The organism is Devosia sp. (assembly GCF_036406155.1).
Lineage (GTDB): Bacteria > Pseudomonadota > Alphaproteobacteria > Rhizobiales > Devosiaceae > Devosia_A.
This window is the reverse complement of sequence record NZ_DASWVV010000190.1, coordinates 1-50,017: the sequence shown is the minus strand read 5'-3', so window position 1 is coordinate 50,017 and position 50,017 is coordinate 1. Positions and strand designations below refer to the sequence as shown.

The following is a 50,017-nucleotide window of genomic DNA, read 5'->3' as shown; positions in this document are numbered from 1 at the left end:
GCGGTGGAATAGCTCATCTCGGCCATGCGTCCGCCGCGGGGCGAAGCGAGGCCCGAGTTCACGACGCAGCCGTAGTCGGGCTTGATGACGAGGTGGACGTCGCGCCCGTCCTGCTTGACGAGGTTGTACATCGAGGGCGTGTACCACGCCTCGCTCTCGGCGTATTGTTGTTGAGAAAGGTCGACGCCAAAAACGTTTTCCTCCGGCGCGGTGCCGCCCTGCCGGTTCGCAGGCCAACTATAGGCATGATAGCCGCAGCCGACGATGCAGTAATGGCAGACGACGTTGTGGCGCACCGCGTCCGCGGGCGGGATCGGCAGGCGGTCGATCTGTCGCTTGTAGGCCATGGTCCCCTCCCTCAGAGCACGTTCGAGACGCGGCCGTAGAGCAACTCGTCCACGCCCTCGCCAAAGATGTCGCCGTTCTCGTCCACGCGCAGCGTGAATTGCGGCAGGTTCTGCGTCGCCTGGCCCCAGACCTGCTGGCCGCCCTTCTCGACGTCGAAGCGGGAGTAGTGGCCGGGGCAGTTCAGCGTCCGGTCGTCGGCATTGTAGTTCATGTAGAAGCCCTTGTGCGGGCAGATCACCGAGAACCCGACAACGTCGCCGTCCGGGCCCGCACCGCCCTCGACCCGCTGTCCGAGCTTCAGCAGCACGCCGGGGCTGTCATCGTCGGGATAGGCGATGTCGAGCGGCTCGTTCTCGTTGAGGTCGGCAATGTTGGCGAGCCGGTTCGACGGGTAATCGACGCGGGCAAGCGCCGTCTGCGCATGCACAGGCTGCGGCATAAACGACGTGGCCGCTGCGCCGGCGCCGGCGACAAGGCCACCGCGCAGGAATTGGCGTCGACCGACGTCGACCAGACGGCTGCATTTCATGATTAGTTCCTCCCTGTTGCTTAGGTTATCAGTTTTCGGGCAAGGCGTCGACAATGCTGGCTGTGCTTCGACATCAAAAAAAATAGCGCGCCCCACACCCGATCCTCTGGAAAATTCCACTTGTATCGCCGACCGCCGATCCATATGTATCGATCATCAACGATACATAGGCTTGTGAGATGCTGGATCGAAACACCGTGGCGCCGACTCCTTCAATCGAGGCGGACCAGATCGCCTCGATTGCCAAGGCGCTGGCGCATCCGGCCCGCGTCAGGATCATCACCTTCCTGCTCTCGAAGCCCGGCTGCATTGGCGGGGACATTGTGGATCAGGTTGGGCTCGCGCAATCGACGGTTTCCGAACATCTGCGGATCCTGAAGGACGCCGGGATCGTGACGGGCGCCATCGACTATCCCCGTATCTGCTACTCGCTCGACCCTTCGGCGCTCGTGCCGATCCGGGATCTGATCGAGGCCATCGCCGCGCGCACGCCGGAAGGCGAAGCGCCGTGTTGCTACACCCCACAAGGCTGCGTTCCGAAGGAGATCGCGAAATGACCACCCTGACCGTCTATGACCCCGCCATGTGCTGCTCGACCGGCATCTGTGGCACCGATGTGGACCAGAAGCTTGTCGATCTGGCCGCAGACCTGGACTGGCTGAAGGCGCAGGGCGTGATTGTCCGCCGCTTCGGGCTCAGCCGTGAACCTGCCGAATTTGCCGCGAACGAAACCATTCGCCAGATCATGCAGGACAGCGAAGGCGACGATCTTCCGGCCTTCCTGGTCGATGGCGCGCTCAAGGCCAAGGCGCACTATCCCTCCCGCGCCGAACTCGCCGAATGGGCCGGACTTGCCGCGCTCGAACTCGAGATCACCGAACAGGTGCGCGAGTTGATCGCGCTCGGCGCGGCCATTGCCGCCAGCTGCGAGCCCTGTCTGAAATACCACACCAAGAAGGCGCAGGAGGTCGGGCTGACGGACGCGCAGATGCGCGAGGCCATCGCGGTGGGCCGCATGGTCAAGGAAGCCTCGGCCAAGAACATCCAAGCCCTGGCGGAGAAGCTGATCCCGGAACCGGCCAAGGCCTCGTCCTGCTGCGGTTCGCCGAAGGCCGAGCCGGCCGCGGCTACGGGGTGCTGCGGCGGCAGCACGAAATCGGCGCCCGTCAAGGAAAAGGCCGGAAGCTGCTGCTGAAGCAGTTGGTAGGCTGATCCATCGCAAGGCACGTCGCCGTCATTGCGGCGACACTGCAAGAAATACCGACCGTCCATCATGGGCGGCGAAAGGAGAATTCATGTTCAACGACCTGCCCAAATTCGTATTCCTCACCGGCAAGGGCGGCGTGGGCAAGACCTCGCTCGCCTGCGCCACAGCGGTCGGTCTTGCCGATGAAGGCAGGCGGGTGCTCCTCGTTTCGACTGACCCGGCATCGAACGTCGGCCAGGTGTTTGGAGTCGAGATCGGCAATCACATCACGCCAATCGCGGCCGTGCCGGGGCTCGACGCGCTGGAGATCGACCCGGAGGCGGCGGCGGCCGAGTATCGCGACCGCATCGTCGGGCCGATGCGCGGCGTACTGCCGGAGAAAGCCCTGAAGGGCGTCGAGGAACAACTCTCGGGCGCCTGCACCACCGAGATCGCCGCCTTCGATGAGTTCACGGCCCTTCTGACCGATGATGCGGTGACGGGGGCCTACGATCACATCATCTTCGACACTGCCCCGACCGGCCATACCATCCGCCTGTTGAAGCTCCCCGGCGCCTGGAGCGGGTTTCTGGAAACAGGTGGCGATGCCTCCTGCCTTGGCCCGCTGGCGGGGTTGGAGAAACAGCGCGCCCGTTATGCGGCGGCGGTGGCCAGCCTGTCGGATGCGACCCGCACCCGGCTGATCCTGGTGGCCCGTCCCCGCACCAGTTCATTGGCCGAGGCCGCTCGGACGTCGCGCGAACTGGCCGAGATCGGCATCGGCAACCAGCATCTGGCGATCAACGGGCTTATGCCCGAGGCGGACATGAACGATGCGCTGGCCGCCAGCCTGATCGCGCGCGACCAGGCGGCGCTGGCTGGGATGGATGCGGCCCTTGCGGCTTTGCCGCAAGCGCGTTTCGCGCTGCGCCCCGAGAACCTCGTCGGCATTGATGCTCTGCGCCGCATGGGCGCGCCGGTCGATCTGGCAGCTGCCAAGGCTCGCAAGACCGACACCGATCTGCCGCCACTTGCCGCGTTGGTCGACGGCATCGAGGCCGCCGGCAAAGGGCTGGTGATGACCATGGGCAAGGGCGGGGTCGGCAAGACGACCATCGCCGCGGCTGTTGCGGTCGAGCTGGCGGCGCGCGGGCACGAGGTGCTTCTGACCACTACCGATCCCGCCGCGCACCTGACCGAGACGCTGGCGGGCGACGTGCCGCACCTGACCGTCAGCCGCATCGACCCGCAGACCGAGACGCAAGCCTACCGTGACCATATCCTGGCGACCAAGGGCGGCAGCCTCGACGCGCAAGGCCGCGCGATGCTCGAGGAGGACCTGCGCTCGCCCTGTACCGAGGAGATCGCGGTGTTCCAGGCGTTCTCGCGCGTGATCCGCGAGGCCGGGCGCAAGTTTGTCGTCATGGACACCGCGCCCACCGGCCATACGCTGTTGCTACTGGATGCAACGGGTTCCTATCACCGGGACGTGTTGCGGCACGCGGGCGAGAACGCGGCGCGGATGACCACGCCGATGATGCGGCTGCAGGACCCCGCGCAGACGAAGATCCTGATCGTCACGCTGCCCGAGACCACGCCGGTTCTGGAAGCCGCCCGATTGCAGGACGACCTGCGCCGTGCGGGGATCGAGCCCTGGGGCTGGGTCGTCAACGCGAGCCTCGCCGCGACCGGAACCACTCACCCGATCCTCGCCGCCCGCGCCGCAACCGAGGCGCCAGAGATCGCATCGGTCCGCGACAGCCTGGCGACCCGCCACGCCGTGGTGCCGATGCAGGCCGAAGACCCGGTGGGCGCCGAACGCCTGCGCGCACTTACCAGCCGCGAGCCGGCGCTGGCGTAACTTCAAGGGAAGACTTCATTCATGTCCGCATTCGAACGTTATCTCTCGATCTGGGTCGCGCTGGCGATCATCGCCGGCTTGGCGCTAGGTCAGATCGCGCCGGGGCTGGTGAGCTTTCTCGCCAGCCTCGAATACGGCTCGGTCAACTTCGTCGTGGCGATCCTGATCTGGGCCATGGTCTACCCGATGATGGTGGCTGTCGACTTCCGGGCGCTGTCGAAGGTGCACGAACGCCCCAAGGGGCTCATCATCACGCTGGCGGTGAACTGGCTGGTAAAGCCCTTCACCATGGCCGCCCTGGGCGTGCTGTTCTTCGACTGGATCTTCGCCCCCTTCATCGAGCCCGGTACATCGGGCCAGTACATCGCGGGGCTGATCCTGCTGGGGGCCGCGCCCTGCACGGCGATGGTCTTCGTCTGGTCGCAACTGACCAAGGGCGACCCGAACTACACGCTGGCGCAGGTCTCGCTCAACGACGCGATCATGGTGTTTGCCTATGCACCCATCGTGGCGCTGCTTCTGGGCGTGACCGACATCACCGTGCCGTGGGAGACGCTGGTGCTGTCGGTGGGGCTCTATGTCGTGATCCCGCTGGCGGCGGGCATCGTGACGCGGACACTCATGACCCGCAGCGCGCCCAACCCGGCAGCGGCCGAGGCGGCGGTGGGCGCGTTCACGGCCAAGATCAAGCCCTTCTCCATCGTCGGCCTGCTGGCGACGGTGGTGCTCTTGTTCGGGTTCCAGGGCGAGGTCATCCTCTCGCAGCCGCTGGTCATCGGGCTGATCGCGATCCCGCTGCTGATCCAGTCCTACGGCATCTTTGCAATCTCCTACTGGGCGGCGAAGGCCTGGCGCGTCCCGCATAATGTCGCCGCCCCCTGCGCGATGATCGGCACGTCGAACTTCTTCGAGCTGGCTGTCGCGGTCGCCATCGGGCTCTTCGGTCTCAATTCCATCGCCGCACTGGTCACCGTGGTGGGCGTGCTGGTCGAGGTCCCGGTGATGCTGTCGCTGGTCTGGTTCGCCAACCGCACCACGCACTGGTTCCCGGCAGAGGAGACCGCGATCCGCGCACACAAGACAAGGGAGCAAAACTGATGTTTCGTACCGCATTGATTTCACTCGATCACTCGGCCGCCCAGGGGCCGCTTCTCGACTGTCTGACCGATTTGCGCGACCTGGGGGTCACGCGCGTTTTCCTGATCCATGTGGTCAAGGTGGGTTACGGCCAGGGAGCCGAATACGGCAACAAGGCTGCGCTCGAGGAATGGCTATCGGACCGCGCCGCACCGCTACGCGCAGCGGGGCTGGAGGTCGAGATCGACATCCGCGCCGCTGGCGAGGTGGCGAAGGACATCCTGCAGGCTGCCTCCGAGTACGGCGCCGACCTGATCGTTATCGGGTCGCGCGGTCAGAACATGGTCCGCGGCCTGTTCCTCGGCTCGGTTGCGCGTGAGGTCCTTCGGCAGAGCCACCTCCCGGTCCGGCTGGAATGGATCGAGGCCACCGGCAAGGATGGCGAAGCGGCTTGCGAGCGGGCCTGTCACGCCGGGCTGAAGCGGGTGCTGCTGGCCACCGATTTTTCGCCTCAGGCCCGTGCCGCAGAAGATGCGGTAGCGCTGTTGGCCCCCCGCGCTGGCGTCGTCGACCTGCTCCATGTCGTCAGTCCGGATGAGGCTGCCCGCTACGCGCGCTGGCCGGTGATGGCGCGCGCCGCACTCGACAACATCGCCCACGAGATTGCGGCGGCGGGTGGAACGTCCGAGGTTCAACTGGCCGAGGGCAAACCTTCGGAAGAGATCGCCCGGGCCGCCGCCGAGCGTGACGCCGATCTGATCGTCGTCGGCAAGCACGGACAGGGCTGGGTCGAAAGCATGGTGATCGGCTCCACTGCCGCCAGTCTTTGCGAAATCGCGCGTCGGCCCGTGCTGATGGTGCCACTCAAGAACAACGAGGTCTGATCCCATGCGTATCCTGTTTCTCTGCGTCGCCAATTCCGCCCGCAGCCAGATGGCCGAAGGGCTGGCGCGCGCGATGCTGCCCGGCACGATCGAAGTCGCCAGCGCAGGCTCGGCACCGGGCCAGTTGAATCCGCTAGCCGTCAAGGCCCTGTCCGAGGCGGGCATCGACATCTCCGGGCACAGGTCAAAACCGCTCGAAGACGTCTCCCCCGGGTCCGCCGACATGATCGTGACGCTCTGCGCCGAAGAGGTCTGCCCCTACGTCCCCGGTCCCGTTCGGCGGCTGCACTGGCCCATCGCCGATCCCGCTGCGACGAACGACATCGCCGCCTTCCGGACCGCGCGCGACCAGATCAAGGCCCGCATCGAGGTTCTCGCCAGCCTGCTGGACCTGCTCGAAGGACCGAAGGGGACCGAGTTCCACGCCAGCCTGCGCGTACGCGACCTGGCCGAGAGCACCCGGTTCTACGGCTGGCTTCTGAACACCTGGCCCAAGGAATGGACGCATCGCTACGCGACCTTCATCCGACCCGACCTGGGCCTGAACTTCGTTCTGGTTGTGTCCGACGGCAAGGATCTGCACCACGACACGCTCTACCACCTCGGGATCGCCCTGCCGGACAAGGCGGCCGTGGTGGACGCCTATCACCGCGCGGTTGCGTTCGGAGCGCATGTCGAAAAGCCGCCGCGCACGACCTGGAAGGGCACGCCGCTGCACGAGCTTTGGCTGACCGATCCCGACGGCACGCTGATCGAGATCTATGCCCGCCTGACAACCGAGGAACTGGCGCAGATGCCCGCCGATCAGGCCCCGGAATACCTTGTTTCCGGCACCGCACCTGCCGCCTGAAAGGATATGTCATGCTCGAATACCGCGTCTTTGCCCGCCGCATCGACAGTCACGGTTCTGAAGCAACAACCAAGCAAGCCCGGATCGTGCTGGACACCGACATGGCCGGGCGGGCGGATGCGTTCAACCCGGCCGAGATGCTGCTGGCGAGCCTTGCCGCCTGCATCCTGAAGGGGACCGAGCGGGTGATCCCGATGCTCAAGTTCGAGCTGCGCGGGGTCGAGGTCAGCTTGCACGGGGTCAGGCAGGACAGCCCGCCGAAGATGATCCGCATCGACTACGAGATCGTGGTGGACACCGACGAGACCGACGCGCGTCTCGCCCTGCTGCACAAGAACCTTCAGAAATACGGCACCATCTACAACACCCTGGCCGGCGCGACGGACCTGTCCGGCACGATCCGCCGGAAGGATTGATCCCATGCCTCACGATCACGCCCATGCCGCGCCCAAGGACCTTGGCCCCGCCTTCCGCCTCGCCGTCGGGCTGAACGTCGGCTATGTGATCGTCGAGGCCACGGCCGGTTTCCTGACCGGCTCGCTGGCGCTTCTGGCCGACGCCGCGCACAATCTGACCGATGTCGCGGGATTGCTGGTTGCCTGGGGAGCTGCGGTGCTGGCCAAGCGCGCGGGCACGCAGGTCCATACCTGGGGGCTGGGGCGCGCGACGATCATGGCGGCGATGTTCAACGCCATCGCGATCATCGTCGGCGTCGGCGCGGTGATCTGGGAGGCCTCGCGCCGCTTTGGCACGCCGGTCGAGGTGCCGGGCGGCACGATCCTGTGGGTGGCGCTGATCGGGATCGTCGTCAACACTGGATCGGCGCTATTGTTCATGCGGTCGCAAAAGGACGACCTGAACGCCAAGGGGGCGTTCCTGCACATGGCGGCCGATGCGGCGGTGTCGGGTGCGGTGGTGCTGGCCGCCATCGCGATCATCCTGACCGGCAAGACATGGATCGACCCGGCCGTGGCCATCGCGGTCAGCCTGCTGATCGCCGTCACGGCGGCGGGGCTGTTCCGCGCATCGCTGCATCTCAGCCTCGACGGCGTGCCGGACGGCATCGATCGGCAGGCGGTGGCCACCTGGATCGGCGACCGCCCGGGGGTGAGCAACGTGCACGACCTGCACATCTGGGCAATTTCGACGACGCGGACAGCGCTGGCGGCGCATGTGGTCTGGCAAGGACCTGACGCGGACGCATTCATTGATCAGGTGACCGACGACCTCGAGCATGCGTTCGGGATCGGCCATGTCACCCTGCAACTCGAAACCACGCCCTGCGAGCGGGCGGGTGTCTGTCTGGCGACATGAGGTCGCCATGCCGGGATTGAACCCATGAAACGCTCGAGTCCCCATCTCCTCAAACGAAAGTCGATCTGATGCGCGCGGTCACCCTTCACCCCGAGACACACCTTGTTTCCCGCATCGGCTGGCTGCGGGCGGCCGTCCTGGGGGCCAATGACGGCATCGTGTCCACCGCCAGCCTGATCGTCGGTGTCGCTGCGGCGTCGGCCGCGACCTCCGAAGTGCTGGTGGCGGGCATCGCCGGGCTGGTCGCGGGCGCCATGTCGATGGCGGCGGGCGAGTATGTCTCGGTCAGTTCGCAATCGGACACCGAGGGCGCCGATCTTGCCCGTGAACGCACTGAATTGGCCACTCAGCCCGAGTTCGAACTGGACGAGCTGGCACAGATCTATGTCGCCCGCGGGGTCGAACCGGACCTTGCCCGGCAGGTCGCGGCGCAGATGACGGCGAAGGACGCGCTCGGCACGCATCTGCGCGACGAGTTGGGAATATCCGAGGTGACGACAGCACGCCCGATCCAGGCGGCGCTGACCTCGGCGCTCACCTTCGCCGTCGGCGCCGCCATGCCGCTGACGATGGTTGTGGTCTCGCCTGCCGATCTGCTGGTCTGGACAGTCACCATCGCCTCGCTCCTGTTTCTGGCGCTTCTGGGGGCGATCGGCGCCCGGGCTGGTGGCGCGCCCGTCTGGCGCGCGACGCTGCGGGTGACCTTCTGGGGGGCGCTCGCCATGGCGCTGACCGCCGGGATCGGCGCGCTTGTGGGAACCGCAGTCTAGGGCGCCACAGAGAGAAATTTCAACCGGTTGTCCTGCGGGGCCGCCAACCTCAGGAGGCTTTCATGCCCAAGACCGTGCTTCATCTCTTTCATGCCGACCCGGCCTCGATCCAAACCGTGCCCGCGCTCGCCGAGCGGATCCGCAGCACACCGGACGCTTCGCTGGAGGTCTATGTCTTCGGTCCGGCGGAACGGATGCTGGCCGACGCCGCGCAGGCCGATTTCAATGCACAGATCGACGCTCTGGTGAAGGCGGGTGTGACGGTGACGACCTGCATCGGCATTGCCCAGCAGATCGGCGCCGAGGCCGCTTTTCGCGCCCGCAATCTGGCATTGGAATCGGCGGCACTTGCCTTTCCGCGCTTCGCCGCCGAAGGCGCGAGCGTGATCAGCTTCTGATGCCGTCCCTCGATCTCTGTCCATGTGCGGACAAGGTCGGGCCTTCGTCTCGGTCTCTGCGGGAGGGGGCAGGCAATGTGTGAGCTTCTCGGGCTATCCAGCAATCTGCCCGCCACGCTGAGCCTCTCGCTCGAGCGTTTGGCAGAACATGGTGGACCTCCAAGCTCGATCCGCGACGGTTGGGGTATAGCCTACTATGACGGCGCCGATGTCCGGCTGATCAAGGACGCGGGGCCCGCCAATGACAGCGACTGGCTACAGTTTGTCGCCCGTCACGATCTGCGCAGCCACATCGTCATGGCGCATATTCGCAAGGCCACGATGGGCGGGCCCTCCTATCGCAATGCGCAGCCCTTTCTCCGCGAGATGGCCGGTCGAATGCATAGCTTTGCGCATAATGGCTGGCTGCCCGGCATTTTCGGGACCACCGATTTCCGGTCACGCCGCTTTTCACCCGTGGGCGAAACGGATTCGGAGCAGGCCTTTTGTGCCCTGCTCGAACGGCTGGGGGAAATCTGGGTCGAGCCGGGTGCAATCCCGCCGCTTGAGGATCGGCTGGATATCGTCACCGCCTTCGCAGCGGAACTGCGCCGCCTGGGCCCGGCGAACTTTCTCTATTCGGACGGCGACGCGCTGTTCACCCATGGCGACCGGCGCAAGTCGCAAGTTTCTGGGCTGGTTGCGGCCCCCGGTCTTGTGTTCTTCGAGCGCGATTGCCCACCGACAGGTGCCACCGTTGTCGCCAATGGACTGTCCGTGATCGCAACAGGTCAGGCGATAGCTCTGGTGGCCAGCGTTCCCCTGAGCGCTGAGCCTTGGCAGCCCATGGCAGAAGGCGAGGTCATCGTTTTTCAGGCGGGGCGGATCGCGGGGAGGCGCGGCGGCCGCAATGCATAAAGGCTGCGAGTGGGGCGGCCCGGATGTTTCCGATCCTTCCCAGACCCTATGTGCAAGAACGGGCTACCTGCACGCGCGCGCCTGCTCCCGCATGACGCTGTAGTCTGCGAGCATTTCAGCGATGGCGGACCCCTCTCTCTGCATCCCAAGTTCCTCGGCCGCGCGGGCCTCGACCTCACGACCGTACTCCACGACCGGAGGACAGGTCACAGGCCTGCCCGTCTCAGAACCGACCGTCGCGCAGCCGCTCAGCAAGATCGTCGCGATCGCGAGGACGGCGAGCGGCCGCCTCCAGCATCCGGCGTTGGACATCATTGGCTTTCTCCGTCGTCTGAAGGCGTTCAGCGAGGCGTCCAGCTCGCTCGCCGGAACGCCGAAGCGCGAGCAGGAACAGGAGCACGGCGAGGATGATGGCGCCGTAGCGCAGCGCCGACCGCACCCACGGGCTGGCGGCGAACCCGGTGAGCAAACCAGCAATCACCGCCGCCCCCGCTTCCAGTCGTCGATCCGCGCGTAGATCGTGACCGCGATCCCGCCGAGAGCCACGGCGATGAACACCCACCGCAGCGTGTCGAGATACGGCACGAGCGGCAGGATGGCGGATTGGGTCTCGGCCAGGACGCTCTGCGCCACCTCGACGCCTGCCGCGCCCAGTGTCGCAACTCCGGCCGCGCCGCCGCCTTTCATGGTGCGGCTGTCCGCCAACACTTCGCGAGCGGGCGAGGTCTCGGTTGCAAATGCAGTCGCCCGGACCGGGAACCGCTCACCCCACTGCCGTGCCGGGCCCAGATCGACATGCATGAATCCCGAGCGCGGATAGAAGCCGAAGCCGAGGAACCCGACCTCGCGCGCCGCCGCCTCGAAGGCTAACGGGTCGTGGTTCGCCATTGCGATGTCGAATGCGGCGCCGTCGAGGTGTTTCGACCGGGTCGCGCCGCCGACGGCGCGGTTGTGCTCGGGGCTGCGATAGGCCGAGCGAACGATCAGCGGCTTGCCAAGCCGGTCGCGCAGAGCCTGCAGCTTGTCGAGCGCGGGTTCGTTGATCAGCAGCTTTCCAGTGCCCCGGCAGGCGATCTCGGCTGGGGAGAAGTTAGGCCAGCGCCAGATCTCCTCAGGCACGTAGCGCCAGTGGCGGTGGAAAGTCGTGGTCATGGGGATCCTCCGGAAACGAAAAAACCCGCATCGAGGGCGGGTCATTGCGGGTTGATGAAAGGGTATGGGGCGCGGCTATGGGCTGCCGCCGAAGATCTTGAGCTTGATCGCGATGCCAGCGAGCAGCGCCAGCATGACGCCGGTGGTGATCATGCGGACGGCGGTCTGCATCGCGGTGCGGCGCACCAGCCGGATGCAATCCACCAGCGAGCGCAGATCGCGGATGTCGAGGGCGGCCTCGTCGCCATCGAGGCCGACATCGGCGAGCGCGCGCTTCGCGCCTTCCTCGGCGGCGCGCGTCAGGATCGCCTCGAACTCGGCGTCGGGCATGCGCACGAAGCCCTCGGATCGGGGTGGGTTCATCGGTTCCTCCCTCCGCCGCTCAGCCGATCTTGCAGCCCCAGAAGGACGTGTGATCGGCGGCGAAATAGCCGTCCGCGACCCGGAAATACCCCTGCAGCTCGACGGTATCGCCCGCAGTCAGCGGGACCAGGGTCTGCAGCCAGATGGCAGTGGCAAGCGAGACATGGGTGGCGGAGATTTCGCCGAGGGAGCCGCGGATTTCGGTCGTGCCGTTCAGGACGAGCCGCCCGCGCATGCGGGCGGTGGCGCTGGCGTTGATCTTGTACAGCAGAGTCGCGCCGAAGAGGTAGGTGCCGTCCACGGGGGCGACGAAGTGGTTGTTCACGGCGTCGAAGGCGCCCTGATCGTTGTAGTCGGTGTTGTTAAGGCCGATCTTGGTCCAGGTGCCGACGCCGACGTAGTTGTCGTAGTTCGTGTAAGCCTTGAACCGCGGCAGCCGGGGCTGATCGACAATGCCGGTGGCGTTGTCGACGCTCAGCCCGTCGAAGAAGGTGCTGCCGTCGGCGGAGACCGCGAGCCGGAAGCGGTCCGACCCGAACAGCCCCACCAGCGCCTTGGTCACGAAGCCGGTCTGGAGGGTCAAACCGAGATCGTCGCCGGCCGCCTCCTTGTTCATGGTGTAGAACAGGTCGCCGGTGCCGCCCTCGGCCACGGTCCTCGCCGTCCAGAGCGCGGCGTTGAGCTTGGCCGAGAACGGGTTCGATGCATCCGCCGTGGTGCCAACCCCGAGGAGCGCCATGTTCTGCAGCGCCGCCGGTGTGGTCCCGAGCCAGCCCGCGCCATCGTAGACCAGCAGCAGGCCCTCGTCCTCGACCCATGCGCGCCAGCCGATCCGCGGGGGAAGTCGCAGCCAGGCGCCATCGGTCCAGAGCGCGACGTTCAGGTCCCATCCGGACCATTCGCCCGTCGCGCCCGAGGCGACGATGTAGCGATCGCCATCGGCGGGACTGCCGGGCGGCGCTGTCAGATCGCGGTCGAGCACGGAGAGCTGCACGAGCCCGTCGAGCAGCCGCAGCGCCTCGTTGTGGGTGACGTGCTTCTGGGCCTGCGCCGCCAGGATGTAGGGCAGCAGGAGATGGGTCGTGGCGTCGGACATGGGATGGCCTTCAGAGTATCAGCGTGAGGGTCTTGGGCGCGCCCCGCCCGACGAGGGCGGAGAGCTGGTAGATGCGGCTGTCGAGCGTGTCACCGGGGCCGAGCGGCGCGCCCCAATCGGCGGTCTGGTCTACGGCGGTGTAGACCGCGCTGGTGGTGGCGGTGCTCAGCACCCGCTTAACGGTCGCGCCATCAAGGATCTCGACCTCGTAGGCTTCGAGCTCTTCTCCGAGCGGCACTTCTAGCCCGCCCCAGCTGTCGGCCGCGAGAGCTCGGGACCGGCGCGTCCAGCGGATCGTCAGATCGCCGGGCGTGCGCGGCCTGCGCCACGGCTGCTCGACATGGGCGCCGGAGAACGGCCGCAGCCCGACGCCCGCGGGCGTGAAGGATTGCGCCACATAGGTCTCGTCGCTGACGGGGCGGCTCGCCGGACCGATGCGCCAGTTCCACGGCAATCCGAGATCGGCCTCGGCAATCGGCAGGGACGCCAGCGACGCGTCCAGCACCACGACAAGAGCGCCAGCGGGCGCCGGATTGCCCATCGCGCCCTCGGTGCCGCGCTGGCCGCGCAGGAGCCGGGTCAGCCGGTATCGACCCGGCGCCAGCAGCTCGGCCGCGCCCGCCTGCACGATCTCCCAGGTGCCGGGCGCGCTCTCGATAGCCAGCGCATTGGCGCCGCCCAACAGCGTCAGGTCGGTGACGCTCTCCAGCGTGCCGGTGAGCAGATCGACCACAAGCGCATTGCCGTGGTCGAAGCGTGAGGTGGGGCCCGGATAGAAGTCCGAGACCAGCGCTCCGATCCGGGCGCGGCTGCCGAACGTGGTCAGCAACTCGAACCCGTCCGTCGAGGGGCTGCGGAACACCGCCATCTCGCCCGGCCAGGGAAGAGCGTGCGCCGCGACAAACGGTCGATGCGCGGGCTGGTCCTCGGTCAGCTGCGGCAGGTCCATCAGCACCGCGTCCGGCGCGCCGAACACCACGGCCCGCGTCAGCGACGCCGCGCGGGGATCGCCGGGCGGCAGATCGTAAGTCGCACGGTCCTGCCGCACCGCCTCGATGCCGCGCGCTGCCGCGTCGGCGATGGAGACGAGCCGCAGATCGACCAGACGCCCGTCATGCGCGAGCCGGATCGCATCGGCCGGATCGAACGCGAGGCGCGAGGGTGGCAAACGGAACGCCGCCGTCTCGCGGCCCACCCACGCCTCCATCAGCGCGCGGCGGCAGCGCCTCTCGGCCTCCTCGGGCGGCACCGCCATTGGAAAGGACTCGGACGCGATCCGGGTCGTGTCCACGGTGATGCGCCGGGCCTCGACGAGGGCCGCGTCGTAATCCTCGTCGGCGCGGGCGACCTGCCATTTCAGGGCCTGCGGCAGTTCGGTCTCCTGGCCGCGCGTCAGTTCCAGCACATCGCCCTCGCGGGTGGCCACCAGATCGTCGGGCGCGAGGGTGGCGACGGAGGCCCGGCCGCGCATGACAAAGCGGATCCCCCCCTCTGTCTCGACGGCGTCGAAGCCGAAATGCCGCGACAGCGTTGTGATCGAGGCGCGTGGGCTTTCCAGCGCCGTGATGGCGTAGCCTTCGACCGCGCCCCAGAGGCCGGTGACGTCGATCCGGGACTCGGGCAGCCCGGCGCGCAGGCAGAGGTGCCGCACGAGCGCCGCCAGCGACACCGCGCCAAGCCGTCCGGTCAGCCAGTGCCCCAGCCGCCAGTTCGCCCCGTCCGTCCAGACATCGGTCAGCGCCGGAAAGAACGGGTACGGCCGCGCGTCCCAGGTCCAGGCGGCGCATTCCGGCACATGCACCATCCGGCCGCCGTAGACCGATGACACCGGGTTGTTCGCCGGGACGCCCCACCAGAGGTACGTCGCCTCGAGATAGGCGCGCTGGATCGCGTCGTCGCGCCAGCCCCGCGAGAAATGCGGCGTGAAGCTCTCGGACGACTTCGGGTCGAAGAAGACGTTCGGCTGGTTCGTGCCCCGGTCGATGGCGGGACAGCCGAGCTCGGTGAACCAGATCGGCTTCGACTCCGGCGCCCACGCCGTCAGCGTGCCGCTCTCCACCCCGCCCGGGCGGTCGTAATGCGCGTTCGACCACCAGGCGCGAAGATCCTTGTAGCGGAAAACCCATGGCTTGCCCGCCGCGCCATCGCTGATCGGGGTGCGCACCTGTGCCACCCGATCAGCCGCACTGGCATAGAACCAGTCGAAGCCTTCCCCGCCCGCAATGTTCCCCTGCAGATAGGCCCGGTCGTAGATCGCAGGCCAGCCCGCCTGCGCATCCGCGTGCTCGAACCCGTCGCGCCAGTCCGACAGCGGCATGTAATTGTCGATGCCGACGAAATCGATCTCCGGGTCCGCCCAGAGCGGATCGAGGTGGAAGAACACGTCGCCCGAGCCGTCGCCCGGCTGGTGCCCGAAGTATTCCGACCAGTCGGCGGCGTAGCCGATCTTCGTCCCGGCCCCGAGAATGGACCGCACATCGGCAAGGAGGTCCCGATAGCCCTGCACCGCCGGATAGGTGGCCGCGCCCGAGCGGACCGTCGTCAGCCCCGGCATCTCGGTGCCGATCAGGAAGGCATCGACCCCGCCCGCCGCCGCGCAGAGATGGGCATAGTGCAGCACCATGCGGCGCAGGCCCCAGTCGCCGGGCGTGCCTGTCCACGAAACCGATTGACCCGCCACGCTGAAGCTCGCAGGTGTCGCCGCGCCAAACAGCGCCGCGACCTGGCTTGCGGCCGTGGCAGTCTTGTCGACCGATCCCGCGTAGCCTGCCGCTGGAGAACAGGTGATCCGGCCCCGCCAGGGGAAAGCGGGCTGGCCGGTCTCGGCGGCGTTGTCGGAATAGGGGTTCGGCAGGGTGTTGCCGGGCGGCACGTCCATCAGGATGAATGGGTAGAATGTCACGCGCAGCCCGCGCGCCTTCATCTCCTGGATCGCCTGCACCACGGCGAAGTCGGACGGCGTGCCGCCATAGACCGGGCGGTCCTGGTCGTCGCGGCTGACCAGGAAGGCGTTGGCACGGCTCACGCCGTTCACCGACCAACTGGCGGGCGTGGTCGACTTGGCCGAGACCTCGACGCCCGGCCGCACCTTGCAGGAGCCCGCGCGCAGGTCGTCGCCGAACCAGGCCACGACGAGGCTGACGCTCTCGACCGCAGGCGCCATCGCTTGCAGCCGGTCGAGCGCCTCCACCATGTCGGTGGAGTCGGCCAGCGCGTTCAGGTTCTCGGGCATCGTCGCGCCGCCATCGGTCTTGCGGATGGCCTGCGTGGCATATGTGAACTCGCCCGAGGCCGGGATCATGGTGACGGCGCGGGTCAGCCCCTCGGCGGTGTCGGGATCGGCGAGCGGCCGGAAGACTTCGAAGGACAGCTGCGGCAGGCGGTTGCCGTAGGTCGAAAGCGCCAGTTCCTCGAAGACGACATAGGCGGTGCCGCGATAGGCGGGCGTGTTGGCCGCCTCCATCTTCGCCGCAATGAACGGATCGGCCGACTGCGCCTCGTCGCCGGGATACCAGCGCCAGGTGACGCCGGAGAGGTCCATCGGCTTGCCGTCGGCCCAGATCCGGCCAATGCCGGTGATCGGGCCTTCACACAAGGCCACCGCGAAGCTGGCGTAGTACAGATACTCGGTGGTCTTGACCTTGCCGCCCCCGCCGCCCTTGCCGCCGCCCTGCGTCGTGGTCTTCGTCTCCTCGCGGAAATCGGTCGCCCAGATGATGTTGCCGCCCATCCGCATCCGGCCATAGAGCCGCGGGATCACCGCGCCCTCGGTGGCCGAGGTGATGCGCAGCGTGTCGAGCCGCGCGCCCTCGATGCGCTGGGTCGGCGCCAGCGACGAGATGATCCAGCTGTCGACGACCGAGCCGATGCTCGAGCCGATGAAGCCGCCGATGGTCGCGGCGCTCACGCCGAGGATCGCCCCGCCGATCGAACCGCCGATGGCGGCGCCGGCTGCACCGAGAACAAGCGTTGCCATGTCGGGGTCTCAGCGTTGCGGGAAGAGGAAGGCGAAGGCGATGCGCCGCCGCCAGGCATTGGTGAGCGGTTCCTCGATCACGCCGAGCCGCTCATAGGCGTGGAGGAAGGTGGCAGGACCGGTGAGGATCCCGACATGCTTGGCGATGGCGCGGGGCCTCATGCAGAAGAGGACCAGCGCGCCGGGACCGGCCTCGGCAGGCGACACCTCGATCATCATGCGCCGCGCGCCTTCGGCCAGAACCTCGCGCGGGCCGGTCTCGCCCCAGTCGCGGCTGTAAGGCAGAATCGGGAACGGCTCCGGCCCCACCACGTCGCGCCAGACCCCCCGCGCGAGCCCGAGGCAATCGCAACCGACGCCGCGCAGGCTGGCCTGGTCGTGGTACGGCGTGCCGAGCCAGGAGCGTGCGACGGCGACGACACGCGCGGGGTCGGCCGATGCGAGAGGTTGCGTCACAGCACGCCTCCCTCGTGGCCGCCATCCTTGGTGGCGTAGCGCAGCACGGCATCCTGGCCGGGGATGTGCGGGAACCCCCGGAAGTTGGCCGTGTTGGCGAACCTGGCGCCGCAGGTCTCGATCCGCTTATCGCAGCCCGCACGGATGGTGAAGGCATTGCCCTCGGAGATCTCGCGCACCGGCGCCTCGAGAAGGGTCAGCACGGCGATGCCGTCCGTCACATCATGGCCGAGAACCTCGGCCCGACGCCCCGCGTTGGAGCCACTGGTCCATTCGATGGTCCCGAAGGTGAACCAGCCGGAGGCGAAGCCGCCGAGGCCCGAAGCGGTGAAGGCGCGGTCGCGCAGAAGATCAAGGACAGCGCCCGTGCCCTTGTATGCCAGGTCCTCCAGATCGACGCCGCAGCGCGCGTCGCCGAGCGCAGCGTCGCAGGTCGCCTGGAAGGTCCGCCCGACCGTCTGGCCGAGCACATGGGCGAGCGAGCGGACCTCGGCGACGAAGGCAAGCCGCCCGCGCCGGATCTGACCGATGGCGCCGCGCCGCATCAGCACCCGCTGGCCGGTTTCGGCCCAGTTCACGCGCCAGACCTCGACCTCCGCGTTGTCCCAGCGGCCGTCGAGGATGTCGGTCTCGGTAATCCGGTCCGAGGTCAGCACGCCCTCGGCGTCCTGCGCATCGACCGAGAGGTCCGAGCCGGAACGGACCTCGGAGGCCGTCAGCCCGCTCTCGGGCTCGAAATCCGTCCCCTCGAAGCTGAGCGTCCGATCGTGGTCGGTGAAGCCGAAACTCGTGCCGTCGGCGCGCACGATCCGCCAGCACCAGGCGAGCGTCGTCGTTCCCTCGTCGAGATGGGCCTGCAGGTCGGGGTCGAGGGACTTCATCGGCGCAGTTCCAGAAGCGGGATGGAGGTGATCGAGCCGAGCCGCTCGAGGTCGAGCGTCACGTCGAGCGCGTCGGTGTCGAAACGGACCGGCACGTCGAACTCGAAGCCCGCGGTGATGGCGGCGCCAGCGCCCGGCGCGGTGCTGAAGGTGACGACGCCGGTGGCGGTGTCGACCGACCAGCCGGAAGGCTGCTCGACCCCGCCGAGCGCGATGCGCGCGGTTCCGGTCACCGGCTTCGCGACGGCGCGCGTCCAGGATTGCGCACCCGAGGCGTAGCGCTTGACCAGCTGGAAGGCGGTCGTCGCGCCGTCGCCCGTGCCGATAGACTGATCGGTGGGCGACGGCGTGCCCGAAGGCAGGCAGGACTTGTGGTCACCCCAGTCCTTGAACCGGAAGCCATGCAGGCGGCCATTGCGCGCCTCGAAGAAGGCGACGACGGCGGCCAGATCGTCGGCGCGGCGGATGCCATAGGCGACATCGTAGCGGCGGCGCGAATTGGCCCAGCTGGCGTTGCGCTCCTCGTCGCCCGAGGCGAGCTCGACGATCTGCGTGCGCCGCTCCGGTCCGCCCCGCGCACCTCGGCTGATGTTGTCGGGAAACCGGACCTCGTGAAACGCCATCACATGCCCCTCCGACCGAGCGACACGGCGCGGGCGATATCCGCGGCGACCTGCGTTCGCGATTGCCGGAAGCTCTCGGCGTCGCGGGCCATGATGGTCACGTTGACCCCGCCGCCCGCGCCGTAGCTCTGTGCCTCCCGCCGCGACAGCACGCGTTCCCCGCGCTGCAGGATCGCGGGCACCTCGTCGTGACGAAGCCCGGCCATGCCGCCACCATGCATCCGCGGCGCGGCGGCGAAGGCCATGGCCGGGACCATCCGCGAGGGTCCAGCCGATCCGACCATCCCGCCCGCATGCAGGACGTTGGCGAAGATGCCGCCCGCCCCGGAGAAGACGCCGGAGAGCGCATTGGCGATCGGCCCGAGGATGAACCGCCGCGCCGCCAGTTGGGCGAGATCGGCCAGCAGCGACGTCACCAGATCGCGGAAGTCGAGCTTGCCGGTCTTCACGAACTGGCCCACCGCGTTCTCGGCCGACTGGAAGGCGCCGACGAGGCTCTGGCCGATGTCGCCACCGATCTCGCGGGCCTTGCTGGCGTAGTCGGAGAGCGCGGCGGTGACCGCCCGCCAGCCGGTGACGGCCGCGTCGGTCGCGGGCTCCGCTACCGCAGCAGCAGCTCCGGCCGCCACACCTGCATCTGTTGCGGCGCGCCCGGCGTCGCCGAGGGACGTCTCCAGGCGCTCCGCCGCAGCGGTGGTCTCGGCCAGTGCGTCGGCGCCGTCCTCGTCGGTGCCGCGTACGGCATCGCGCAGCGCCTGCCAGCTTTCGAGGGGCGCACGGGCCCCCTCCGCCAGGTCGCGCGCCGCGCCGCGGTAAAGGTTGGCGGACTCGAGCGCCCTGTTCGCCGCCTCGGTCAGACCGAGATCGGGCGCGGAGAGCGGATTGTCCTCGAAGGCCCGATCGAAGGCCGCCTGAGCTGCCGTGGTTGCGGCAGTCGCCGCTCCCTCGAAGCGGTTCTCGATCTCGCCGAGGTCGAGGTCCGGAACCAGCGATATGCGCCGCTCCGACCCGAGCGCTTCGAGCCCCTGGTTGATGCCGCCGATAAAGCCGTTGATCCGCGAGACCACCCCGTTCAGCATCGCCTCGACGCCATCGACCAGGCTGTTGGCCGCCTGGAACGCGAGATCGCCGATGGCGGCGGGCAGCAGGCCCCAGATCGCCTTGATCGCCTCGTAGGCGCCTTCGAAGGTGTTCGCGGCCGTGTTGCCGAAGCCCACCACGCTCTCGATGGCGCTCTGCATGCCCGATGCGGCATCCGCCTTCAGGTCGAAGAACATCGCCGTGGCGGCCGCGCCCGCCGCCGCCGCGCCCATACTGATGCGTTCCCAGACCTCGACCGCGAGGTCCTTCAGGAGCGACATCGCTTCTCCGAAACCGCCGGCGCCGGAGACGAGCCGGGTGAACTGGTAGACGAGCTCGCCCGCGCCGACGATCAGCGCGCCGATGCCGGTGCGGATCAGCGCCCCGCGCAGGACAACGAGCGCCGTGGCGAGGCCCCGGACCGAGAGCGCCGCAGCCGCCATGCCGGCGACCCAACGTCCCGCGAGGAACGCCGCGAAGGTGGCGGCATAGGTGGTCAGGCGGCCGATGTTGTCCAAGAGACCGCGGATCGCGATGCCGAGCGGCCCGGTGCGGCTGGCCACCGCCGCCATGGCATCGGCGACGGCTTCCAGCGCAGGTGCCGCTGCGACCGCCAACTGGTTCGAGAGCCCGCGCCAGACCAACCCGAGCCGCGAGATGGCGTCGTTCGTCCGCTCGATCTGGTCGGCGTCCTGCTCGGAGACGACAACCCCGAAGGCGAGGACGTCCTCTGTCGCCTGGCGCAGCGTCGCGGTGTCGATCCGGCTCATCGCGATGGAGCCTTCCTCGCCGAAGAGCTGGCCCGCGACCGCCGCGCGCTCGGCGGCAGGCACGAAGCTCTCGATCGCCGCGTTGATCGCGCCCACGCGCTGGTCCAGCGGCAAGGCGATCAGCTCATTTGCTGAAAGCCCCAGCCGGTCGAGCGCGTCGGCAGCAGGGCCGGTCCCGGCGGCCGCCTGACTGAGACGGCGCGTCAGATCCTTGGTGGCCTGCTCGATGCCGGACATGGAGACGCCCGCCAGATCGCCCGCGCGCTCCAGCGTCTGGATCGAGGCGACGGTGGTGCCGAGCGACTGCGCCAGCTTCGCCTGCGCATCGACCGTCTGCAGGCTGGACCGGATCATCGCCACGCCAGCAGCGGCTGCGGCGGCCACGGCAGCGGCAGCCGCGACCCGCACCCGCCGCGAGAAGGCCGCGAGCCGGGCGTTCGCGGCTTCCATCTCCCGGCTCAGCCGTCCGAAGCCGCGCGACCCGGCCTCGCCCACGCCTTCGAGTTCGGCGCGCACCTGCCGTCCGCCCACGGCCGCGAGGCGGACGCTGACCCTCTTCTCAGCCATGGGAATGATCCATCTTTTCGTTGAGCTTGGCCACCATCACCGCTTCGATGACGGGCAAGAGTTCACCCGCAGCAGCGGGCGGGACGCCGAGCGCATTTCCCAGAGCGAGGGCCGCGGACAGGTCCCAGCCGACCACCGCGCCGGGCAGCACGCGCAACTGACCGCCGAGGCGGCCGACGAGATCCCAGACCTGCCAGCCCTCATGGGTAAGCGGCCGGTTCAGGCGCGTCGGGCAGTCTTCGCACGCTTGCGCGCAGGCTTGGCAGTAGCGATCGCCCCCGCCGAAGGACCATTCGGCGAGAGCGCGGAGGCGTTTTTTTCCTGTTCCAGCAGCAGACCCTTCGAGACATAGGTCAGCTGGAAAGCCTCGAAGATCGGCCAGACGTCGAGCAGCGCGTCGATGGCCTGGGGGCTCGGGTCGATGGGCTTGCCGTCGGCGTCGCCGATGCCCTCCCAGGCGAGCACCGCCCGCCGCGCCAGCGCTTTGGCGAAAGCGACGGCGCGCTCCTCGTCCGAGGCGTCCTCGGGCACCGCCTCGACGGCGGGGTCGCTGCGCGTCGCGACCATCAGGGCGGTCGTCAGCGGGCGCAGCTGCACCCGGACGCCGGGGGCGAGGTCATGCCAGCGCGGGGTATTGGTCAGGTCGAGCGTCAGCATCAATATGTCTCCACATCATTCACGAGAGTCGCGGTGCACATCCGGCCGACGACGCTGTCGCGCGCCGCCTGCCAGTCGAAGGTGGCCTGCACGCCCTGCGGCCCGGAGATCTCGATCCGTGGGCGCGGCAGGAAGACGGCATGCACGGTGAAGGTGAAGCTCTCGCCCGAGGGCAGGACGTAGGCGAATTCCATCTCGCAGGCCTCGCCGTTGATGGCCTGCGTCACCAGCGTCTGGTCGGCGAAGCGCACCTCGATCCGGCCCGTCAGCGCGGCAATGGATGGATCCGCGCCATCGATGCGCCCGTCCGAGCGGATGGTCTCGATCCGGTCGAGGTTGTTGGCATAGGTGATCTCGGCCGAGACCACGTTACCGAGCGCCGAGCCGTTGCGGGTGATCGCCCCGTTGAAATGGCCGAAACGCTTCAGCTCCAGCGCCGCCGGTGTGCCCGCACTCGTCGTGGTGCCGACCGTCTCGCCCTGCGCTACCAGCCGCGCCGTGGCAGTCAGCAGGCCCGAGCGCTGCATCTGCCAGGTGATCTGGTCGAGCACACAGCCGGAATACATCGCATAGCGCGGCACTTCCGGCATGCCGGTCTCGATCGACATCGAGGGCAGCGTCCAGGACCCCGACTGAAATTCGTGGCTGTACGGGGCCTCCGCGCCCGTGGTCGTGGGCGCGCCGAAGGCTGCCTTCAGCCAGAAGCCGAACGCCTCGGCGTCCAGCGGCACGACGACGTCGCCGTCGGCCGTCACGGCGTCCTTGATCGGCGCTAGCGGATCGCGGCCGTAGCCGAGAAGCTCCGAATTCAGCAGCGGCTGCTCCGCGCCGAGCGACGTGCTGGCGAAGGGCATGCGGGTGAAGCCGCTGACGGGCGGCGTTCCATAGGTCGTCTCGAACGCAAGCGCCATCAGCGCTCGCGCCCCTTGGGCTCGTGCCATGTTCGTCTCCTGTGGTCGGTTGGGTCAGGCCAGCGGGTCGGCCGTGGAATAGTGCAGCACGACCGGGATAACGGCGGCCTTCAGACTCGCCGCGCCCTCGACCGGCAGATCGACCGGGCGCGGGGCTTCGGCCTCGACCCAGTCGCAGAACCCGCCCAGCGTCCGGTCGGCGGCGAGCGCTGCGCCGATGCTGGCGGTCAGCGTGTCAAAGGCGGCGTCGCGATCGGCACCCTGAACGACCGCCTCGATCTCGGCTCGGTGCTGGTAGTGATAGCGCAGCGGCGACAGCGTGACTTCGGGCGCACCTGGTTCGCCATCGCGCAGGATCATCAGGCCCTCGACCGGCATGCGCTCGGGCAGCACGTCCCCGCGCAGAGCGGTGGCGGGCAGCGCCGAGAGCCGCGCGTGCAGCGCGACGAGGATGGTTTCGCGAGGTGTCATGGGTCGGCCGAGTTGGAAATCGCTTCGAGCACCGGACAATCGGGGACTTCGGCGCCCGAACACCTGGATGCAGTTGTAGCGAGGACGGATTCGATACGCCGAAGATCCGCGATCCTCGCGCGGACATCGGCAAGGTGCCGCTCCGTCCGTTCCTTGACCTCGGCGCAGGTCGGCGCGGCGCCGTCGCCGAGCCCCATCAGCCCGCGGATGTCCTCCATCGAGAACCCGAGTTCGCGGGCGCGCAGGATGAAGCGGAGGCGTGTGGCGTGTGCGGCGGAATAGACCCGGTAGCCGGCGTCCGTGCGGGGCGGGTCGGGCAGCAGGCCGGTCTTCTCGTAATAGCGGATCGTCTCGATGTTGCAGCCGGTCGCCCGGGCCAGGTCGCCGCGTGTGAAGCCGCTCTCGCGCTCGTGATCGGTCATGGGCAAGTTTCCTCTTGAGCCTGTAGTTGCTACAGACCCTACACCCATCGTCAATCACAGACGAGAGGTGCGCGACATGGCGCTGACAGACGACAGAACGGACAGCACGGGCGCGGATCGCCCCGCCCGAAAGGGCTGGCTCGCGGCGGGCGGTGTGGTGGGCGCCTTTCTCGCCTCGGCCTGCTGCATCGGGCCGCTGGTGCTTCTGACTCTCGGCATCTCGGGCGCCTGGATCGGCAACCTGACGGCTCTGGAGCCTTACAAGCCGATCTTCGCCGTGATCGCGCTCGGCTTCATCGCGGCGGGTTTCTGGCAGGTCTATTTCCGCAAGCCAACCGTCTGCGAACCCGGTTCCTACTGCGCAAGGCCAGCATCGGCGCGCATCACCAAGTCGGCTCTCTGGGCCTCCCTGATCCTCGTTCTCGCAGCCCTCACCATCGACTGGTGGGCCCCGCTTCTCTACTGACCCCGAAAGGACATCCACATGAAGAAGATCCTTGCACTCGCCTTGTTCGGCCTGACCGCCGTTGTGCCGATCACCGCCATCCCTGTTGCCGCGCAGACCGTCGCCGCCGAGCAGACCGTCACCTTCGCGGTGGACAACATGACCTGCGCGCTCTGCCCAGTCACCGTGAAGCGTGCGATGGAGGGCGTCGCGGGCGTGCGCGCCGTCGAGATCGACTTCGATGCCCGCACCGCCACGGTGATCTTCGACACCGCCGCGACGAGCGCCGACGCCATCGCGACCGCGTCGGCCAATGCAGGCTACCCGGCGCGTGTCGCGGGCTGACGAGATGACCGAGCAGTCCGACCGCAAGCTGATCGCGACAGGGATCGTCGGCACCGTCATCGCGGCGCTCTGCTGCTTCACTCCGGTGCTGGTGGTGCTTCTGGGTGCCGTGGGCCTGTCGGCCTGGCTGGGTTGGCTCGACTACGTTCTGCTGCCCGCGCTCGCCTTTTTCGTCGCGCTGACCGTGTACGCGGTCTGGAGACGGCAGCGGCGCCAGACCACTCGAACGGATGGATGACTTGATGAAAGACGATTGCTGCGCGCCCAAGGGCGATTTCGACCTTGCCGTGATCGGCGCCGGATCGGCCGGGTTCTCCGCCGCGATCACCGCCGCCGAGGGAGGCAAGCGCGTCGCGCTGATCGGCCATGGCACCATCGGCGGGACCTGCGTGAACGTGGGCTGTGTGCCCTCCAAGACGATGATCCGGGCCGCGGAAGCCCTGCACGGTGCGCAGACAGCACATCGGTTCCCGGGCCTGAACAGCGAGGCGCAGGTCGCCGACTGGTCGGCGCTGATTGCGGCCAAGGACGATCTTGTCGCGACACTGCGCCAGAAGAAGTACGCCGATCTGCTGCCGGGCTACGGCGGTGTGACCTATCTCGACGAGGGTCCGGCGCGTCTCGTCCTCGGCGGGGTCGAGGTCGGCGGGCGCAGGATCACGGCTCCCAAGGTGATCGTCGCGACCGGTGGCCGACCCGCCGTGCCCGACATCCCTGGGATCCAGGACGCACCAACGCTCGACAGCACGTCGCTGCTGGAGCTGGACCGGTTGCCCGAAAGCCTGATCTTCCTCGGCGGCGGCTACATCGGCGTGGAGCTGGCGCAGATGATGGCGCGGATGGGCACCCGCGTCACCATTGTCTGCCGCTCGCGCCTGCTGCCGCGCACAGAGCCGGAGGTGTCCCGGGCGCTGACGGAGACGCTGCGCGCCGAGGGCGTCGCGGTTGTCGATGGCGCGACCTACGACGCCGCACGGCGCGACGGGGCCCGTGCGGTCCTGACGGTGACGGTGGACGGCGCAGACCGCGATCTGACGGCCGACCGCCTCGTCCTGACGACGGGACGCGCAGCCAACACCGAGGGGCTGGGCCTCGCGGAGATGGGCGTCGAGACCGACGCGCGTGGCGCGATCCGGGTGGGCGACGACATGCAGACCACGAAGGCCGGCATCTTCGCGGCGGGCGATGTGACCGACCGCGACCAGTTCGTCTACATGGCCGCCTATGGCGCCAAGCTCGCGTCCCGCAACGCCGTTCTGGGCGGGGCGGAGCGCTACGACAACGCCGCGATGCCGTGGGTGGTGTTCACCGATCCGCAGGTCGCCGGCGTCGGGCTGACCGAGGCGCAGGCGCGCGCCGCGGGTCATGACGTCAAGACCAGTGTGCTGACGCTCGACAACGTGCCCCGCGCGCTCGCCGCCCGCGACACGCGCGGCCTGATCAAGCTCGTCGCGGACCGGGCGACCGACCGCCTCCTGGGCGGCGTGATCATGGCGCCGGAGGGAGCCGACAGTGTCCAGACGCTCGCCATGGCGCTCAAGTTCGGCATGACGACAAAGGCGCTCGGCGAGACGATCTTCCCCTATCTGACCACGGTAGAGGGGCTGAAGCTCGCCGCGCAGACCTTCGACAAGGATGTCGCGAAGCTGTCGTGCTGCGCGGGGTAACCCGAGCCGTCGGTTTCGTGGCTGCCGAGCAAGATTGCGCATCGATGCGATCACAACCTACCCCCCACCCAGTTCGCCACGATCAGCCCCGGCACGCTGTCCAACGCCCGGTCTGCATCCCGCGCCAGATCCAGCCGCTTCGGCAGCTTGACCTGCGGCACCAGCAGGAAGATCGGCGCAGTGACCTTTCCGCGCCCGGTCTTCGACCGCGACACCACCGCCTGGCCTTTCGTGTTCAGCCGCCCCTCGGCGACCAGCAGGCTGGGGCCCGTCCGGCGATAGACGAAACGCAGGCGGAGGCCGCGTCGCCGCTCCCATTCACCGGGGGTGATCCGGCCGCCGCGCAGGGATTTGCCCGCCGCGGGCAGCGGGATCGCCAGCCAGAACCCGTTCTTCGATCGGATCAGCGGCCCGGTGTCATGCGCACCGACGATTACCGGCGCCTTCGACCAGACCAGCGCCGCAGCCTCAAGGCTCTCGCCCGACCTCGGGAAGTTCTGGCTCCGGATCGAGTTGGCGAGCCGTGTACCAAGCCCCGCGCCGGTGATCTGCAACCGCCACGCCGTCTTCAGCCCAGTCCCGGCCTCGCGAATGGCGGCGGTGACGGCCCGTTCACCCGCCGCGACCTCGGCCGCCATCATCGCGACGATGTCGGGATCGATGTCGAGCTTCAGTTTCACGCGGGCCTCAGGTCGACGGTCCAGACCAGCCGCTCGCGGTCGCGGACCGGCTCGCCCTGTATGAGGAAGGCGTCGCCGTCGATCTCGATGCGGTCGCCGGGACGCGGGTTCGCCACCTCGGCCACGCGCAGGTCGATCCGGGTGGTTTCGGACCAGAGCCGCGCGTCGCCGAAGTCGGTGACCGCGTCGGCGCGACGGGCGACGGCACGCACCAGCACGGGTGTACCGCCGTCGGCGATGTAGACCGCGTCCCGGCCGATGTTCGGATCGGCGAAGAGCGCGCCGATGGCGGCGGCGAAGGCCGACATCAGAACGTCGCGTTCAGGCGCACCCGGCCGATGGTGTCGCCGGCGCCGCTCGCCACCGCCTCGACGGCCGCGCCGATGAGGGTGTTGTCGGTCGCGACGGTCGTGGTGCGCTTGTTGGTGTCGTCCCAATAGACCTTGGCGCCAACCGTCCACGCCTGGGAGCCGACCTTGGTGATGTCGAACACGCCGACGAGCGCGGTCTCGACGGGCTCGCCAATGGCGGCGGCACCCGCGGCGATGCCGAAGATGGAGCCGACGAGCAGGCCATCGCCGGAGGCGACGGCATAGGGCGCGGTCAGGGTGATGGTGTTGCCGGGCTGGACGTAGGTTTTCATGATGGGGATCCTCGTGGAAAGACGAAGGGCGGCCCGTCAGGACCGCCCGTGTGTCAGGGTTCAGGAAGCGCGCCTTACGCGCCCGGGTTCTTGTAGAGGCCGCGCCAGTCGATGGCCTTGGCTCCGAAGTCGAGGCGGCACTTGATCTCGACCCCGTCGACGTCGAAGCCGTTGCGCGTCTCGATATAGGCGCCCTGCTGGCCCTCGAGATAGGCGTACTCGATGGTGTCGATCTGGTTCGGGCTGGCCGCCAGATACCAGGCGGTCTCGCTGGCGGCGTCGAGCCGGGGCTCGCTGATCGGCGCCAGCGTCCTGATCGACTGCGGCACCACGCTGGACGTCGCGGCGGGCACGAGGTTCTGGGCCACCAGCTGTTCGGCTTTCAGTTCCAGTGAGGCCGGCACGATCAGGAAGGCAGGCCGGACGTTCAGCACCGTCTTCTTGTCGAGGCCGGTCTGCTTGGCCATCGCCGCGCGCGCCGCTCCGACGCTGCTGACATCGAGCGCCGCGCCGGTGCCTGCCAGGTTCTTGTGGGTGGTGTGGAAGAGCGCATTGCCGTCGGCCATCGCCGGGTTGGCGGTGATGATGCCCCAGACCACGTCCGACTCCAGCTGGGCGATGGAGTTGCCGTACATCGCCGGGATGCGGGTGAAGGCGTCGAGATCGTCGTTGATCAGCGTCTGACGGGTGATGGCGACCACCCGGCCATAGGTCTTGACCTTGTAGCTCTCCTTGCTCTCGCCCAGCGTGCCGCGCTTGAACTCGCCGCTTTCGCCGACCTCGAGCAGCTGCGGGGCTTCGCCGAGCTGGACGCGATGCATCGCCTTGAAGTCGGTCGCCAGCACCTGGCGACAGAACAGCATGAAGGTGCGGGGATAGGCCTCGTAGGCCTGCCGCAGCGTCTTGTTGGTGACGGCCGACAGGATCTCGGGGAAGTCCGAGGTCGAGTGCAGCGCGCGCGTCGCCACCTCGTCACGCGACAGGCCGCGCGTGTTGACCCCGGCATTGCCGAGGCTTTCGCGGGCGAGCTCCAGCAGCGTCATGCCGCGATACTGGCGCGCGGCGTCCTCGAGCTGGAACAGCGTTGGGCTGTAGCGGTGCAGCAGTGCGTTCGCCACCGCGTCACGGCGGGTGATGCACTCGTCTCGGCCGCCGAGCGGGACGGAGACATGGGGGAAGTTCCGGGTCTCGTCGGATTTCGCGGCGACCTGGTCGAGGATCAGTCGGCGGGACTCGTCGATGCTGACGCCGCGCTTGACCAGATCCTCGGCGAAGCCGCGCTCGAGGTTCAGCCGCCCGGCCAGATCGTAAATGGTGGAGACGCGGTCGCGCTCGGCCTCGCGGGCGCGGGTGGCGACCACTTCGGTATCGGGCGCGGGAGTTACCTGCGTCTTCTGGCTGCGCGTCTCGCTGGCCGCGACCTTCGGGTCGGGCGCAGCCGGTTTCGGCTCGGTCATGGGGGTGTCCTCGGTTTCGACCGGCGCGGTCGGCTGGGTGTTGGCGGGGGTTGCGGCGTCGCTCGCCGGGGTCTGGGTCGTGTCCGTCATCGGGATCGGTCCTTTCGTGGTGGAAGGGGCGTCCCGGCGGTGGAGGACGCAGTCGTGAAGGGGGTGCTGGGCGCGGAAGCCCGCTGCTGGGTCGGCTCCGACCGCGACGGCGGAGACCTCGAAGGGCGTCCAGTCCACCGCGCGCCAGAGCTCGCGGGCGCCATCAGGCTTCGAGATATCAAACCGGTGGACCTGGTAGCCGATGGAGACGGCGCGGATGTGCCCCGCCTGGATGTCGCGCCAGATCGGCTCGACATCGGCACGCTCGCTGATCCGGACCAAGGCGATGCCGCGACCGTTCTCGATCCGGGCCGAGCCCGGCACGACCGAGCCGATCACCGCGTCGAGCGTGTCGAGCTCGTGCACCTTCAGGAACGGCGCGCCCGCGTTCAGCCGGTCGAGCCGGACATGGGCCGGGTCGAGGCTGAGTTCCTCGTCATAAGGCTCGCCGAAGAAGGTGGCACGGCGGACGCGAGCCCCGGCCGACCAGACCACCTCGACGGTGCGGTTGTCGGCATCGGCCGTGTTCGGCGCAAGCTCCGCCGACCGGCGCATGGCCGGCAGTTCGATCATCGTGTCCATGAAGGTCAGTCCTGTTGGTCGGCCTGCGCCGGGTCTGTATCCGCGTCGGCGGTCGGGTCGTCGGCGTCTGGTTCGTCGGCGGCCGGATCGTTCGCCGGATCGCTGGCCCCGTCTTTGGATTGTGCGCTGCCGGTCTTGGTGACGCGGCGAGGGTCGCTGTCGAGGACCAACCCCAGCGCGTCGAGCTTGGCGTTGGTCGCCGCGATCTCGGCCAGCACGGCGTCGGGGTTGCGGCCCTGCCGGGCGATCACCTCGGCCAGCGTCATGGTGCCGGACCGGATCGACAGCAGGTTCGCCATTGCGTCCTTCTGCGGATCGACCGCCTCGAACTTCGGCGGCGACCATTCCACCGGCACGGTCGGCGACGGGATCAGCCCCGCCGCCCACGCGGCCTCGGTGAACCAGCGCCAGACCGGCGCGCAGAACATCGGGATGAACAGCTGCCATTGCACGGCGTCGATCTGGCGGCGGAACTCGACGAGCCCCGCCCGGATCGAGGAATAGTTCACCTGGCTGAGATCGCCGGTCAGCAGCTCGTAGGGCACCCGGAACCCGGCCGAGATCGTGTGCAGGCTCGCCCGCTTGTATTCGCCGTAGCCCCCGGTGGCCGACGGCTGGTTGAAGCGGATGTCCTTGCCACCACGCGCATAGGCGATCAGCCCCGGCTCGAACTGCTCGACCCGGTTGCCGTCGGCATCGACGACCGAGGGCGCGATGCCTTGCTGCGCCTCGTCGTCGCCGAACACGATGGCGGTGACGCAGGCCTCGGTCTTCTTGCGGACCAGTTCGGCGACCTCGTAGTCGTCGAGATCGCGCAAGGACCGGATCACCGGCGCGCCCCAGGGAACGCCGCGCGCCTGCGTGCGCTGCTTCTCGTAGACATGGGCGATCTCGGTCGCGGGCACCGGGCGGCTCTGCAACCCGTTCTGCAATGCGCCATAGGCGTCACCGGGATGTTCGGCATGAAGCCAATAGGCCCGTCGCTTCCCGACCGGGTCGAACTCGATCCCCTGTACCAGTCGCCCCGCGCCGAGGGCGCCGGATTTCGTGGCGTCGAGGAAGTCGGCTTCCAGCACCTGCAATTGCAGCGGCACCGGTAGACCGTCGCTCGCCCGCCGCATACGGCGGCGCACCAGAACCTCGCCCGCCTCGACCATCTCGCGGCAGATCAGCGTCTGCAGGCCGTAGAAGTCGAGCTGGCCGTCGGCGTCGCACTCCGCCGTCCAGCGCTCGAAGAGCGCATCGACCCTTCGGTCGAGCGTGTCGTCGCCGCTGGCGGCGCGCGGCATGATGCCCGCGCCGATGATGTTGTTGACCAGAACCGCCACGGCCTTGGCCGCATGCGGGTTGTTGCGCACGAGATCGCGCATCCGGTCGCGCAGCAGGGCACCGGCCACGCCGATCTCCGTGTCGGCCGAGGATCCCGGCGCACGCCAGCCCTCCGTCCGCCGCCCGCGCGCGGCCCCGTCGTAGCCCCGCGTCAGGGTCTCGAAGGCCTGGCGGGCCAGCACCCGCCTGGCGGCGGTCCGAGGTGCAACGGAGGCAATGGCCCTGTCGAACCAATTTGCCGACATCAGCGATCCCCGCGCGAGAAGCCCGCGAACCTGGCGACCGGCAACGGCCGTGTGGTGCCCGCAACGGCGCGCTCGATGGTCCGGATGCGGGCGAGCAGGTCCTCGGCCGAACCATAGTCCACCGACTTGCCGTCATAGCTGACGCGTGTCGTGCCGCTGGCATAGGCCCGGCGCAGCGCCGAGAGTTCGGTTTCCGTCCAGTCGGTCATGTTCAAAACCATCCTTCCCGCCGCCCGAGCCAGTCGGAGCGGCGCTTGCCCTGCGGGGCCTGTCCCGACCGGTTGATCTGCCCGGCGGGATCGGTGTCGGTGGGGGCGGCCCCGAGTTGATCCTCAAGGTCGCGCCATTTCTCGTCAGGCCAGCGGTCCGCGCCCGCGATCCAGGCGGCGGCGCGGGCATAGACCCGGCAATCCAGCGCCTCGTTGCGCTCGCGCAGCTTCTGCCATTCCAGCCGGGCGAAGCCGCGCTTCGTGCGCACCGTCACCAGCTGCTCGGCCACGAACTGCTTCAGCCATTCGTTCTCGACCCAGTGCGGCAGGTGCACCGAGCCGGGCGGAGACGCCGCCCCCTCGGCCATCTCCTCCTCGGTCGGCCGCGCCAGCCGCAGGAAGCGGTAGGTTTCGGCCTTGAAGGTCGACACCGCCACGGTCCAGAGCCGCGCCCCGCGCCGCAGGCGTTTCCCGCCCTCGGTCGCGTCGACGAAGGTCGGCCCCGACACCGGGCTCGAACGGTTGAACCCCTCGACGCCTTTCACCGGCGACACCTGCCCAAACCCCTGCGCCCGCGACCAGGAATAGACCGCCGGGGCCTCGTAGCCGGTGTCGATGGCGAGCCGCGCGATGCGCAGATGCGCGCCGCGTTCGTGCGGCCAGGACCGATCCAGCAGCGCGGTCAGCTCCGACCAGGCGTCGTGCCGGTCGGGCCCACCCTCGATCACGAAGTGATCGACGAGCCAGGACTCAAGTCCACGGCCCCAGGCCCAGACATCGACCTCGATCCGGTCCTTCTGCACGTCGGCCCCGGCGGTCAGGAACAGCCCGCCCGCAGGCACCGTGCCGGATGTCCAGCGCTCGCGGCGGTCGTAGAGCCGCTGCCAGTCCGGCGCTTCCCCGGTCTCGACCCAGGTCTCGCCGAGGATCGTGTTGCGGAATGCCTTGATCGCCTCGTCAGACCCTTGCGCTGCGTCCCATGCCCGCACGATCCGCTCCCAGCTCAGCCAGCCGATCGGCGAATAGAGCGCCGAGAGATGGTAGCCGACCGTGCTCGGATCGGCAGCCGTGGCAGTCGCCCGCCATTCGCCACCCTCCAGCATCGCCGTCTTGTGGTGCTCCGCGATTGCCGCGTCGCAGCCCTCGCAGTGATACTCGGCCGTCTCCGGGCGGCCCTTCTCCCAGCGCAGCCGGTCGAACTTCAGCCACTGCATCGCGCCGCAATGCGGGCACGGCACGAAGAACCGGCGCTGGTCGCTGGCCTCGTATTCCCGCTCGATCCGCGACAGCCCCCGGATGGTGGGCGTCGAGACCAGGAACACCTTGCGCCGATGGGCGAAGGTCATTGACCTGGCCTCGGCCAGCGTCACCGGATCGCCTTCCTCGTCGGCCGAGGCCGGATAGGCGTCGACCTCGTCGAGGAAGATGTAGCGCGCCGGGGTGGACCGCAGCCCGACCGCCGAGTTGGCACCCGTCATGATCAGGATGCCGCCCGCGAATTCCTTCGACAGCATCGTGTTGCCCGCGTCGCGGGATCGCGCGGGCTTCACCCGCTCCCGCAACTCGGGGCTCTCGTCGATCAGCGGGTCGATCCGCTGCCGTGAGTTGCGTTTCGCCAGTTCCACCGTCGGCTGGACCGCCAGCATCGGCCCCGGCGCCTGGTGGATCGCAAAGCCGATCCAGTTGTTCCCCGCCTCGGTCGCGCCAACCTGCGCGGCCTTCATGAACACGACCCGCTGCGTGGGATCGCCGGGCGACAGCCGGTCCATGATCTCGCGCATGTAGGGCGTGCGCACCGTGCGATACCGCCCGGGCTCGGCCGAGGCGCGGCCCGAGAGCATCCGGTGCCGGTCCGCCCATTCCGAAACGGTCAGGTCCGGGTCGGGTCGCAGTCCGTTGCCCCAGGCGCGCAGGATCTGGCCCGCGCCGTCGAAGTCCGTCAGGCCATCGCCGCTCTCACCTGAAGTCGGGCCGGACCTCGGCGAGTTCGTCGAGGTGGGCGCGTACATGTTTCTCCAGGACCTTCTGCATCGCGGCTGGCTCCACGGTGATCTGCTGGCCTGTCGCGTCGCGGCACGACGCGGAGAGCTCGGCCGCCATCAGCGCCGCCGCGCGCGCAGGCCAGGTCACCCACGCGTCCCGTTCCTCCCGCGCCAGCCGGAACACCAGCGCCAGCGCGCGGGCCCGCTCGATCAACTCCCCCTTCAGCTTCTGGAGCCGGATGCGCCGCTCCTGCGCCTTGAGCACCTCGTTCGCGGTCTTCGCCTGCAGGAAGGTCGTGCCGCCGCCGACGGCCGGGACTGCCAGCCCCTGTTCACGCAGCGTGTCGCCAACAGCGGCCACGGCCGCCTCGGGGACGGGCTTCAGCTTCGGCGTGGGCGGCTTGCGGGTCTTGGACGGGTCGGTCGTCTCGGCACGTCTGGCGTCGCTGGCGGCCGCGTTGATGCTGCCGTCGGGATAGAGGACCAGCCGCTCGGCGGCCTTGGCCTTCTGGATCGCGCCCCGCGACAGCCCGACATGCGCGGCGTACTGGCGCTCGCTCATGCCCTGCATCGACGGCTCCGATTATCTATCGAAATCATGTTCTTATCGAGTTGATAAGCAGCGCGACCGGAGCGAACGTCCGTTCAGAAGGACGATGCAACTCACCAAGGAGCCATCACGATGACCACGCGCCTGAACCCGATCACCACCCCGCGCCACGAACTCCGCGCCGAGAAGGCGCGCCGGAATAAGGAAGCCGCGCTCGCGGCCTTCATCGGCAAGAAGGCCGAGATCGACGAGATGCTCGCCCGGCTGCAGACGCTGAGCGACGACCACTTCAACGCCCACCCCGACGAGATCAACTGGGGCCATGTCGGCACCCTCGAACACTACGCCAGCCTCCTGAAGCGCATCACCGACAGCGCCTTCGGCGAGGGCGAGCACGCCCGCTGATCTCCGGCACTGCCGGAACTCCCGCCGCGCGCCCTGCGCGGCTCGGGGTCGTAGGAGGCGCCGCATGACGCGGGCCCGAATACGGAGACGATCCCATGACCAAGCTTTCTGACACCCAAGCCATCATCCTCAGCGCCGCCGCACAGCGCGAGGACCGCATCGCACTGCCGCTGCCCGAGAGCCTGCGCGGCGGCGCCGCTGCCAAGGTGGTCGGCGCGATGCTCGCGAAGAACTTCCTGCAGGAGGTCGACGCCGACACGCGCAAGGGCGAGCTTATGTGGCGCGAGACCGGAGACGGCCACGGCGTCACGCTGGTCGCCCCGATCGGGCGCCCTGCCGCCATCGGGATCGAGACCGAGGACGCGAACCCCGCGCCTGCGGGCGCGACGGACGCGCCTACCGAGGAGGCCGCGCCGGACACCCCCACCGTAGCCGAAACCGCGCCAAAGACGCGCACACCGCGCGAGGGCACCAAGCAGGCCACGCTGATCGCCATGCTGCGCGCACCGGACGGCGCGACCATCGAGGAGATCATGGCCGCGACGGGCTGGCAGTCGCACACGGTGCGCGGCGCGATGGCGGGGGCGCTGAAGAAGAAGCTCGGGCTCGAGGTGACCTCGGAGAAGGTCGAGGATCGGGGGCGCGTGTACAAACTCCCCGCCGCCTGACGCGCCGGACCCCGACAAGCTGATGACCGCCGTCCCTACGGGGCGGCGGTCGATCATTTGGCGCTCCGCATCCGGATCGCCTCGAACACCCGCCGCAAGGCGAAGGAACGGGCGATCGAGACGACGGTGAAAATGGCGCCCATCTTCAGGTTCTGCGCCAGCGTCGTGTGCAGCCCGAAGATCGGGAAGATCAGGATCTGCGTCACGACCGCGACGCCGTAGCCGACGATCACGTTGGCGACGGACTCGACCAGCGACATGAGGCGGGTCTGCTTCATGCCGCTGCCTCATCCATCGGCCAGCAGTTCAGCCGCGAGAGTTCGCAGCGCATGCGCCGCAACCAAGGGGACCACGCCGTTGCCACAGAGGCGAAGCCGGTCCACCCGGTGGGCCAACCCATCAGTGCCTCGACGAACAGCGGGTTCAAGGTCCGGCGCGGCTCGGAGGTATCGCTCCCAGCCATCGGCGTCACCAGGACCTGGCGGCCAAGCAGGCCGTTCACCGGCGTGTTCGCGAGTGTCGTCGCCCCGTCCTTGTGATCCCGCGCCGTCGGCGTCATCCACAATCCCACCGCATGGGTCAGATCGGCCGTCTTGCGGTTGCCCGCGCTCGGCTTGCAGCCGTCGTTCGCCATCGGCGTCGGCCAGTCCCGCGCCATGCGGTCCAGACCCTTCTCGTCTCGTCGTTCGCCGCCCCGGCTGCGGAAACTGTCGGTCTGCGGCGTGGGCCACATCGCAGCCGTGGTCGCCAGGTTCATGCCGTGCTGGCCCGCTTTCTGCGACGGCGTCGGTATTGTCTGCCTGTTCTCGTTGGCGCTGGCCCTTGGCGTCGGCCAGAGCCGCAGCAGTTCCGTCCGGTTCCCGCCACTCGACCGGGTGCCAGAGCAGGCGCGCGGGGTCGGCCAGCTCGTCCCCTTCGCGGATGGCGAGGATGAAGAGCCGCTCGCGCTTGTGGGGCGCGCCGACTTCCGCCGCCGTGAAGAGGCCTGCCGCAAGGCGGTAGCCCATGCCGACCAGTCCTGCGGCGACTTCGGGGAAGCCGAGGCGGAGATGATGGGCGACATTCTCGAGGAAGACGAAGGGCGGTTCGACCTCGCCGATGATGCGGGCGACATGCGGCCAGAGGTGGCGCGGGTCGTCGGCGCCCCGGCGTTTGCCCGCGACGGAGAACGGCTGGCACGGATAGCCCGCAGTGACGATGTCCACCGCGCCGCGCCACGGGCGGCCGTCGAAAGTTGCAACATCGTCCCAGACAACAGCCTGATCCAGGGACGCGTCTTCCATCCGCGCCACGAGAGTGGCTGCGGCGAAGGTTTCCCGTTCGACATGGCCCACAGCACGATATCCGGGGATGGCGATGGTGAGCCCGAGGTCGATACCGCCCGCGCCGGAGCAGAGGGAGAGGCCGAACAGACATGCGTCTCCGGCTCCGGAAGCGTCTCCGGAGGAAGGTAGAGCCAGGTCATGCATGTCACGCGGCGGTCTGGCGCTTTCGCGCGGGTTCGGGTTCGGCGTCCGTGTCCGGCGTATCGGTGACGTCGCCCAGCCGCTCCGCCTTCACCTGCGCGAAGGTCCGGCCGTCGCCGTCGAGGATCGCGTCCTTGTCGGTTTCGGCCTGCCAACGCTCCACGGCGACATCGACATACGCCGCGCTGATCTCCATTGCGAAGACGCGGCGGCCATTGGCCTCGCCCGCCATGATCTGCGACCCGGAGCCGGAGAACGGCTCATAGCAGAGGCCGCCCCGCGCCACATGCTGGCGCATCGGGATCCCGAAGGCGTCGAGCGGCTTCGGCGTCGGATGGTCAGGCCGGTCATCCTTGGCGAAGCTGGGAAGCGCCCATGTCGATGGCAGCGTTTCCTCGGCCACCTTCGGCGGGCGGTTCGGGCGACGCCAGCCCATGAAACAGGGCTCGTGCTTCCAGAGGTAATGCGACCGGGTCAGGACGCCCCGGTCTTTCACCCAGATGATTTGCTGATGCACAAAGGCGCCTGCCTTCTCCCAGCAGGCTTCCAGCATCGCCTGGCGGCGCGAGGCGTGCCAGCAGTACCAGGCAGCATCCTCGGCGATGGCTTCCGCCACGGCTGCAGCGATGAACCCGTCATAGAGTTCCGCGCCCTGCGAACTGTCGTCCCAAGTCGTGCCGTAGGACGCCGACCAGTCCTTGTTGCGGGTCGGATGGTTCGAGCCGTCGTAGTCGACGAGATACGGTGGATCGGTCGCGAAAAGGATCGCGCGCTCACCGTTCATCAGGCGGCGCACATCGGCCGCGCTGGTGCTGTCGCCGCAGAGCAGCCGGTGATCGCCGAGGATCCAGAGATCGCCCGTCCGCGACGCCGGATTGCGTGGGGGTTCGGGGATGGTCACCGGCGGCACGGAGCCCCCGGCGCCCTCTTCCTCGCCGCCACCGTCGAGATCGAAGGCCAGCAGCTTGTCGAGTTCGCCATCGGAAAACCCGACCAGCGACAGGTCGAAGTCTTCGGCCAGCAGGTCGTTCAGTTCCGCCGACAGCAGCGCCTCGTCCCAGGTGCCGAGTTCCGTCAGCTTGTTGTCCGCAATCCGGTACGCCCGGCGCTGCGCTTCGGTCAGGTGCCCGAGCACGATCACCGGCGCCTCGGTCAGCCCGAGCTGCGTCGCGGCCAGCACGCGCCCGTGGCCTGCTATCAGTTCGCCGTCCTCGCCGACGAGGCAGGGCACGGTCCAGCCGAACTCGGCCATGCTGGCGGCGATCTTCGCGACCTGATCCGCGCCATGCGCCTTCGCGTTCTTCGCGTAGGGCTGGAGGCGCGACAGCGGCCACGTCTCGATCGCGTCCGGGGCGAAGCTCAACGTCATGATGGGCACGGTTCCTCGGTCGGGTGGATGCCGGTGGCTTCCGGACTCCGGATGCCGGGCCGGACTCCACACGGGGTCCAGCGGCCACCAGCGGTGTCCGGTCGGAAGGCCAGCGTTCATTGGTGTTTGCGCGGGGCGCGCGTGGCTCCGGCTTCCGGGTGGCTTCCCAAAAATCCGGCCCTGTCGCTGGCGATGTTCCGCGCTTCGCCCGCCAGCATACGAATGTCGCCAGGAAGGAACCGGAAACTGCCGTGGGATGGACCCCCGCCGGACCCTCGCTGGATACCGGGGTCCAGAAGAGCCCCGTCAACGCAAAGGGGAGAGCGAGCTTTCCAGCGCACTCTCCCCATCTTGCCTTCGGAATAGCATGATCATGTTGCAGATGTCGAAGGAAAAAGTGTTGCAACATATTGGAGTCACTGCGCATTCAGGCGCGCAGCGATCTTGGTCAGCGCCAGCTGCCAGCGACGCCAGGCGGTCGTGCGGTCGCACCCCAGCTCGCCGCTGATCTGCTTCCACGGCACCCGGGCCGCACGCGACCAGACCAGCTTGCGCTCCGCCTCCTCGATCCAGAGCACCCAGTCGAAGGTCTCCTCGAGCCGGGTGATCGCAGCGGCCGAGGGCCAGACCCGCATCGGCTGGGGTTCCATCGCCGCGATCTCGCGGCTGGTCCGCACGATGTCGGGCCAGGTGTTGAAATAGCCCTGCGCCTTCACCGGCGGCAGCTTGCGCAGGGTGCGGAACGCCTCCTCGAAATGATCGGCGACGCAGTCCGCGGTCCATTCCCGATCAGCCATGACGCGCCTCCCTGTCGGACGGGCGCGGGCCGTAGAGCTTCTCGCCCAGCTGGCGGACCAGTTCACGCTCGGGCCAGGTGAGGCGGTCGTCATCGGCGGAGACCGCGAGGACGCCCTGTTCCCGCCAGCCCTCACGCTTGACCTGCTCGGGATCGCGGCGCCGACCGCCGTAGCCATGGGGGTGCCATCTCATGCGACACCTCCCTTCGTCTCGATCGCCCAGAGCAGGATGGCGATGGCGTCGGCCTCGTTGTCGTCAGCGGGGCTGAAGCCGCGGGAGCGGACGGCGGCGACCATGGCGGCCTTGTCGGCGTTGCCCTTGCCCGAGGCGTGGCGCTTGATCGTACCGACCGGGACGCCCTCATAGGGCACGCCCCGCAGCTCGGCCCATGCAGTCAGCGTGGCCATCAGCCCGCCATAGATGTGGCTCGCGTCGGTCCCTGCGTGGCGGCGGACTTCCTCGAACCAGATGGCGGCGACGGGCCCGGACAGCCGGTCGATCTCGGTCAGCCAGTTGGTGAAGCGCAGGTAGCGCATGCCGCCGCCATCGAAGCGGCCGGGGCGCAGCGAGACGGTCCCGCTGGTAATCAGGCCGTCATGGCCGCGGATCGCCCAGCCGGTCGAGGTGCCGAGGTCGAGCGCGAGGATGCAGCGGTTGCGGGGTGTGTCGAGCGGCAGCGATTCAAACCTTGCGCCGTCGCAATTCGGGATCAGAGTCGGCTGAGCCATGATGGGTCTCCTTTGCCGGTGGCCTGTGGTGGTGGAAGACGACGGCGGTCTGGTGCTTGGCGGTACGGGGCCGGCGTCGTCGGATCGGAAAGCACAACACACCGTCACGGCGGCGCGCGCGGCTGACCCGGACGTATGGGAGGAGTGGCCAACCCTGTGGGGTAGCCCTCCCATACGTAGTATGGGGGTTTGACACCTAACTGTTCCGAGGCGTTCAAGTGGCTGAAATCATTGCGGAATAAGACTTCATGAAGTCTTCGGGCATGAGTTAGGGACCTAACTCTTATTTGCCCGTAACCCGTTGATTTCGTTGAGTGCACAGTTGGCGCTGTCATATGAGTCAGGCCTCACTCATATGAGTTAGGTCGTCCTCCAGCCCCTCCGGGTAGACCCAGACGGCGGGGTTTTCGACCTGCAGGCAGAGCCCGGATTGGGGGCATTTGAAGTGGCTGGGCAGGACCGGACGGGCGGGTGTGGTGACCTCGCCGGTGTCTGGATCGACATGCTCTACGTGCGCGCCGAACTGCATGCCCTCGACGCAGAGATAGCCGAACCGCGACCGGGTGACGGGGAAGCCGAACCCCGAGGGGTCGCGCAGGAACTTCACGAAGCCCTTGGTCGCCAGCACGCTGAGGCGCTCGCGGATCGTGTGCTTGCTGCCCAGACCGCCCCGGTTCTCGAAGGTCTCGGCGAACTGCATGGCGGTGTAGAGGCGCTCGCTCGCCGCCTCATCAAGCAGCATGCCGAGGATGACATCGTGTTTGCGCAGCCGTTCGGCATCGAGCCTGGCGCCGACCTCCTTGCGCACCAGGCGCTCGTTCATCGGGTTCAGCTCGACCCACTCCCCCTTCACCTTGTCGATCAGCTTCCCCGGCAGCGCGGGCCCGTTTCGAAGCTCGATCTCCAGCCTGCGGACGGTGCTGTCCTCGTCGGGTCGGTGCATGAGCAGCCCGGAGGTGTAGAAACCCCGCAGCGCGCTGGCGCCGGAGAGCGCGAGGAAGGGATCGTCCTTGACCTGATGCTTGGTGGCCTTGCGGGTGTGGTGGGCGAGGATGACGCCCGCATCCGGATTGACCGCCTCGCGGAGAAGCTCCACCCGGTCCTTCAGGAAGAACATCATGGCTGTGTTGTCGTTCTCGCCCCCGCCTTCGGGGCCGCCATCGAAGAGGTTGCGGATCGGGTCGATGACGATGATGTCGGGCGGCGCGTCGGGGAATGCGGCCCGGATCGCCTCGGCCACGCGGGCGACGCCTTCCGCGTCGAGCAGCAGCTTCAGCTTCGGCGTGGCGATGAAGGTGTCGCGCGCGGCGGCGATCACGGCGGCGGGCAGCGCGATCTGCTGCATGCGCTCGCGCAGATAGTGATACTGGATCTCGGCCTGCAGGTAGAACACGCGCAGCGGCCGGGGCGGCGTGAAGCCGAGGAACGGCACGCCAGCGGCCATATGCACGAGCCAGCAGATCAGGAAGTCGCTCTTGCCGACCTTGGGCGCGCCGCCAAGCACCAGGAGCCCGCCCGGCGTCAGCACGCGGGGACCGATGATGTCCTCGGGCATCGGGCTCGTGTCTTCGAGCAGCGCGCCGAGGCTGAAGGTCGGCAGCGGGCTGGCCGGGGCGTCGGCGTGGTCCGCGCGCAGGAGCGGCGGACCGTTGCGCTTCACATGCAGCGCCCAGAGGCGCTCGGACTCGGCCATCAGCCGATCGAGCGGCCAGGATGGGCGCAGCATGGCGGCGTTGTAGCCGCAGATCGCCTCCCAGCCTGCGAACGGGTCGAGGCGGCCCTCGTGCACCAGGCGCACGTAATGGCCGATGGCGGCGCTGGCCCCCTGGAAGCGGGACCAGTCGTCAACCGCGCCTTCGCGCACCGGCGTGGTGAGCACTGCGTCGATGCCGGGCTTCGCGGTCGGCGCGGCAACGTCGCTGGCGAAGCCTACGCCTGGCAGCGGCGGCATCTCGGCGACCTTTTCCGCGAAATCCGCCAAGTCGACCTCGACGTCGCGATGCTCGCGGATCTGCACGAGGCGCTGGTGGCCGTGCTTGTGATAGACGGTGCCCGGCACCCGGATCGGCTGATGCGCCGAGCGGAAATGCGTGTCGCCGCCGACCTTCACGGCGATCTCGCCCCGCAGGCGGCAGAGCGTCACCAGGTCCTCGCCCTCGGCCGGTTCGGTCAGCTTCCACCAGACATGGAGCTTGGCCGCACCTTCGGGCGTCCGCCCGCCGCTTTCGATGATCAGCGTGGGCGGGCCGAGATGGCGCGTGACATGGTCGAGCTTGGCCGGGATATCGCCCGCATCGAGATCGACCACGATGGCCTGCATCTGCAGCACATCGGCGGCGCGGGCCTGACCCTGCTCCTCGACCGTGCCGGGGATGACGTAGACGGCGGCGCCCTCCCGGTTCGCCCACGCGGCGAAGGTCGCGAGCTTCTCGTTCGCGGTCTCGTCGGCGGGGATCCAGATGTTGTGCGGCTTGCCGTCCCGGCCCTGACCCTTGTCGACGAAGCCCCGGAGCGGGATCAGCCCCTCGCACCAGCTGAACACGGTGTCGAGGAACACGGCGATCTGCTCGGGGTCGGGATCGCAGCCGAACGGGTTCTCGGACGGCGGCCCGTCGTTGAAATCCATCCACGGGTTGAAATGCAGGATGCCGTCGTCGCTCATGCCGGCAGCCCCCAGCAGCGCTCGGCCCACGGGCAGAAGCGGCACTCGAAGAAATCGGACGTGGTGGCGACGCGCGGCAGAAGCTCGCCCGCATCGGTCGCCTGCAGGATCCGCACGCCCCGGTCGGACATGCGCTGCGCGAGATCGGCGTCGAAGGGCACCAGCTCATGGTGAAGCTCAGCGGTGTCCTTGTTGATCGCGGTGAAGAGCGCGGGCGCGGCCGAGATGCCGGAAACCGTCCCTTCCATGTAGGCCTGGTAGAGCGCGATCTGGGCGGCGTAGACCGGCTTCGACTTCGTCACGCCGTCCTTGACGCAGGCGCGCCAGTTCTTCGCGTTCATCGTCTTGCATTCCCAGAGGGCGGGAACGGCCAGCTCGAAGCCTTCGGGCCCTGCGGCGATGATGCCGTCGACATGACCGCGGATGCGCCCGCCCGCAACGGAGAACCCGAACTGGCCGCCATCTGGCCGGTTGCCCTTGCGCGTGTAGAGGTCGAAGCCCGCGCCGCGCAGCCAGGCGACGGCCAGATCCTCGAGCGCATGGCCGATGGCGAAGATGCGCAGCGACTGGCCGCTGAAGTCCTGGCCCTCGTCCTTCGGCGCAGCCGTGAACTCGAACTGCAGGGCGCGCTCGCAGGCATGGCCGAGACGCGAGCCGCCGAGGTAGTCGCGGGGCGGCCGCGTGGCCTGATCGGCGGTCAGCGCCCGATCGACCGCGGCGTTGACCCGCTCTGCGAAAGTCGGCCGGTGATTGTAATCGAGGGTCAAAACGGCACCTCCGGCGTCTGCGCCCGGGCGATGTCGGACATGGCCTCGCGGAAGCCCTCGACGGCCTCCTCGATCAGCGCGCGCACCTGCGCCTCGGTCAGATCGGCGAGCGGTGTAGTCCAGCCGATCTCGTCCATCAGCAGTGCGACGCGCTTCATGGTGGCGGTGATCGCGGCGCGCTCCTCCTCGGTCAGGTCAACCATGGCGAAACGCTCCCGCGCGAAGCGCGTCCAGAAGGACTGGCAGGGCATCGAGCAGAACCAGACCGATGGCCGGGGCCGCTTCGACCGGTGCGGATCGAACCAGCCAAAACCACGGGTGGGTTGCCGGCAGACAGCACAAAGCGTCCCACGCGGATGCCAGAGTCGCCGCCGGTCCTCGGCCGTGATGGGGGTTGAGGGTGCCATGGGTCATGCCGCCCTCCGTTCGGGAGAGGCCGCCGTGTCGATCAGCTGGCGGATGGCGCGCTTGTTGAAGCCGAAGGTCATCAGCGCGGAGGCGCGGTAGCGCGTCAGGCCGAAGTCGTGGCGGCACTCGGGCGGCAGGTACTGCAGCTGCTTCTCGGTCGGCGGCTGGCGCAGCCAGGAGCGGGTCTTGAAGGCGCTCTCGTCGGTCTCGTGCGTGTTCAGCCAGTCGTCGGCCTGCGCGAGGCAGACGGTGCGCTCGCCGACGCCCAACAGGTGGGGGCGTTCGCCCTTCGCGCCGCCGATGGCGTACCAGACCCCGTCCAGCCAGAAGATGCCGCCCCAGGCTGCGAAGCCCGTGGCCATCAGCGCGTCGTCCGTGCCGTAGAGGTCGACCCACGCGAAGCTGGAGCGCTTCAGCAGGTCGATCTCGGTCATCATGAAGCCCGAGAGCGGCGCGGCGTCCCCGCCTTCGCCCGCATCCAGATCCTCGCGCGGGAACGCCTCGCCGCAGAGCGGGCATTCGGTGGCGGCCAGCGAGATCTCCGCCTCGCAGGCAGGACAGGTCTTCGTCGGCGCCTCGCCGATCTCGGTCTTGCCGTCGAGATCGACGTCCTGTTCCAGCGTGCCGTGGATCAGGCTGGAGGTGCCGAAGTCCAGCACGACGCAATCGGTTTTCACGATGCCTGGGTGTTCCTCGGGGTCGACGGTGCGCAGCCCGCGCCCGACCATCTGGATCATCGTGGACTTGTAGGAGCTGGGCCGCAGCAGCACGACGCAGGAGGTGGGCGGATGGTCCCAGCCCTCGGTCAGAACCGCCACGTTGACCACGACGCGGATGTCGCCCGCGGCGTAGTCGGCGAGGATTGCCTTGCGCGTTTCGGCCGCCAGATCGCCATGGATCAGCGCGGCGGAAACGCCCGCCGCCCTGAAGGCGTCGGTGACGTGTTCGGCATGCGCGACGGTGGAGCAGAACACCACGGTCTGCCGGTCGCCCGCCTTTTCCTTCCAGTGGCGGATCACCTCGTCGGTGACGGGCGCGCGGTCCATGATGCCCGCCACCTCCGCCATGTCGAAATCCGACATGGTCTTGCGGACGGACCGCAATTCGTCCTGGACACCGACATCGATGACGAAGGTGCGCGGCGGCACCAGGTGGCCCGAGGCGATCAATTCGCCCAGCCGCACCTGATCGGCGACGTTGTCGAAAACCTCGCGCAGGCCCTTCCTGTCGCCCCGGTTCGGCGTCGCCGTGACCCCGAAGATCCGGGCGTCGGGATTGGCCTCGCGCACCCGGTCAATGATGCGGCGGTAGCTGTCGGCGACGGCATGGTGCGCCTCGTCGACGACCAGCAGGTCGAGGCGCGGCATGTCGGCGAGGTTCGAGGCGCGCGCCAGCGTCGGCACCATGGCGAAGGCGACCTGACCGCCCCAGGACTTCTCCGTTGCGTCGATGACAGAGGTAGCGACGCCTGGCACCACGCGCTGAAACTTGGCGCGGTTCTGCGCCGTCAGCTCGTCGCGATGGGCCAGCACGCAGGCCTTGGCCCCGTCGTCGATCATCTCGCCGGTGACCGCCGAGAGCATGATGGTCTTGCCCGCGCCGGTGGGCGCCACGCCCAGCGTGTTGCCGCGGGAAGCGAGCGCAGCCACGCTGCGCTCGACGAAGGTCTTCTGGCGGGGGCGCAGGCGCATGGCCGGTCTCCCCTTACTGCGCCCAGCTCGGCCGACCGGCGGCGCCGGGGGCGGACGCGGGCTGGCTGGGCTGGGTGGACGTGGTGGGCTGCTGCGGGGCGTGGCCCTGCGCCGGGGCAGCAGAGGACTGCGGCGCGACCGTGCCCATCAGCGCGGCGTAGTCGCGATGGTCGGGCGTGACGGCATTGCGGATCTCGTTCTTGTCCTCGCCGTTGGTGTCGGTGCCGATGTCGATGCGGGCGATGAATTCGACGCCGTCGAGATCGCCGAACCCGTTGATGCGGCGGCGGGCCTGCGCCTCCGGCGAGTTGTCCTTGTCCGACACGCCGCGCGCCGAGTTGAGGATGCCGCGGATCAGGCCGCGCCCCATGTTGGCCCAGTCTGGACCCTTGGGGCTGTAGAGGCCGATCAGCGACCAGATTTTGCGCCGGGCATAGGGCCCTTCGAGCACCGTGTATTCGACGTCGAGATAGACGGCGCCGGTGGCGGCGCGGCGCGCCCAGCCGCCGGTCCAGCCTTGCGAGGGGTCGTCGTAGCCGCCGGGGCGCAGTGAGGCCCGCACCTTGGCGAGCGTGCCCTTCGGGATGACGTTGGTGTTGGATTGGGCGGAGTTGAAGTCGTTCCAGGGTCCGGACATTGCGCGGCTCCTTTCAGTTGGAGGATGGGACGCGCAGTGGCGTCAGAGGGGAAAAGCCACCCCAGCGACCGGATCGGGACACCGGGCGTGGCGAGAGGCGCTCAGCCATGGCCGGGCTCCTGCGCGGGCGCGGGATCGGCCGGGGTCACCGGCGGCCATGTCAGGCGTTCGGAGGCTGGCGCCGCGGGACGCTGGATCTTCTCCATCAGCCGGCCGAGATGCGGGGCCTCGACCCTGTCGAGGCGGCCGGAACGGTCCTTGGCCGGATAACCCCAGGGGTTCAGCGTCTGGCAGACGAAGGCGCGCTGCGGCTGGCCGCCCTGGTCCGGGATGTCGGCCATGGTGATGACCTGATCGACGATCCCCGGCAGCTCGAGCCCGGTCTTCGAGCCGTCGATCTGCGGCTGGAAGACCTTGCGGTTGAAGTCGTCGAGCCGCTCGTCAAGGATGCCGACGAACCAGACGTGCTTGCCGCGCGTGTGCTGCAGGTGGGTCAGCCAGCCGATCATCTCACGGCCATGCAGCCCGTAGGCGCCGCGGATGTCGGGCTTGCCGGTCTTCTCGGAGAACGCTTCGGGCTGCCCACGGCACCACTGGAAGCAGAGCCGTCCCGCGACGGTGATCGAGTCGATGAAGACGGTCTCGTATTTCCCGATCACCGTGGGATCGCCGTAGCGGCCGCAGACCTCGTCGAAATGCGCCTGGCTGTAGGGCTGGTCCTCGCGCAGCGCCGGGTTCGGCCCGCCGATGAACACCGCGAAGTCGCGACATTCCTTCCAGGTGCGGGGCCGGAGCGTGTCGATCTCCAGCCCCTCGACCGCCAGATCCCCAGCCTCGAGATCGAGGAAGAGCGTGGTCGAGGCGTTCAGCGTCCAGAGCAGGCTGGTCTTGCCGATGCCGGACCGCCCGAAGATGACGCCCTTGATGCCCTTGCGTTGCGCGAGCCGCTCATCGGCGCCGATGATGGGAAGGGCCATCACTGGCCCTCCTTCTTCATCACCGCCGTGGCGGCGCGATCTGCGCCGATGCACCCCGCCTCGCGGGCGAGCTTGTAGAGGCGCTTCAGCGCGTCGGCGCGGCGGTAGGCGGCCGTGCTCTCGCGCTCCGCTTCCACGATCGCGAAGGCGATCTCGTCGACGGTCGCCTCGACGACCGGCAGCGGCTCGCGCGGTTCGTCTCCGGGACGCTGCGGGAGGGAGATGGTTTCGGGGAGATCTTCGAGGGCGTAGTTCACCTTGCGAAGACGGGTGATGGCGTCCGACTGGTCCGGCATGGCGGTTCTCCGTGAGATGATGTGATCGAGGAGGCGCATCACGCGGCCTCGCGGACGTCGGGCGCGGGCTCGGCGACGTAGATCGCCAGCAGCGGCGTCCCGTCGGCATGGGCGCCGGCGTCCTCGATCTGATAGTTGCGGTTGGGCTCGCAGACCTCGGTCAGCTCCCAGCGGCGATAGAGCCCCGGAAGACGCCTGAAATCCTCGAGCGACAGATCGGCAGTGCGGTTCATGCGTGTCTGCTTTCGGTTTGAGGGAAGGCGCTCGGGGCGCTCGAATGGAAAAAGCCACCGGCGGGACCGGATCGGGACATCGGTTCAGGGGATTTCCTCGAGGGCGTCGTGCAGCCGGCGCATCGCGCGCTGGTACCGCTTGCGGGCGGCGGCCTCGGTCAGCCCCAGGTCAGCTCCCGCCTCGGCTTGGGAAAAACCCTCGATCGCCACGCGGATCACCAGCACGGCGTCGTCGCCGAGCAGCTTCCGCACGGCGCCGTTCAGCCGGGCGTACCCATCCGCGCCGATTCCGCTGTCGCCGCTGTCCGCCACCTCGTCGGGGTCGGCGCCGCTGGCGAGATGTTCGCGCGCCGTGTCGCGCTGGCGCACGCGGATCATGTCGCGCTCGACGTTGCGGAGCACCGTGGCCGCGATCCAGTTGACGCGCCCGAGGTCGAGGCCGCGGACCGCCTCGGTAGTGCGCGCCAGCACGTCGGACGCGACCTCGTCAGCGGTGCCGAGCCTGCGCCAGAGCGACCGGCGCCGGATGGCGTCGAGGCCGGGCCAGAGCGCCAGCAACAGCATTGTCAGGGCGCTGTCGGACGCGGGCCCGTCGCCCTGCGCTGCCCTCACGAGAGCGGCGAGGATCAGGTTCTTCTGGCCCTGATCGCCGGGGGTGCGGTGCAGCCCGTCCAGCAGGGCCGCCGGATCCCGGAACGCTGCAAGGGCGGCCTGCGTGCGCCGGATGGCGTCGAAACTGCGCTGGAAGTGAAGATTGGAGGAAGATTGCATGAGGTGATCACGGATCTCGTGCCACGCGAAGGACATCGGACGCCTGCCTTGCGGCCAGGCGTCCGGCGCCTTCTCGTGGCCAGGTCAGGACGTCGCGCGTCTCTGCGATTTCAGGGGGTTGGGTGAATGCGCGCGTCAGCGCGCGGGTGCCGTTGCGTTATTCAGCGTGGCGCAGCCCCGGCAGGTGGCCTGAACCGGAAAGCCCACGAGATACTCGTGCCCCCGCGCGAAGCGCAGGTGCATGCGGCCGTCCCGGCAGACGCCGAGCAGCTTCTCACAGCGCGTGCAGCGCCATTCCGAGTTGGAGGTGGTGGGCTTGGTCTTCGCGGCGCCGGACCAGCTCGTCTGGGCTGCCTGGCGCGAGGGGAAGGGAGTCGGCATGAAAGTGCTCCTCTGATGTGGAGCCCTTCCAATAATCAGCGGTTTGTTAGACCGTCCCGCCCGAAACCCTAGATGAACTCTAGATCACGCGGTGTCGGTCGCCTCGCCGAGACGCCAATAGCGATTGCTCGAGCCGTGCCGGATGTAAGTCGGATGCGCCTTCGCCCATGCGCCGGAAGAGAACAGCTGTCTGGGATTGTCAGACCCCATCCCGTCCATCAGGACCTTGGTCAGCCGCTGGCCTGTGCCATCGGTCGCCGCTTCAACAAGGCTTTCGAAGAGTTGGATCTGGCCCGCGCCGTCAAGCGTTAGCGGATCGAGACCCGGGATGATGAGCGTCGCAGAGCGAGGCGTGTGTCGTACAACTTGGGCGACTTGCGCGGAGGACGCCAGCGTTCGGTTCGCCTCGAATCGCCGAGCCATTTCCTCCTGGTCCAGATCGCCGAGGCTTCCGTCCTGAAGCAACAGGTCGCGTAGCGCGATCACGACGTTCGGCCCGAGGAATCGTGGTGGATCATTGGACACGGCGAGTACGAGACCAGGACCCGCCGTATGTCGCGACCGAAGCGCATTCTCGACATTCTCGCGGGCTTTCAGATCGGCAAGGCGGCGCGCCAGGTAAAGCGGGACCTTTCGCTCACCCAGTGCAATCGGCCCAAGCGAGACGAGGAACTCGTTGATGGTTTCGATGTTCCTGATACCGAGAGAGCCAGCTATCGCCTGGTGGATGGTTTCGGCGAGCCATGCTCGATCGATCCCGTACTCGATCGCATTGGTGTCGAGACGCAATCCGTCCGCCTCCCCAAAGGAACCGGTTTGTCGAACCGTCCCCGGCTCCGGACCCGTTTCCTGCTCAACTTCGACAACCTCATCGTCATCCTCGGCGAGCCCAATCACCTGCCGCCCTTTGCGGGCAATCAATCTCGCACTCACCAAGCGGGCTGGATCGACGCCCGCGGAGTTGAAGAATGCACCTGCAACAGTGTCGCCGGGCAGGTCGTACAGCGACAGAAGAAAGCCGAACCACTGCGCCCGTTCCTGATCGGTGAGCGTCCGCAGGTTCTGCGTAAGACCCCAGTGTTCGAGCAGTCGGAACCCAAGGTCCCGAAGGAACGGATCGCGCATGCTCTGCACGTCCGAACTGCTGCCATTCGAGATCGAGACCCGGAAGGTTCCCTTCTTGCCGTCTGATCGACGGGTGTAACCAATTGCGATGGCGATTTTTGTGAAGCCGAAACTCCGGATCAGGGTGGCTGAATTGGCGACGTATTTCCGGACAACGTCCTCCATCGTGTCTTCTATGGTCACCTTGATGTTCAGCCGCCGGCCCCACGAGCCGAGGCGCACCTCGGCCTCGACTACCGCCGCCAGCGTGATCTCGACATCGTCGAAATCCGGGCGATCCAGATCGAAGGAGGACCTGAAGCGTTCGAGGTTAAACTCTCGGCGGGTCAGCGGCTTGGCCGAAGGCGGGCGCCCTAGAACGACCTCCGCGAAGACTTTCGAGGTTTTTTCGCGAACCTCGCCGCTGGCTGATGCGACCTCGATTTTCTTCAGCTTGGGCGTGTAGATCAGGACAGCCTCGTGTGATGGCCTGTAGTAGTGGACGGTCCAGCCCCCTTCCTCGCGATGATTGTCGATACTTGACAGGGGCCCGGGATGGCGCAGGGCGACCATGAAGGACGGCGGGTAGTTGGCGGTCTCGGGCAATTCGAGGACGGACGCGGTGACCTTGCCCTTCAGTCCCAGAGCTTCCTGAACAGCGTCACAGAGCTTCTCGTCAGGGATTCCCTCTGCGTCGGCAACAGAATCGTGGTCGAAGTCCACCTCGCAGCATGTGTAGTACGTCCGCCGTTCTCGATAGCGCCGCGCGGCATAGAAGCTCTGGGCGTCGTGAAAGTGCATCGGGAAGACCGTGCGCATCCAGATGCTCTTGCACAGCAGGTCAGGCTGGGACTCATAATGGTCGTAGTCGACATTCTGCAGCCGTTGCCCCG

The 50,017-nt window shown here is 68.2% G+C and carries 57 protein-coding genes and 2 pseudogenes; 17 read left to right on the top strand and 42 right to left on the bottom strand.

Translation table 11 applies throughout. From position 1 onward, the window contains the following. Positions 1-347, bottom strand: a pseudogene (locus tag VGD93_RS12875) (arsenite oxidase large subunit); the annotation flags it as partial. 11 nt (positions 348-358) lie between these two features. Beyond that, positions 359-877 (bottom strand): arsenate reductase (azurin) small subunit, encoded by a 519-nt coding sequence (locus VGD93_RS12870; protein ID WP_395012557.1) that lies wholly within the window; start codon positions 875-877, stop codon positions 359-361. 179 nt (positions 878-1,056) lie between these two features. Between VGD93_RS12870 and VGD93_RS12865 the strand changes: the two genes are divergently transcribed. From VGD93_RS12865 to VGD93_RS12815, 11 genes are all read left to right on the top strand, one after another. After that, positions 1,057-1,434 carry an ArsR/SmtB family transcription factor gene (locus tag VGD93_RS12865; protein WP_395012556.1) on the top strand — a complete coding sequence of 126 codons (378 nt, stop codon included), beginning with the start codon at positions 1,057-1,059 and terminating at the stop codon, positions 1,432-1,434. Next, a complete protein-coding gene (gene arsD / locus VGD93_RS12860; RefSeq protein ID WP_395012555.1) occupies positions 1,431-2,072 on the top strand; it encodes an arsenite efflux transporter metallochaperone ArsD in 642 nt (213 codons plus the stop codon). Before VGD93_RS12865 ends, arsD begins: the two co-directional genes overlap by 4 nt. Positions 2,073-2,172: 100 nt before the next feature. Then, positions 2,173-3,924: an arsenical pump-driving ATPase gene (gene arsA / locus VGD93_RS12855; RefSeq protein ID WP_395012554.1), complete on the top strand. Its 1,752-nt coding sequence runs from the start codon at positions 2,173-2,175 to the stop codon at positions 3,922-3,924. A 21-nt stretch (positions 3,925-3,945) separates the two neighbouring features. Beyond that, positions 3,946-5,022, top strand: a complete 1,077-nt coding sequence (gene arsB / locus VGD93_RS12850; protein WP_395012553.1) for an ACR3 family arsenite efflux transporter — start codon at positions 3,946-3,948, stop codon at positions 5,020-5,022. After that, complete coding sequence (locus tag VGD93_RS12845; protein WP_395012552.1) at positions 5,022-5,885, top strand: universal stress protein; 864 nt, start codon at positions 5,022-5,024, stop codon at positions 5,883-5,885. Before arsB ends, VGD93_RS12845 begins: the two co-directional genes overlap by 1 nt. Before the next feature lie 4 nt (positions 5,886-5,889). Beyond that, positions 5,890-6,735, top strand: coding sequence for a VOC family protein (locus VGD93_RS12840; protein WP_395012551.1), 846 nt, complete (start codon positions 5,890-5,892; stop codon positions 6,733-6,735). Between the two features lie 11 nt (positions 6,736-6,746). After that, positions 6,747-7,151, top strand: a complete 405-nt coding sequence (locus VGD93_RS12835) for an OsmC family protein (protein ID WP_395012550.1) — start codon at positions 6,747-6,749, stop codon at positions 7,149-7,151. Positions 7,152-7,155: 4 nt separating this feature from the next. Continuing rightward, complete coding sequence (locus VGD93_RS12830) at positions 7,156-8,049, top strand: cation diffusion facilitator family transporter (RefSeq protein ID WP_395012549.1); 894 nt, start codon at positions 7,156-7,158, stop codon at positions 8,047-8,049. A 68-nt stretch (positions 8,050-8,117) separates the two neighbouring features. After that, positions 8,118-8,819, top strand: coding sequence for a VIT1/CCC1 transporter family protein (locus tag VGD93_RS12825; RefSeq protein WP_395012548.1), 702 nt, complete (start codon positions 8,118-8,120; stop codon positions 8,817-8,819). 62 nt (positions 8,820-8,881) lie between these two features. After that, complete coding sequence (locus tag VGD93_RS12820; RefSeq protein WP_395012547.1) at positions 8,882-9,217, top strand: hypothetical protein; 336 nt, start codon at positions 8,882-8,884, stop codon at positions 9,215-9,217. Between the two features lie 75 nt (positions 9,218-9,292). After that, a complete protein-coding gene (locus tag VGD93_RS12815) occupies positions 9,293-10,114 on the top strand; it encodes a class II glutamine amidotransferase (protein WP_395012546.1) in 822 nt (273 codons plus the stop codon). A 223-nt stretch (positions 10,115-10,337) separates the two neighbouring features. On the opposite strand, the gene VGD93_RS12810 is transcribed toward VGD93_RS12815, so the two are convergent. From VGD93_RS12810 to VGD93_RS12745, 14 genes are all read right to left on the bottom strand, one after another. Beyond that, the gene (locus tag VGD93_RS12810; protein ID WP_395012545.1) at positions 10,338-10,583 is read right to left on the bottom strand and encodes a hypothetical protein; all 246 of its coding nucleotides are present in this window, start codon (positions 10,581-10,583) and stop codon (positions 10,338-10,340) included. 8 nt (positions 10,584-10,591) lie between these two features. Then, positions 10,592-11,266, bottom strand: a complete 675-nt coding sequence (locus VGD93_RS12805; RefSeq protein ID WP_395012544.1) for a YcbK family protein — start codon at positions 11,264-11,266, stop codon at positions 10,592-10,594. Positions 11,267-11,341: 75 nt separating this feature from the next. Further along, positions 11,342-11,629, bottom strand: a complete 288-nt coding sequence (locus VGD93_RS12800; RefSeq protein WP_036708271.1) for a DUF6127 family protein — start codon at positions 11,627-11,629, stop codon at positions 11,342-11,344. A 19-nt stretch (positions 11,630-11,648) separates the two neighbouring features. Next, positions 11,649-12,725: a DUF2793 domain-containing protein gene (locus tag VGD93_RS12795; RefSeq protein ID WP_395012543.1), complete on the bottom strand. Its 1,077-nt coding sequence runs from the start codon at positions 12,723-12,725 to the stop codon at positions 11,649-11,651. Positions 12,726-12,735: 10 nt separating this feature from the next. Then, positions 12,736-16,701, bottom strand: a complete 3,966-nt coding sequence (locus VGD93_RS12790) for a baseplate multidomain protein megatron (protein ID WP_422653330.1) — start codon at positions 16,699-16,701, stop codon at positions 12,736-12,738. Positions 16,702-16,710: 9 nt separating this feature from the next. Further along, positions 16,711-17,157: an NlpC/P60 family protein gene (locus VGD93_RS12785; protein WP_093359544.1), complete on the bottom strand. Its 447-nt coding sequence runs from the start codon at positions 17,155-17,157 to the stop codon at positions 16,711-16,713. After that, complete coding sequence (locus VGD93_RS12780; protein WP_395012541.1) at positions 17,154-18,038, bottom strand: DUF2163 domain-containing protein; 885 nt, start codon at positions 18,036-18,038, stop codon at positions 17,154-17,156. Before VGD93_RS12780 ends, VGD93_RS12785 begins: the two co-directional genes overlap by 4 nt. Beyond that, the gene (locus VGD93_RS12775) at positions 18,035-18,661 is read right to left on the bottom strand and encodes a DUF2460 domain-containing protein (RefSeq protein WP_083548837.1); all 627 of its coding nucleotides are present in this window, start codon (positions 18,659-18,661) and stop codon (positions 18,035-18,037) included. Before VGD93_RS12775 ends, VGD93_RS12780 begins: the two co-directional genes overlap by 4 nt. Further along, positions 18,661-21,027 carry a phage tail tape measure C-terminal domain-containing protein gene (locus VGD93_RS12770; RefSeq protein ID WP_395012540.1) on the bottom strand — a complete coding sequence of 789 codons (2,367 nt, stop codon included), beginning with the start codon at positions 21,025-21,027 and terminating at the stop codon, positions 18,661-18,663. Before VGD93_RS12770 ends, VGD93_RS12775 begins: the two co-directional genes overlap by 1 nt. A gap of 43 nt (positions 21,028-21,070) precedes the next feature. Then, positions 21,071-21,229 carry a DUF7697 family protein gene (locus VGD93_RS12765; protein ID WP_419181863.1) on the bottom strand — a complete coding sequence of 53 codons (159 nt, stop codon included), beginning with the start codon at positions 21,227-21,229 and terminating at the stop codon, positions 21,071-21,073. 68 nt (positions 21,230-21,297) lie between these two features. Then, positions 21,298-21,735: a hypothetical protein gene (locus VGD93_RS12760; RefSeq protein WP_395012539.1), complete on the bottom strand. Its 438-nt coding sequence runs from the start codon at positions 21,733-21,735 to the stop codon at positions 21,298-21,300. Beyond that, positions 21,735-22,676 carry a phage tail tube protein gene (locus VGD93_RS12755; protein WP_395012538.1) on the bottom strand — a complete coding sequence of 314 codons (942 nt, stop codon included), beginning with the start codon at positions 22,674-22,676 and terminating at the stop codon, positions 21,735-21,737. Before VGD93_RS12755 ends, VGD93_RS12760 begins: the two co-directional genes overlap by 1 nt. A gap of 24 nt (positions 22,677-22,700) precedes the next feature. Then, positions 22,701-23,117, bottom strand: coding sequence for an acyl-CoA transferase (locus VGD93_RS12750; RefSeq protein ID WP_083548833.1), 417 nt, complete (start codon positions 23,115-23,117; stop codon positions 22,701-22,703). Next, positions 23,114-23,539, bottom strand: coding sequence for a MerR family transcriptional regulator (locus VGD93_RS12745; RefSeq protein ID WP_272833772.1), 426 nt, complete (start codon positions 23,537-23,539; stop codon positions 23,114-23,116). Before VGD93_RS12745 ends, VGD93_RS12750 begins: the two co-directional genes overlap by 4 nt. Before the next feature lie 76 nt (positions 23,540-23,615). Here VGD93_RS12745 and VGD93_RS12740 point away from each other — a divergent pair, with 76 nt between their 5' ends. Genes VGD93_RS12740 through merA form a run of 4 tightly spaced genes read left to right on the top strand, consistent with a single transcriptional unit; the run spans position 23,616 to position 25,996 of the window. Continuing rightward, positions 23,616-24,005, top strand: a complete 390-nt coding sequence (locus VGD93_RS12740) for a mercuric transporter MerT family protein (RefSeq protein ID WP_062563549.1) — start codon at positions 23,616-23,618, stop codon at positions 24,003-24,005. 18 nt (positions 24,006-24,023) lie between these two features. Continuing rightward, complete coding sequence (locus tag VGD93_RS12735) at positions 24,024-24,329, top strand: heavy-metal-associated domain-containing protein (RefSeq protein WP_062563548.1); 306 nt, start codon at positions 24,024-24,026, stop codon at positions 24,327-24,329. 4 nt (positions 24,330-24,333) lie between these two features. Continuing rightward, entirely contained in the window at positions 24,334-24,567 is a 234-nt protein-coding gene (gene merF, locus VGD93_RS12730) for a mercury resistance system transport protein MerF (RefSeq protein WP_123644184.1), read from the top strand. A 4-nt stretch (positions 24,568-24,571) separates the two neighbouring features. Next, complete coding sequence (gene merA, locus VGD93_RS12725; RefSeq protein WP_228189482.1) at positions 24,572-25,996, top strand: mercury(II) reductase; 1,425 nt, start codon at positions 24,572-24,574, stop codon at positions 25,994-25,996. Positions 25,997-26,046: 50 nt separating this feature from the next. Here merA and VGD93_RS12720 read toward each other — a convergent pair whose 3' ends face one another. From VGD93_RS12720 to VGD93_RS12685, 8 genes are all read right to left on the bottom strand, one after another. Continuing rightward, on the bottom strand, positions 26,047-26,676 hold the full coding sequence (locus VGD93_RS12720) for a DUF6441 family protein (protein WP_062563545.1): 630 nt from the start codon (positions 26,674-26,676) through the stop codon (positions 26,047-26,049). Beyond that, positions 26,673-26,984, bottom strand: a complete 312-nt coding sequence (locus VGD93_RS12715; protein ID WP_062563544.1) for a head-tail joining protein — start codon at positions 26,982-26,984, stop codon at positions 26,673-26,675. The genes VGD93_RS12720 and VGD93_RS12715 overlap by 4 nt, the downstream gene beginning before the upstream one ends. After that, positions 26,984-27,319 (bottom strand): DUF2190 family protein, encoded by a 336-nt coding sequence (locus tag VGD93_RS12710; RefSeq protein WP_062563543.1) that lies wholly within the window; start codon positions 27,317-27,319, stop codon positions 26,984-26,986. The genes VGD93_RS12715 and VGD93_RS12710 overlap by 1 nt, the downstream gene beginning before the upstream one ends. A 74-nt stretch (positions 27,320-27,393) precedes the next feature. Beyond that, entirely contained in the window at positions 27,394-29,448 is a 2,055-nt protein-coding gene (locus VGD93_RS12705; RefSeq protein ID WP_062563542.1) for a prohead protease/major capsid protein fusion protein, read from the bottom strand. Positions 29,449-29,453: 5 nt separating this feature from the next. Then, entirely contained in the window at positions 29,454-31,022 is a 1,569-nt protein-coding gene (locus VGD93_RS12700) for a phage portal protein (RefSeq protein WP_395012537.1), read from the bottom strand. Beyond that, positions 31,022-31,231, bottom strand: coding sequence for a phage head-tail joining protein (locus VGD93_RS12695; protein WP_395012536.1), 210 nt, complete (start codon positions 31,229-31,231; stop codon positions 31,022-31,024). Before VGD93_RS12695 ends, VGD93_RS12700 begins: the two co-directional genes overlap by 1 nt. Before the next feature lie 2 nt (positions 31,232-31,233). Then, a complete protein-coding gene (locus tag VGD93_RS12690; protein WP_395012535.1) occupies positions 31,234-33,240 on the bottom strand; it encodes a phage terminase large subunit family protein in 2,007 nt (668 codons plus the stop codon). Beyond that, a complete protein-coding gene (locus VGD93_RS12685; RefSeq protein ID WP_395012534.1) occupies positions 33,188-33,775 on the bottom strand; it encodes a hypothetical protein in 588 nt (195 codons plus the stop codon). Before VGD93_RS12685 ends, VGD93_RS12690 begins: the two co-directional genes overlap by 53 nt. A 120-nt stretch (positions 33,776-33,895) precedes the next feature. On the opposite strand from VGD93_RS12685, the gene VGD93_RS12680 reads away from it, so the two are divergent. After that, positions 33,896-34,168 carry a hypothetical protein gene (locus tag VGD93_RS12680; RefSeq protein WP_028720222.1) on the top strand — a complete coding sequence of 91 codons (273 nt, stop codon included), beginning with the start codon at positions 33,896-33,898 and terminating at the stop codon, positions 34,166-34,168. Between the two features lie 95 nt (positions 34,169-34,263). Further along, positions 34,264-34,836: a DUF3489 domain-containing protein gene (locus VGD93_RS12675; protein WP_395012533.1), complete on the top strand. Its 573-nt coding sequence runs from the start codon at positions 34,264-34,266 to the stop codon at positions 34,834-34,836. Positions 34,837-34,889: 53 nt separating this feature from the next. On the opposite strand, the gene VGD93_RS12670 is transcribed toward VGD93_RS12675, so the two are convergent. From VGD93_RS12670 to VGD93_RS12585, 18 genes and pseudogenes are all read right to left on the bottom strand, one after another. Next, complete coding sequence (locus VGD93_RS12670; RefSeq protein WP_028720220.1) at positions 34,890-35,114, bottom strand: DUF7220 family protein; 225 nt, start codon at positions 35,112-35,114, stop codon at positions 34,890-34,892. Further along, positions 35,111-35,593, bottom strand: coding sequence for a hypothetical protein (locus VGD93_RS12665; protein WP_177208252.1), 483 nt, complete (start codon positions 35,591-35,593; stop codon positions 35,111-35,113). Before VGD93_RS12665 ends, VGD93_RS12670 begins: the two co-directional genes overlap by 4 nt. 202 nt (positions 35,594-35,795) lie before the next feature. Then, positions 35,796-36,305 (bottom strand): annotated as a pseudogene (locus VGD93_RS12660) (DNA cytosine methyltransferase); the annotation flags it as partial. 1 nt (position 36,306) lies between these two features. Continuing rightward, positions 36,307-37,671, bottom strand: coding sequence for a site-specific DNA-methyltransferase (locus tag VGD93_RS12655; protein ID WP_093359550.1), 1,365 nt, complete (start codon positions 37,669-37,671; stop codon positions 36,307-36,309). Positions 37,672-38,087: 416 nt separating this feature from the next. Beyond that, complete coding sequence (locus tag VGD93_RS12650) at positions 38,088-38,468, bottom strand: DUF6362 family protein (RefSeq protein ID WP_099649490.1); 381 nt, start codon at positions 38,466-38,468, stop codon at positions 38,088-38,090. Further along, positions 38,461-38,661: a hypothetical protein gene (locus VGD93_RS12645; protein WP_071796301.1), complete on the bottom strand. Its 201-nt coding sequence runs from the start codon at positions 38,659-38,661 to the stop codon at positions 38,461-38,463. Before VGD93_RS12645 ends, VGD93_RS12650 begins: the two co-directional genes overlap by 8 nt. Further along, positions 38,658-39,197, bottom strand: a complete 540-nt coding sequence (locus tag VGD93_RS12640; RefSeq protein ID WP_228189155.1) for a crossover junction endodeoxyribonuclease RuvC — start codon at positions 39,195-39,197, stop codon at positions 38,658-38,660. The genes VGD93_RS12645 and VGD93_RS12640 overlap by 4 nt, the downstream gene beginning before the upstream one ends. A gap of 340 nt (positions 39,198-39,537) precedes the next feature. Next, a complete protein-coding gene (locus tag VGD93_RS12635) occupies positions 39,538-41,754 on the bottom strand; it encodes an AAA family ATPase (RefSeq protein ID WP_395012532.1) in 2,217 nt (738 codons plus the stop codon). A gap of 101 nt (positions 41,755-41,855) precedes the next feature. Continuing rightward, positions 41,856-42,626, bottom strand: a complete 771-nt coding sequence (locus VGD93_RS12630) for a hypothetical protein (RefSeq protein ID WP_123644167.1) — start codon at positions 42,624-42,626, stop codon at positions 41,856-41,858. After that, entirely contained in the window at positions 42,623-42,829 is a 207-nt protein-coding gene (locus tag VGD93_RS12625) for a DUF6511 domain-containing protein (RefSeq protein WP_123644183.1), read from the bottom strand. The genes VGD93_RS12630 and VGD93_RS12625 overlap by 4 nt, the downstream gene beginning before the upstream one ends. 207 nt (positions 42,830-43,036) lie before the next feature. Then, complete coding sequence (locus VGD93_RS12620) at positions 43,037-44,725, bottom strand: DEAD/DEAH box helicase (protein ID WP_395012531.1); 1,689 nt, start codon at positions 44,723-44,725, stop codon at positions 43,037-43,039. A 13-nt stretch (positions 44,726-44,738) separates the two neighbouring features. Then, a complete protein-coding gene (locus VGD93_RS12615) occupies positions 44,739-45,362 on the bottom strand; it encodes a hypothetical protein (protein WP_123644165.1) in 624 nt (207 codons plus the stop codon). A 101-nt stretch (positions 45,363-45,463) separates the two neighbouring features. Then, the gene (locus VGD93_RS12610; RefSeq protein ID WP_272857884.1) at positions 45,464-46,339 is read right to left on the bottom strand and encodes an ATP-binding protein; all 876 of its coding nucleotides are present in this window, start codon (positions 46,337-46,339) and stop codon (positions 45,464-45,466) included. Next, a complete protein-coding gene (locus VGD93_RS12605; RefSeq protein WP_123644163.1) occupies positions 46,339-46,635 on the bottom strand; it encodes a hypothetical protein in 297 nt (98 codons plus the stop codon). The genes VGD93_RS12610 and VGD93_RS12605 overlap by 1 nt, the downstream gene beginning before the upstream one ends. Before the next feature lie 38 nt (positions 46,636-46,673). Beyond that, positions 46,674-46,868: a hypothetical protein gene (locus VGD93_RS12600; RefSeq protein ID WP_018303655.1), complete on the bottom strand. Its 195-nt coding sequence runs from the start codon at positions 46,866-46,868 to the stop codon at positions 46,674-46,676. A gap of 84 nt (positions 46,869-46,952) precedes the next feature. Further along, the gene (locus tag VGD93_RS12595) at positions 46,953-47,639 is read right to left on the bottom strand and encodes an RNA polymerase sigma factor (RefSeq protein WP_374841270.1); all 687 of its coding nucleotides are present in this window, start codon (positions 47,637-47,639) and stop codon (positions 46,953-46,955) included. A 135-nt stretch (positions 47,640-47,774) separates the two neighbouring features. Further along, a complete protein-coding gene (locus tag VGD93_RS12590) occupies positions 47,775-48,020 on the bottom strand; it encodes a hypothetical protein (RefSeq protein ID WP_123644161.1) in 246 nt (81 codons plus the stop codon). Between the two features lie 84 nt (positions 48,021-48,104). Then, on the bottom strand, positions 48,105-50,017 hold a 1,913-nt coding region (locus tag VGD93_RS12585), incomplete at its 5' end, for a hypothetical protein (protein ID WP_395012530.1).

Bases quoted from the DNA above. Each gene is read 5' to 3' on its own strand.
- VGD93_RS12695 (WP_395012536.1), bottom strand. From the start codon at position 31,231: ATGACCGACTGGACGGAAACCGAACTCTCGGCGCTGCGCCGGGCCTAT.
- VGD93_RS12870 (WP_395012557.1), bottom strand. From the start codon at position 877: ATGAAATGCAGCCGTCTGGTCGACGTCGGTCGACGCCAATTCCTGCGC.
- VGD93_RS12790 (WP_422653330.1), bottom strand. From the start codon at position 16,701: ATGGCAACGCTTGTTCTCGGTGCAGCCGGCGCCGCCATCGGCGGTTCG.
- merA (WP_228189482.1), top strand. From the start codon at position 24,572: ATGAAAGACGATTGCTGCGCGCCCAAGGGCGATTTCGACCTTGCCGTG.
- VGD93_RS12600 (WP_018303655.1), bottom strand. From the start codon at position 46,868: ATGAACCGCACTGCCGATCTGTCGCTCGAGGATTTCAGGCGTCTTCCG.
- VGD93_RS12750 (WP_083548833.1), bottom strand. From the start codon at position 23,117: ATGACACCTCGCGAAACCATCCTCGTCGCGCTGCACGCGCGGCTCTCG.
- VGD93_RS12800 (WP_036708271.1), bottom strand. From the start codon at position 11,629: ATGAACCCACCCCGATCCGAGGGCTTCGTGCGCATGCCCGACGCCGAG.
- VGD93_RS12760 (WP_395012539.1), bottom strand. From the start codon at position 21,735: ATGCTGACGCTCGACCTGACCAATACCCCGCGCTGGCATGACCTCGCC.
- VGD93_RS12715 (WP_062563544.1), bottom strand. From the start codon at position 26,984: ATGTCGGCCTTCGCCGCCGCCATCGGCGCGCTCTTCGCCGATCCGAAC.
- VGD93_RS12680 (WP_028720222.1), top strand. From the start codon at position 33,896: ATGACCACGCGCCTGAACCCGATCACCACCCCGCGCCACGAACTCCGC.
- VGD93_RS12710 (WP_062563543.1), bottom strand. From the start codon at position 27,319: ATGAAAACCTACGTCCAGCCCGGCAACACCATCACCCTGACCGCGCCC.
- VGD93_RS12775 (WP_083548837.1), bottom strand. From the start codon at position 18,661: ATGGCGTTTCACGAGGTCCGGTTTCCCGACAACATCAGCCGAGGTGCG.
- VGD93_RS12815 (WP_395012546.1), top strand. From the start codon at position 9,293: ATGTGTGAGCTTCTCGGGCTATCCAGCAATCTGCCCGCCACGCTGAGC.
- arsB (WP_395012553.1), top strand. From the start codon at position 3,946: ATGTCCGCATTCGAACGTTATCTCTCGATCTGGGTCGCGCTGGCGATC.
- VGD93_RS12650 (WP_099649490.1), bottom strand. From the start codon at position 38,468: ATGGCTGATCGGGAATGGACCGCGGACTGCGTCGCCGATCATTTCGAG.
- VGD93_RS12615 (WP_123644165.1), bottom strand. From the start codon at position 45,362: ATGTCCGGACCCTGGAACGACTTCAACTCCGCCCAATCCAACACCAAC.
- VGD93_RS12610 (WP_272857884.1), bottom strand. From the start codon at position 46,339: ATGGCCCTTCCCATCATCGGCGCCGATGAGCGGCTCGCGCAACGCAAG.
- VGD93_RS12865 (WP_395012556.1), top strand. From the start codon at position 1,057: ATGCTGGATCGAAACACCGTGGCGCCGACTCCTTCAATCGAGGCGGAC.
- VGD93_RS12795 (WP_395012543.1), bottom strand. From the start codon at position 12,725: ATGTCCGACGCCACGACCCATCTCCTGCTGCCCTACATCCTGGCGGCG.
- VGD93_RS12735 (WP_062563548.1), top strand. From the start codon at position 24,024: ATGAAGAAGATCCTTGCACTCGCCTTGTTCGGCCTGACCGCCGTTGTG.
- VGD93_RS12825 (WP_395012548.1), top strand. From the start codon at position 8,118: ATGCGCGCGGTCACCCTTCACCCCGAGACACACCTTGTTTCCCGCATC.
- VGD93_RS12840 (WP_395012551.1), top strand. From the start codon at position 5,890: ATGCGTATCCTGTTTCTCTGCGTCGCCAATTCCGCCCGCAGCCAGATG.
- VGD93_RS12595 (WP_374841270.1), bottom strand. From the start codon at position 47,639: ATGCAATCTTCCTCCAATCTTCACTTCCAGCGCAGTTTCGACGCCATC.
- arsD (WP_395012555.1), top strand. From the start codon at position 1,431: ATGACCACCCTGACCGTCTATGACCCCGCCATGTGCTGCTCGACCGGC.
- VGD93_RS12700 (WP_395012537.1), bottom strand. From the start codon at position 31,022: ATGTCGGCAAATTGGTTCGACAGGGCCATTGCCTCCGTTGCACCTCGG.
- VGD93_RS12670 (WP_028720220.1), bottom strand. From the start codon at position 35,114: ATGAAGCAGACCCGCCTCATGTCGCTGGTCGAGTCCGTCGCCAACGTG.
- VGD93_RS12625 (WP_123644183.1), bottom strand. From the start codon at position 42,829: ATGGTTGACCTGACCGAGGAGGAGCGCGCCGCGATCACCGCCACCATG.
- VGD93_RS12740 (WP_062563549.1), top strand. From the start codon at position 23,616: ATGGCGCTGACAGACGACAGAACGGACAGCACGGGCGCGGATCGCCCC.
- VGD93_RS12780 (WP_395012541.1), bottom strand. From the start codon at position 18,038: ATGAAGTCCCTCGACCCCGACCTGCAGGCCCATCTCGACGAGGGAACG.
- VGD93_RS12805 (WP_395012544.1), bottom strand. From the start codon at position 11,266: ATGACCACGACTTTCCACCGCCACTGGCGCTACGTGCCTGAGGAGATC.
- VGD93_RS12665 (WP_177208252.1), bottom strand. From the start codon at position 35,593: ATGAACCTGGCGACCACGGCTGCGATGTGGCCCACGCCGCAGACCGAC.
- VGD93_RS12830 (WP_395012549.1), top strand. From the start codon at position 7,156: ATGCCTCACGATCACGCCCATGCCGCGCCCAAGGACCTTGGCCCCGCC.
- VGD93_RS12845 (WP_395012552.1), top strand. From the start codon at position 5,022: ATGTTTCGTACCGCATTGATTTCACTCGATCACTCGGCCGCCCAGGGG.
- VGD93_RS12590 (WP_123644161.1), bottom strand. From the start codon at position 48,020: ATGCCGACTCCCTTCCCCTCGCGCCAGGCAGCCCAGACGAGCTGGTCC.
- VGD93_RS12645 (WP_071796301.1), bottom strand. From the start codon at position 38,661: ATGAGATGGCACCCCCATGGCTACGGCGGTCGGCGCCGCGATCCCGAG.
- VGD93_RS12605 (WP_123644163.1), bottom strand. From the start codon at position 46,635: ATGCCGGACCAGTCGGACGCCATCACCCGTCTTCGCAAGGTGAACTAC.
- VGD93_RS12705 (WP_062563542.1), bottom strand. From the start codon at position 29,448: ATGGACACGATGATCGAACTGCCGGCCATGCGCCGGTCGGCGGAGCTT.
- VGD93_RS12690 (WP_395012535.1), bottom strand. From the start codon at position 33,240: ATGTACGCGCCCACCTCGACGAACTCGCCGAGGTCCGGCCCGACTTCA.
- VGD93_RS12820 (WP_395012547.1), top strand. From the start codon at position 8,882: ATGCCCAAGACCGTGCTTCATCTCTTTCATGCCGACCCGGCCTCGATC.
- VGD93_RS12745 (WP_272833772.1), bottom strand. From the start codon at position 23,539: ATGACCGATCACGAGCGCGAGAGCGGCTTCACACGCGGCGACCTGGCC.
- VGD93_RS12655 (WP_093359550.1), bottom strand. From the start codon at position 37,671: ATGACGTTGAGCTTCGCCCCGGACGCGATCGAGACGTGGCCGCTGTCG.
- VGD93_RS12620 (WP_395012531.1), bottom strand. From the start codon at position 44,725: ATGCGCCTGCGCCCCCGCCAGAAGACCTTCGTCGAGCGCAGCGTGGCT.
- arsA (WP_395012554.1), top strand. From the start codon at position 2,173: ATGTTCAACGACCTGCCCAAATTCGTATTCCTCACCGGCAAGGGCGGC.
- VGD93_RS12685 (WP_395012534.1), bottom strand. From the start codon at position 33,775: ATGAGCGAGCGCCAGTACGCCGCGCATGTCGGGCTGTCGCGGGGCGCG.
- VGD93_RS12640 (WP_228189155.1), bottom strand. From the start codon at position 39,197: ATGGCTCAGCCGACTCTGATCCCGAATTGCGACGGCGCAAGGTTTGAA.
- VGD93_RS12675 (WP_395012533.1), top strand. From the start codon at position 34,264: ATGACCAAGCTTTCTGACACCCAAGCCATCATCCTCAGCGCCGCCGCA.
- VGD93_RS12755 (WP_395012538.1), bottom strand. From the start codon at position 22,676: ATGGCACGAGCCCAAGGGGCGCGAGCGCTGATGGCGCTTGCGTTCGAG.
- VGD93_RS12835 (WP_395012550.1), top strand. From the start codon at position 6,747: ATGCTCGAATACCGCGTCTTTGCCCGCCGCATCGACAGTCACGGTTCT.
- merF (WP_123644184.1), top strand. From the start codon at position 24,334: ATGACCGAGCAGTCCGACCGCAAGCTGATCGCGACAGGGATCGTCGGC.